Raw genomic sequence first — 51,216 nt, forward strand, 5'->3', positions numbered from 1 at the left:
GGACGGGGGCGTGGCCTGCGGCCTCATGCGCGGGTGAGCCCGTCGACGAGCGCGCGCAGGCCGTCGAGGTAGGTGTCCCGCGCGGTCAGCTCCGCCCACCGGCCCGACAGCGACGCCAGCCGCGGCAGCTCCGCCGGGTCGAGGTCGGCGAAGACCCGGTCGCGGTAGGTGGGCCGGTCGTCGCCGGCGCGCCTGCGGGCGGACGCGGCCCGCACGATCATCTCCCCCACCGTGTAGTACCAGACCGCCCGGTAACCGTGGACGGCCCGCTCGATGGTGAGCCCGCACTCCATCAGGGCGTCCACGATCCGCTCGTTGAACCAGAGCGCCTCCTGCGCCATCAGGTCGTCGGCGATGAGCACCTCCACGATCCACGGGCAGCCGGTGAGCGTCTCGCGGATGGCCGCGGCCAGCACGACGACGCGCTCGCGGGGATCACCGGGCAGTTCGGGCCTGCGCAGCGTCCGGGCCGTGTAGTCCTCCAGCAGCAGGAGCAGGAGCTCCTCCTTGTCGCGCACGTGGTGGTAGAGCGCCATCGGCGTGCTGCCGACCTCTTTGGCCAGCCGCCGCATCGTGAGCCTGCCGACCCCCTCCTCGTCCACGATCCGGCGGGCGGTCTCGATGATCTCCGCGCGGGAGATGCGGGGCGGCCTGCCGCCGCCCCGCCGCTCTGGGGACGCCATCTCCCCATCATCGCGCATGCGCGCGCCCCCGGCTGGACACGCGAGCCCCCTCCGGCTAGCTTTTTATACATGTACAAAAAATCGAGACCAGGCGTAGTGCTTGCGGCGGCGTCCGTCGCCCAGTTCGTCGTCGCCCTGGACATGGCGGTGGTCAACGTCGCGCTGCCCGCGATCCGGGCGTCCCTCGGCTTCGCCCCGGTCGACCTCGCCTGGGTCGTGCACGTCTACGCGCTCACCTTCGGCGGGTTCCTGCTGCTCGGCGGCCGGGCCGGCGACCTGTACGGGCGGCGCCGGCTGTTCGTCCTCGGGCTCGCGGTCTTCGGCCTCTGCTCGCTCGGCGGCGGCCTGGCCCAGACGTCCTGGCAGCTCGTCGCCGCCCGCGCCGGGCAGGGCGCCGGCGCCGCGGCCGTCGCTCCGGCGGCTCTCGCGCTGCTGACGACCACGTTCGAGGGGCGCGCTCGCGTGCGGGCGCTCGGCGTGTGGAGCGCGGTGAACGCGGCGGGCGGCGCGCTCGGCGTCCTCGCCGGGGGCGTCCTGACCGAGTACGCGGGCTGGCGCTGGGTGATGCTGGTCAACCTGCCGATCGTGGCGGCCGCGCTGGCCCTCGTCCCGGCGGGCGTCCCCGCCGCGCGGGCCGCCGCGCGGGAGCGGGCGGACGTGGTCGGCGCCGTGCTCGCCACCGGGGGCATCGGGCTCCTGGTGTTCGGCGTCGTCCGCACCGGCACCCGCGGGTGGACCTCCGCGGCGACCCTCGCCACGCTGGCCGCGGCGGCGGTCGTCCTCGCGGCGTTCGTGCTCGCCGAGTCCAGGTCGCCGGCCCCGCTCGTCCGGCTCGGGCTGCTGCGCGGCCGCTGGGTGGCCGGGGCGAACCTCATCGTGTTCTTCGCCGCCGCGGGCCAGTTCTCCGCCTTCTATTTCGTGTCCCTCTACATGCAGCAGGTCCTGCACATGGGCGCGGCCGAGACGGGCGCGGCGTTCCTGCCCTTCTCCGCTGGGCTGGTGGCCGGGACGGTGGCCGCCACCCGCATCACCTCGTCCCGCTCGCCGCGCGCGTCGCTGGTCCCGGGCGGTCTGCTCGCCGCCGCGGGACTCGGCTGGTTCGCCCTCATCAGCCCCGGCGGCGACTTCCTCACCGACGTCCTCGGGCCCTCCCTGCTCTGCAGCGTCGGCACCGGTCTCGTCCTCGCCCCGGTCGCCGTCGCGGCCACCACCGGCGTCGCGCCCCGCGAGGCGGGAACGGCCTCGGGCCTGCTGAACAGCTCCCGCCAGCTCGGGGGCTGCGTGGGCCTGGCCGCCCTGGCGACCGTCGCCGCCCACCGCACCGGCGGCGCCACGACCGAACGCGCGCTGAACGACGGGTACGCGCTGAGCCTGGCCGTCTCCGCCGCCCTGTTCCTCATCGCGGCCGTGCTCGCCGCCGCCCTCCCCCGTCGCGGCTCCGCCGCCGCGCCCTCCCCCGCGCCCAAGGAAAACCGACTGGAAGGAACACGCTCATGAACCCGATCGACATGTTCGCCTCCGCCCTCACCTTCCACCCGGACGGCGCGGTCCGCGCGGCCGAGCCGCGCATGACGAGCGACGACGGCGGCTGGCAGGTCGCGGCGTTCCGCGTCGAGACCGACGAGGACGTCCACGCCGACCACTGGGAGGTGCACCCGGCCGCGGAGGAGGCGGTGTGCTGCCTGTCCGGCGGACTGCGGATCTACTTGCGTCCCGAGGAGCCCGGTGGCGAGGAGGAGGTGGTGCGGCTGGCCGCCGGCACGGCCGTCGTCGTCCCGCGCGGCCGCTGGCACCGCCTGGAACTGGACGGCCCGAGCGACGTCATGTCCGTCACCCTCCGCCGCGGTTCCCGCATCGAGAAGCGCACCGGGTGACGGGGTCCGGTGGCCGTGCGCGTCGGGCACGGCCACCGGCGTCCGGTCAGGCCTGGGCCACGGCGCCTTCCTTCAGGAGGGCCTCGGCGTCGTCGAAGCCCAGCTCGTCCAGGACGGCCCTGGTCTGGCCCCCGGGGAGGACGGGGACCCCGTCGGTGTCGGCCGGGGTCCGGGAGAAGCGGGGGGCCGGGGCGGGCTGGCGGTGGCCGGCGAGGTCGGGGAAGACCTCGCGGGAAGTGTTGTAGGGGTGCTCGGCGGCCTCGGTCATCGACAGGACGGGGGCCACGCAGGCGTCGCTGGGGACGAAGACCTCCGCCCACTCGTCGCGCGTCCTCGTGCGGAAGGCGGCGGCGAAGCGATCGCGCATCGCGGGCCACCGGTCGCGGTCGTACTGGGCGGGGAGGTCCTCCCCGTCGAGGCCGAGCCGGCGGAGGAACTCGGCGTAGAACTGCGGCTCGATGGCACCGACGGCCATGTGGCGGCCGTCGGAGGTCTCGTAGACGTCGTACCAGGGGGCGCCGGTGTCGAGCATGTTGACGCCGCGGCGGTCCTCCCAGATGCCGCCCGCGAGGAAGCCGTGGATGAAGGTGGACAGGTGGGCGGTGCCGTCCACGATGGCGGCGTCGACGACCTGGCCGCGCCCGTTCGCCCGCGACTCGAGCAGAGCCGCGAGGACGCCGGTGACGAGGTACATGCTGCCGCCCGCGAAGTCGCCGAGCAGGTTCATCGGCACCTGCGGCGGGCCGCCCGCGCGGCCGATCGCGTGCAGGGCGCCGGTGATCGCGATGTAGCCGACGTCGTGGCCCGCGGTGTGCGCCAGCGGCCCCTCCTGCCCCCAGCCGGTCATCCGCCCGTAGACCAGGCGGGGGTTGCGGGCCAGGCAGTCGTCCGGGCCGATGCCGAGGCGCTCGGTGACGCCGGGGCGGAACCCCTCGAGCAGGACGTCGGACCTCTCCACCAGGCGCAGGACGACCTCCCTGCCGCGCTCGCTCTTGAGGTCGATGGCGATCGACCGCTTGCCGCGGTTGGTGAAGTCGGTGCCGCCGGTGCTCTCGCCGTCCCGGACGGCGGAGGCGCGGTCGACGCGGATCACGTCGGCGCCGAGGTCGGCCAGCAGCATCGCCGCGAACGGCCCCGGCCCGATCCCGGCCAGCTCGATCACCCGCACTCCGGAGAGCGGCCCGTTGCCCATCTGCGACTCCCTGAATCTCGTTCGGTCCCCCCAGTGTGCCCGATCCGGGTAAGCGGATGCTGACCGGCCCGCCCTAACGGGCGGTGAGGACCACGGGCGCGCCGGGGGTGCCGCCGGCGACGAGGAGGCGGTCGCGCGTCACCGGGCGCCGGACCCCCTCGGCGTGCGGGACGAGACCGCGTCCCGCCGCGGCCAGGTAGTACCAGCCGTCCGAGGGGGCGCGCCACCACGTCCCGCTGACCGGGCGCCGGACGTCGCAGGCGCCCGTGGCCAGGTTCTGCGCACCGAGCAGGGTCGCGAAGGCGGCGGCGCCGCCGTCGGCGTACGCCAGCCGGGTGCAGGTCCAGTCGGCGCGCTTCCCGCCGTGCGGCAGCGTCCCCGACCAGAAGTCGAACGCCGTCGCCGCGGAGACGGGCCGGGAGGGCGCGGGCACCGCGCAGGCCAGCCTCTTCCAGAACGACCGGGCGGACCGGCCGAGCACGGCGGGACGGTCGGGGCCGCCGGGGCGGCGGTCCGGCGCGCGGTAGCCGAGGACGGCGGCGCGCGGGCCGCCGAGGTCGCCGACCGTCCGCGGGCCGAGGTGGAAGAGCGGACCGCGGCCGCAGCCGGTGCCGGGGCGGACGGGCGCCGTCACGCCGCCGGAGGTGGCGAGCCGCCCCCCGGCGAAGGTCTCCGGCCGGACGTCCCAGGGCGCGAGGAGGTAGCGGCCGCCGCCGAGGGCGATCGGCGCGGAGGGATCGGCGCCGATCGCGGCGACGTCGAGGCGGCCGGAGGCGTAGCGGGCCAGGCGCCCGCCGCTGCGCATCACGGCGAGGGGCGCGCCGTCCACCTGGCCGGCGTACAGGAGCTGCGCGACGCCGCTCTCGGGGCGGCGCCCCTCGGGCGCGGCCGCCCACGCGGCGGCGGCGCGGCGGCCGAACGCCCGGTCGCCGGCGAGCTCGCCGCGCGCGGGCCAGACGTCGAGGGAGCGGGCGCCGCGGGTCCACGCGTCCGGCGCGGCCGCGACGAGGCCGAGACCGCGGGCGGACGCCTCGCGCGCGCCCTCCCGCTCGGTCAGCAGCAGCGCGCCGACCAGCGCGGCGGTGAGGAAGACCGCGGCCGCCAGCGGGAGCACCGAGCGGGTCCGGACGGGGCGCAGCAGCTCAGGCTCGAACCGGTCGGCGCGGCGCGGCTCGGGCACCTCGACGGCCTCGGCGGCGCGGATCACCGGCCAGGGGTCGCGCACCCGCAGCTCGATCAGCTGGTCGCGGACGGCGTAGCGGGGCATCCCCTCCACGTTGCGCAGGACGTAGGCGACGCGGACGTGGGGGTCGAGCCTGGACAGCGCCGCGGTCAGCGCCGGGTCGGGCAGCCGGGCGGGCAGCGCGCGCAGCCACGGGCCGAGGCCGATCTGCAGGCGGCGGGACGGGCGCAGCGCCCGGCGCAGCACGCGGGTGCGGCGCCGGGCGTGCCCGGCGGCGGAGCGGTCGCGGGTGCCGCGCGCGGTGGAGTCCACGATCCGGCGGGCGATCGCCAGCCGGTAGACGCGCTTTCCCCGTCCCGGCAGAACGAAATACGCCATCCGGACGAGCTCGCCATAAGCCGATTCGGCCGGCGGTGTTTCGTTGTACGGATTCGTCATGACATCGTCCGTCACGGCCCGCCACTCCCTCTGGGGCAGTTCCTTCGTCGCGAAACCCGAGGTTAGGACGGAGTGGGCCGGCACTGGAGCGCAATTGGCACAACGATTAACCGGGCGAATGGAAATGTCATCTCATTTCCGTACGAGGTGCCGGGGGTCGTTCGGTCCGGGCTTTCCCGGCGAGAGCAGCCACGCCCGTTTCCTCCCCGTACTACGCTGTTGCCCCCGGGAACCGGCCCGGGCCGCACCGCATCGAATGACCGCGCCCCGCCGCGCCCCGGACGAGACGAGCGACCGAGAGGGAACCCCCGACCCATGACCGAGGACGTTCCGGGCTACCGGGTGCTGGAGCAGGTCGGCGAGGGCGGCTTCAGCGTCGTCTACCGCGCCCACCAGGAGCGCCTGGACCGGATGGTCGCGCTGAAGGTCCTGTCGATCAGCGCGGTCGACGACGCGGCGATGCGGCGGTTCCAGCGCGAGTGCAAGATCACCGGGCGGCTCTCCGGGCACCCGAACATCGTGACCGTGCTCGACACCGGCACCACCCGGTCCGGGCGCCCCTACATCGTGATGGAGTACTTCGAGCACGGCGCGCTCACCGACCGGCTCAGGCGGGAGGGGCCGCTGCCGCTCGCCGAGGTGCTGCGGATCGGGGTGAAGATGGCGGGCGCGCTCGCCGCCACCCACGAGACCGACGTCCTGCACCGCGACGTCAAGCCGCAGAACGTGCTGCTGTCGCGGTACGGGGAGCCCGCGCTCGCCGACTTCGGCATCGCCCGCCTGGTCGACAGCTTCGACGCCACCCACACGCAGGCGTTCACCCCGCACCACGCCGCCCCCGAGGTGCTGGAGGGCAGGCCGCCGGGCATCGGGTCCGACCTCTACTCGCTCGGCTCGACGCTCTACCAGCTGCTGGCCGGGCGGCCCGCGTTCAAGGGGCCGCCCCGCGAGGGCATCGCGCCGCTGATGCTGCGGATCCTGAACGACCCGCCGCCGCCCTTCCCCCGCCCCGACGTCCCGCGCCAGGTCACCGACCTCATCGTGCGGTCGATGGCCAAGACGCCCGACGAGCGGTTCGCGAGCGCCGTGGAGTTCGCGCAGGCACTCCAGCGCTTGCAGTCCGAGCTGGGGCTGCCGATGACGGACGTGGCGCACAGCGGCCTCGGCGCTCCGGCGGTGCCTGACTCCGGCCGCCTCTCGTTCCCCGACACCTCCGCCGCGCCGCCGGCGCCCACTCAGGCGCAGTCCCTGCCCACCGTCGCGCCGCCGCTTCCGGCGCCCGTCGCCTTGCCCAACCCGCCGCCGTCACCGTGGGCGCCGAACGCCAACGCCCTGCCGTCGCAGACCCCGGACGCGCTCCTCCCCCAGGACGGCCCGCGGCCCGCCCCCGAGGCCGCCTGGCCCCCGGTCCCGGCGCGCCAGGCAGGCGACCGACCGGCGAGCGGCTCCTCCACGACGCCGCACATGCCGCCGCACACGGCACCGCACATGCCGCCGCACACGGCACCGCACGAGAGCCCGCACCACACCACCTGGGACCAGCCGCAGGACGGCCCCCGCCGGGGCCTGATCGTCGTGGCCGGGATCGTGCTCGCGGGCGGGCTGGCCCTCGGCGTCGGGGCGCTCGCGCTGTCCGGCGGCGGCGACGGCAAGGGCGGGACGACCGCGGCATCGACACCGCCGTCCCAGACCGTCCCGCAGGGGCAGGCCACCCAGACCCCGCAGCAGCCGATCCCCGGCTCGCAGCTCGCGGCGACTCGCCCGCGCAAGGTGGTCGCGCGGCAGGTCGGCCGGACGGCGGCGCTGCTCTGGACGCTGCCGCCCGCCGCACGCGGCCTGCCGCTCCTCGTCCAGCAGCAGCCCGCCGGGACCCAGCCGATCGTGTCGGTGAAGGCGGGCTCGCAGTCGGCGACCATGCCGGGCCTGCGGCCGAACACGACCCACTGCTTCAAGGTCGGCGCGGTGCTGCGCCTCAACCAGGGCCAGGCGCCGGACGTGGCGTGGTCGGCGCCCGCCTGCGTCGGCAAGGCGAAGAAGCGCACCACGCCGTGACGCCCCCGGACGGGCCGCCGGTCAGGGCTCGCACGTCCAGACCGCCGGCCCCGCGGGGCTCCTCCAGTCGCCCGGCGTGTCGACCAGGTAGCCGATGAGGTAGCCGGTCTTGCCGCTCCATGTGATCTTGGAGTACATGTCGCCGGCGAGGTTGGAGTCCTTCGGGTGCTTGTAGTAGGCGCCCTTCACCTGGCAGTGCACGACGACGAGAGTGCCGTTGTTGTCGGTCATGGTGGCGATGGTCGTGCCGCTGTTGGCGTCGGCGGTGGCCCGGATGTAGGCGTTGGAGTTCCCGTTGCGTTCCACCGGGTACGTGGTCGCGGGTCCGGTGAGCCTGGCGTCGAGCGTCGCGGCGGCGCCCGTGCCGGCGCCGTTCACGGCGGCGACGCTGAAGGTGTAGGGGCCGTTCGTCCACACGTCCCCGAGCGTCGCGGTCATCGCCGAGCCCGTCGCGGCGGGCACCGTCCGGGTCCCCCTGACCGGGCCGTCCCAGCCGATGCGGTAGGTGGACGCGCCGGGCGGGGCCGTCCAGGAGACCTTCGTCCCGGACGCGGTGGCCTGCGCCTGGAGGCCGGTCGGCGCACCGGGCGTCACGCAGGGGCGGGCGGGATCGCTGGGCGCCGACACCTGCTCTCGGGTCCGTCCGCCGCCGTCCCGGTAGCGGACGGCGACGCGGAAGCGGTACTCGCGGGCGCAGTCCCCGCCGGTGACCGTGAACGTGAAGGGCCCGGCGCCGGGCGCGATCGCGGGCGGGCTCGCCGCGAGGCCGGACGGGACGTCCTTCAGCGCGTACCCGATGACGCCCTCGCCCTCCGAGGGCTGGAAGTCGATCCGCATCGTGCCCGCCCCCGGCGTGACCGACACGTTCAGCGGCGCGCCGGGCGGCGCGTCCGGAGTCGGGCGGCGGGGGTCGCGCGGGGCGGTCCGCGGCGCCGGGGCGCCGCTGCCGCCGGGCTGCGGGAGGGCGCGGCGGACGGGCCCGCCCGCGACCTTGTCCCGGTACTTGTCGATGCCCTTGCGCGCGCCCTGCCCGTCGATCACGACGGCGTGCGGGCCGGCCGGGTCGTTCGCCCACAGCAGGCCGTCGCGGACGAAGACGTCCAGCCTGGCGGGCCGCCCGCTGACCGGGACCGGCGCCTCGAACCGGTTGCCGGCCGAGTCGTAGACGAGCAGAGCCCCGGCCGTCTCGTCGGGGATGTAGACCTTGTGCCCGAGCATCTGCGGCGGCCGGTACCGGTGCTTCGGCACGGCGAGCCGCGTGCTGGAGTACCGCCCGGTGTCGGTGTCGACGGTCACCAGCGACCCGGCGCCGGGCACCAGCAGCGGGACGGTCTTGCCGTCGGTGGCGGGCGGTGCGAGGACGCCGCCGCGGCCCGCCTGCCGGACGGTCGCGGGCAGCGCGACCGTCAGGCGCGTCCCGGACGGCCTGACGACCGTGGCGGTGGCGGCCGTGGAGTTCACGACGACCGGGTCGCCCGCGGCCATGGTGAGCGCGAGGTCGTCCCCCGGCCCGCCGACGCGGACCGGCGGCTGCGCGCGGCCGCCGGTGAACGCCGTGACCTGCCCGTCCCGCGACACGGGCACCCACAGGGCGCCCCGCGCGTCGATGCCCGCCTGCCCGAGGACGGGCGTGAGGGAGGCGGGCGCGCCGACCGGCGTCAGGGCGACCGGGTCGATCTGCTGGAGGACGCCCTTGACGGAGTCGACCGTGTAGGCCCTCCCGGCGCCCGCGAGGACCTGGAGGCCGCGGCCGAGCGGGCGGCTCGCGCCGACGTCCAGCTGGGAGGGGTCGAGGCGGCTGACGACGCCGGTGGCCTGGTCGACGATCAGCACGGTCGCGCCGTCCTGGATGATCTTGATGTCGTGGCCGCGCATCTGCGGGGGCACGCCGGTCTTGCCGTCCACCTTGGCCGCGGGCCCGTTGACGTGCACGACGAGGCCCCTGCTCCCCGCGGCGAGCCAGGCGCCGACGTCGGCGATCCGGTACTTGGCGCTCGCGACGCCCACCCCGTAGACGACCGCGGCGATGACGAGCACGCCGGTGAGCCCGACGGCCACCTGCCCCGTCAGCCGATCACGCCGAAAGAAAACGCCCAGGCCCGCCATGTCCTGAAATCTCCCACCCGTTTCGCCGGGGACACCGTAGCCGCTCGCGTCCCACCGGCGCGGGAGATCCCCGGAAACGGCGGTGCTCAGTGACCGCCGGTGTCCCCGCCGATGGCGGCCGTGTAGGCCGGGACGGTGATGTTGCGGCCGGACACGACCACCACCAGGCGCCCGGCGGCCTCGACCTTCCCGGCCAGGACGGCGGCGACCGCCGCGGCGCCCGCGCCCTCGGCGACGAGGCCGTGCTCGTGGAACAGCAGGCGCAGCGCGGCGCGGATCTGGTCGTCGGTGACCGCCGTCATCTCGGCGGTGCGCCCGATCACCTCCGGGGTGACGCAGCCGGGTTCGAGGTTGCCGGGCAGCCTGTCGGCGAAGGTGTCGCCCACCTCGACCCGGGTGACCCGCCCGGCCGCCACCGACGCCGAGACGCCGCGCGACACCGCCGACTCCACGCCCACGATCCGCACGTCGCCGCGCTCGCGCGCCCACAGGCACAGGCCGGCGACGAGCCCGCCGCCCCCGACCGGCGCGACGACCGTGAGGGGGCCGTCGGCCTGCCGGTCGAGTTCGCGCCCGATGGTGCCCTGCCCCGCGATGACCGCCGGGTCGTTGTAGGGCGAGACGAAGCGGCCGGGCAGCGTCATCGCGTGCGCCTCGGCCTCGTCGTAGGTCGTCCCGTGCTGGACGAGGCGCACCGGGAACGCGCGGATCCTGTCGACCTTGACCTGCGACGCCCGGGTCGAGACCACGACGGTGACGTCCGCGCCCGCCTTCGCGGCCGCGTACCCCATGCCGAGACCGTGGTTGCCCGCGCTCGCCGTGACGGCCGGCTCCCCCTCCGGGAGCGCGGCGACCGCCGCGAGCGCGCCCCGCACCTTGAACGCGCCCGTCGGCTGGAACGTCTCCAGCTTCAGCAGCGCGCCCGGCGCCAGACCCGACGGGACGAGGGGCGTGGGGACGAGTTCGGCGGACACGGTCCGCCAGGCGCGGTCCAGGTCGTCCGGGCCGGGCGGCCGGACGGGGCGCACCGTCACGCCCGCTCCTCCGGCGACCCGTCCAGCCGCTCGTGGAGGCGCTCCCGGATCTCCTCGGGGGTGTAGGCCCGGCGGCGGCGCTCGGCGCGCACGATCACGGCCCCGGTCGCGGCGACGCCGAGGAACCCGGCGACGCCCAGCGCCTTCCAGAGATTCGCTGCTTTCCAGAGGCCGGACCCGCTCAACGTGCGCATACGGCTACCGTAGCGACCATGCCGGGCACGAGCATCTCCCTCGCCGAGGCCGTCGAGCTGACCCGCACCGGGGACGTGTGGCTGTTCCGCGGCCGGACGGTCGCCGACCGCGCCATCCAGATGACGACCAACAGCCCCGTCAACCACGTCGGCATGGCGGTGGTGATCGACGATCTGCCGCCGCTGATGTGGCACGCCGAGCTCGGCCGCTCGCTGCGTGACATGTGGACGGGCGGGCACCACCGCGGCGCGCAGCTGCACGACCTGCGGGAGGCGGTGCTGGCCTGGGGGAACCGCTACGGCCAGCGGGCCTGGCTGCGGCAGCTCGACCCGCCGCCGGACCGGGCGACGGAGGACGCGGCGCTGCGCGCGGTGGCGCGGCTGGACGGCACGCCGTTCCCCTCCACGTCGAAGCTGGCGACGCGGTGGCTGCGCGGGCGGGTGCCGATCCGGCGGCCCGCCGAGCGGGACGCGAACCTGGAGACGGCGTTCTGCGCGGAGATCGTCGCGGTGACGTACCAGTCGATGGGGCTGCTGCCGAAGGGGCGCCGCCCGAACTGGTTCGACCCGGGCCGGTTCTGGAGCGGGGACGACCTGGAACTGGAGACGGGCGCGGTGCTCGGCGGCGAGATCGCGGTCAGCGTCCCCGCGTCCTGACGGCCCGGCGGTCCCGCAGCGACCGCGGGTGCAGGCGGCGCCGGAGGCGGCGCAGCCGGCCGGCCCGCGCGGTGACGAGGCGCCCGAGCTCGTCGGTGTGACGCCACGCGCGCTCGGCGGCGCCGGGGTCCGGGTGGGACGCGGCGAAGCGGCTGCGGTTGACGAGGTCGGCGAGCGGCCCGAGGTGGCCGTGGGCGTCGTCGCCGACGGCGGACGCGCCGAAGCGGGCGACCTCGTGCGCGGTCAGCGTCCGGGCCGTGGACAGGCCGACGTCGGCGAGGTGGTCGAGGGCCTGGTGCCAGGCGCCGGTGATGCGGGCGGCGGGCGTCCCGGTCCTGCGCCGCCGCCTCCGCAGGGCGGGAGCGAGGAGGACGGCGCCCAGGTAGCCGATGACGAACACGCCCACCGCGACCGAGGCGAACACCCACCACGGCGCGGGGCGGTCGCCCGCGGTGCCCGGCTTCTCCGGGCCCTTCTGCGTCGTGTCGCCCGGCCCTTGGCCGCGCTGCTGGGAGGCCGCGTTCTTCTGGGCCTGCTCCAGCTTCTGCTCGGTCTCCCCCGCCGCGACGGAGTCGTTCTTCTTGGATCGTCGCGCGCTGTCGGGGAGCGGGTTGAACCGGATCCAGCCGAGCCCGTCGAACTTGACCTCGGGCCACACCATCACGTCCCCGGACCGGACCTGGACGGTGTCGCCCGCGCGGTCGCCGCCGTCGAAGCCCACGATGACGCGGGACGGCAGGCCGATCGTCCGGGCGAGCAGGGCGTAGGCGGTCGCGAAGTGCTCGGGCGTGCCGCGCCTGCCCTCGCCGAGGAAGTAGTCGAGCTGCCGGTAGCTGTGCCCCGGCGGGGCGGTGACGTCGTACCGGGCGTAGCGCTTGAGGTACTGGGCGAGCATCGCGGCCTTCTGGATGGGCGACACGGCGCCCTGCGTCGCGGCCTGGGCGAACCTGCGGAACTCGGCGATCTGGACGGGCGGCTCCTTCGCGCCGGGCCCCCACGGCAGCTCCCGCGCCGCCCTGGCCTCGGCGTCGTTCGCGACGGCCGCACCGGCGAGGTCGTCGGCCGTCCATTCGGGGACGACGGAGTCGACGCGGTAGGCCTGGCCGGGGCGCAGCGGCTGCGCGGCGGCCAGCGCGCCGCTGCCGGGGTCGACGACGACGGGGAGCCCGGTGACCTCCCGCGGCCGGTCGGCGGCGGGCACCCACACCCCCGGCAGGTCGCGGATCGTGATGCGCTGCGCGACCTCGTGCTCGCGCTCGGGGTCCGGCCCCTGCGGCACGCGGCTCCCGGTCGGGACGAACCGCGCCGTGGACGACCACGTCACGCCGTCGAACCGGTCCAGGACGGCGAGCCGCTCGATCTCGTTCCGCTTCGACTCGACCGTGAACATCACCTGGTCGGGGCTGAGCAGCCAGCCACCGACGCGGTCCAGCGGGCTGACGCCGTCGCGCTGCTGCGGCGGCGGCGCCTGCACCTGCTCCCGCGGGTTGTAGGGGTCGGCACTGACGGGGACGACGGGACCGGCGGCGAACGCCAGCGCCCCGAGGACGGCCGCGGCGGGGACACCGATCAGAAGGGGCCGCCAGGCGACGCCCGAGCCCGGTCCGTCCGCGCGGACCAGGACCAGCACGGCGATGAGGACGACGGTCGCGGCGGCCGCCGGCAGGTTGGATCCGGGGCCGTCCACCCCGAGCAGCAGCGCGACCGCCCACACGCCGAGCACGGGCACGCACGGCGCGGCGCGCAGCGAGGTGCGCAGCGCGAGCTCCGCCGCGGCGAACGCCCCCAGCCACACCACCAGGTGAACCAGGACGAGGTACTCCGGTTTCGCGGGGGCGGGCAGCAGCGTGGTCAGGATCGACTTCCACGAGCCGAGCACGCCCTCGCGCAGCGTCTGCGGCAGCGTCCCGTCACCGAGGGCGGGGCGCAGGACGGTGACCGAGACCGTCCCCGCCCAGGCGACGACGGTCAGCACCAGCGAGATCCACAGCGGCCACGGGCCCTTGTCCTTGCGCGGCCCCGACAGCAGCCCGCACAGCAGCGTCGGCACCACCGCCGCGACCGCGGCGACGGGGACGACCGGCCCGAGCCCGAAGACCCGCTGGAACGCCAGCCCGGCGACCGCGGCCAGGCAGGCCGTCACGGCGATCGACGCGTACCTGGTCACCGGGCGCTGCCCAGCCGGCGCCACGCCTCCGCCAGCCCCTCCAGGTCGGTGAAGTCGACGATCTGGACGCCGGGCGGTGCCGCCGCGGGCTCCCGCGGGCGGACCCGCAGCACGACGATCCGGTCGAAGCGGCTGCGGACGGCCGCGATGCGCCCGAGCTCGGCCGCGTCCGGGGTGATGACGACCAGGGACCCGCCCGGGCGCACGCGGCGCACCGCGTCGACGGCCGAGCGCGGCCCCTCCCGCGTCTGGACGGAGGTGAGCCGGTCGAGCAGGACCTCCACGTCGTCCGGCCCGCCCCGCGTGTCGGCCACCTGGCCGTCGCCGGTGAGGATCCGGACGGGGAAGCTCGCCGACGCGGCGCCGGCCGCGACCGACGCCGCCGCGTCCACGGCCAGCTCGAAGTCGTCGGACTCCGGCCACGAGCCGGGGCGCGCCTCCAGCACGACCGTCGTCGTCGGCAGGCTGGCGTCCACGAGCTGGCGGACCATCAGCGTCCCGGTGCGGGCCGACGACTTCCAGTGGATGTGGCGCAGCTCGTCCCCGATCACGTACTCGCGCAGCGCGTGGAACGTCGCCGTCCCCGCCGGGGACCTGTCGCTGGTCGGGCCCTCCAGGTGGTGGGCGCGGCCGGACGGCAGCAGCGCCAGCCGCACCGTCCTCGGCCGGACGAGCAGGACCCGCGGCGCCCCGTACTCCCGCACCCGGCGCGCCAGCCGGAGCGGGTCGGCGCGCACCAGCCGCAGCGGCCCCACCGGGATCTCGCCGCGCCGGGACGTCGGCAGCCGGTAGGTCACGGTGCGCCCGCCGCCCGGGCGCAGCCGCGGGATGTCGACCGCGACCGGGGTGGAGCCCGCCGCGTCCTCGGCGCTGAGCCCGCGGACGCCGCGCCCCCTGTTCGTCACGTGCAGGACCCCGACGGCGGGCTCGCCGCGCTCCACCCGCGCCGGCGCGATCTCCCTGCCGACCTCCAGCTTCGGGCGCGGCAGCGTCCACAGCGCCGCCGCCCCGACCGCGGCGAGGCCCGCGACGGCCAGCACGGCGGGCTCGGGGTAGCCGAGCCACCAGCCGGCCGCGTACAGCAGGACCGACCCGGCCGCCGTCCCCCACCCGAGCGGCGTCAGCACGTCACACCCCGGCGGCCTGCGGCGTCGGGACGCCGCCCAGCGCCTCGGTGACCACGTCGGCGCCCGAGCGCCCGCGCAGCTCCGCCTCCGGCGTGACGATCAGCCGGTGCGCGATGACCGGCACCGCGAGCGCCTTCACGTCCTCGGGAACGATGTAGGAGCGGCCGGCCGCCGCGGCCCGCACCCGCGCGGCGCGCAGCAGCGCGATGCTGGCCCGCGGGCTCGCGCCGAGCCGCAGGTCGGGGTGCTCGCGGGTGGCGGCGACGACGCGCACGAGGTAGTCGAACAGGGGCGGCGCGACGTGCAGCCGCTGCGCGAAGTCGATCATCCGGGCGAGGTCCTCGCGGCTCATCACCGGCGGCATCTGGTCGAGCGTCGCGCCGGTCGGGGCCCCGGCCAGCAGCGCCACCTCGGCCTGGTGGTCGGGGTAGCCCATCGAGATCCGCATGAGGAACCGGTCGAGCTGCGCCTCCGGCAGCGGGTAGGTGCCGTCCATGTCGACCGGGTTCTGCGTGGCGATCACCATGAACGGGCGCGGCACCGGATGCGGGACGCCCTCGACGGTGACCCGGCGCTCCTCCATGACCTCCAGCAGCGCCGACTGCGTCTTGGGCGAGCCGCGGTTGATCTCGTCCGCGACGGCCAGGTTCGCGAAGATCGGTCCGGGGTGGAACTCGAACGCGCTCGTCCCCTGGTTGAAGATCGACACTCCGGTGATGTCGCTGGGTAGCAGGTCGGGCGTGAACTGGATGCGGGCCCACTCGGCCTCCACCGACGCCGACAGCGCCCGTGCCAGCGTCGTCTTGCCGACGCCCGGGACGTCCTCGATCAGCAGGTGCCCCTCCGCCAGCAGGCAGGTCAGCGCCAGCTCGACCTTGTCCCGCTTGCCGCGCACGACCCGCTCGATGTTGCCCGCCAGCGCCGCGAACATCTGCGCGAACCGCCCGGCCAGCGCGTCCGCGTCCACCGCCGCGTTCTCAGTCATGATCCGCATCCCCGCGCGTTCGACATGGTTCGTTCGCCCTCGGTCCGGCCCGTGCCGCTCACATCTGGCATTCGAAGAGGCCGTCCGACGGGTAGCCGTTCTTGGAAGTGGCCACCAGGGTGTCGTTGAGGTAGCCGTTGCCGTACGACGTCTGGACTCGGTTCCAGACGTCGCTGCTCGTGTTGCTCTCCGCGTCGTGGTACGGGTCCCCGTGGACCTGGCACACCACGGTCATCGTGATGATCTGCCCCTTGGGGATCGTGCCCGTGGTGGGACCGGAGGTGTTCGGAGCCGACCGGATCAGGGTGTTGGTCTGGCCGTTGTTCTGGTTGCGGATCGGCTTCGTGGGATACGTGAGGTCCACGGTCTTCGCCAGCTCCGTGGACTCGCCGGCGCCGTTGCGGGCCCTGACGGTGACCTGGTGCGTCGTCGCGTTGGCCAGCCCGCGGACCGCCTGCGAGGTGCGCTTGGTCGTGAGGGTCCCGCTGGGCGAGGTCACCACGTACGTGACGTCGAAGCCGGACGAGGGGGCCCAGGTGAGGTCGGCTCCGTGGTTGACGGGGGTCGCGGTGAGGGTGGTCGGCGGGCCGGGGGCGGTGCAGGCGGTGGCGCCGACCTCGCCGGACTCGCTGTAGGCGGGCTTGCCGTCCTTCCCCTTGTACTCGGAGGCCACCTTGTAGAGGTGGGTCGTCGTGTCGCAGGTCAGGCCGCCGACGGTGAACGTCCCGCCCTGGCTGGTCCCGGGGAACTGCGCCGGCCTGGTGCCCGCGACCGGCCTGCCGTTCTGGCCGAGCAGGACGAACCGGGTCACCGGGTAGACGCCCTGCGGCTGCGCGGGCGCCGTGAACCGCACCTTGATCGAGCCGTTGTCGCCGGACGCGGCGGGCATGGGCGGATCGGGCGCGGTGGGGTCCTTCTTCACCGGCGGCCTGGAGGACGGCGGCGGCGTGACGGGGGTGGTGCCGCCGTTGCCCCGGCCGCCGCCGTTGCGGTTGCCCTGGCCCCCCGGGTTGGCCTGGACGGGCAGCGGGCGCCGCGCTCCGCCGGGGACCTTGTCCTCGTACTTCTTGATGCGCTTGACCCCGCCGTCCGGGCCGAAGGCGAGGGCGGTGGGGCCGTCGGGGTCGTTCACCCACAGCATGTGGTCGCGGACGAGGACCTCGATCGCGCCGCCGGGGCGCGTGGCCGCGACGGGCCGCTCCCAGGCGTTGCGCTCGGTGTTGAAGACCAGCAGCCGTCCGGACGTCCGGTCGGGCAGGTAGACGCGCTGCCCGAGGACGTTCGGGGGCTCGAAGGCGTGGCCGGGCACGCGCAGGGCCACAGAGTCGACCCGCCCGACGCCGGTGTCCAGCAGGTAGAGGGCGCCGCCCTCGCCGAGCATCGGGACTATCTGCCCGTCGGCGACCGCCGGGACCTTGACGCCGTTCGCGGCCCGCGCGACGGGCGCGGGCAGGTTGATCCGCCGGGTGCCCTCGGGGCGGACGATCAGCGCCGTCGCGGACGTGCTGTCGATGACCACGGGCGTTCCGGCGGCCATCGTCAGCGCGAGGCGGTCGCCGGCCTTCCCGGCCGCCACGGGCTCGCCCTGGCGGCCGGACGTGAACGGGACCACCTGGCCGGTCTGCGGGACGGGCACCCACAGCGCGCCGCCGGCGTCGATCCCGGCCTGCCCGAGCGGCGCGGTGAGGGTGGCGGGGGCGCCGACCGGGGCCAGGGTCAGCGGGTCGATCTGCTGGACCGCGCCCTTGACGAGGTCGACCGTGTAGGCGGCGCCGCCGCCGGAGACCACCTGCATGCCCGGCCCGCCGACCTGCCGGCTCTTGGTGATCTTGAGCTGGGAGGGGTCGATCCGGCTGACGACGCCGGAGTCCTCGTCGACCAGCAGCACCGTCGCGCCGTCCTGGACGACCTTGATGCGGTGGCCGCGCATCTGCGGCACCACCGGGGCCTTGCCGTCGACCTTGCCGGCCAGCCCGTTGGCGTGCACGACCAGGCCCTTCCCGCTCGCGCTCAGCCAGGCCCCCACGTCCGAGAGCCGGTACCGCGCGCTGGCGGTGCCCACGCCGTAGACGAGCGCGCCCACGGCGAGCACGCCGACCAGCCCGGCGGCGATCTGGCCGGTCAGCCTGTCACGCCGGAAGAATCGGAAAAGACCGCGCGGGCCGCCGGCCCGTGCGGAGGATCGGTCCCCGTTCAATCCCCGCTCACCCTCTCGGCGCGCCGGGAGCGGGGGCCGCTGGCCCGGGGCGCGAAGGCACCTTAACTGCTATACGGGGCGCTCCGGAATGAGATTGCGGAGATCGGCCTGGTGGATCGATGCCGGTCCGGCGGGTTACGGGTGACTCGCTATGACATTGATCACACATGCGACGGAAGGCGGGCATGCCCCGTCCGTCTGCCAGAGAACCGAACGCGAACGTTATCCAGGACGTCCTAGTGTTGGGCATCGCGACGACGACTCCGAGGTGGACGTGGAAAACGTGAGCATCGCCGACCTGTGGCACCGGGTGACCGGAACGCAGCCGGATCCGCCATGGTGGCTGGTGGCCCTCGTCGGCCTCGTGGCGCTCGCCTCGGTGGTCCACGGCCCGACCTGGCGGATGGCGCGCAACACCGTCACGATCGCGCACGAGGGCGGGCACGCGCTGGTCGCGCTGATCTTCGGCCGCAAGCTGGACGGCATCAAGCTCCACTCCGACACCTCGGGCGTGACCGTGTCGCGCGGCAAGCCGCACGGCCCCGGCATGATCTTCACGGCGATGGCGGGGTACGTCACGCCGCCGCTGCTCGGGCTGCTGTTCGCGCTGCTGCTGGAGGACGGCCGCATCACGCTGATGCTGTGGTTCACGCTGGCCCTGCTCGCCGCGATGCTCATCATGATCCGCAACGCCTACGGGGCGCTGTCGGTGATCGTCACGGGCGCGATCGTCTTCGCGGTGTCGTGGCTGGGCAGCGCCACGGTGCAGGCCGGGTTCGCGTACCTGGCCGCCTGGTTCCTGCTGCTGGCCGGCACCCGCCCGGTGATCGAGCTGCAGCGGATGCGGGCCCGGCACATGGCGCCTAGCTCCGACGCCGACCAGCTCCACCACCTCACCGGCGTCCCCGGGCTCGCCTGGGTGGGCCTGTTCGCGCTCACCGCCCTGGTGGCCCTGCTGGCGGGCGGCGCGCTCCTCATCCCGGACGTCTCGCTGCCCGACTTCCCGACCCCGCCGGGCTTCGGCGGGGTGGGCTGACGCCGGACCGGGGCCGCGATGCCGCCGACTGTCCGAGGCCGCCGATAGTTTCGGGGGTGTGACGGATCGGTGGTCTCGTGAGCAGGTGCTCGGGCTCGCGCCCGACGCGTCGTCCGCCAGGGCGGCGGGCGGCGTCGCCAAGCCCGCCAAGTGGGCGGCGACGGGGTGCGACGACGAGGCCGTGTGGGGCGAGTGCCGGGGCAGCGGCAAGTCCGCCTACCGGACGTGCGCCGACCTGACGGGCCCGGCGTTCCGGTGCACGTGCCCGAGCCGCAAGTTCCCGTGCAAGCACGCTCTGGCGCTGTTGTTCCTGTGGTCGGACGGCCTCATAAAAGCCGAAGGCGCTCCGGGGGGTGCGGGGGGTCGTCCGGGGTGGGTCGCCGAGTGGGTCGAGGACCGGCGGGGCCGGGCCGACCGGGCGGCCGAGCGGCGGGCCTCGTCGGCGGCCAGGGCCCGCGACCCGAAGACGGCGGAGCGGCGGGCCAGGCGGGTCGACGACGGGCTCGCCGAGCTGGACCAGTGGCTCCGCGACCAGGTCGCGCACGGGCTCGCGCAGGCGGAGAAGGCCCCCTACCGGCTGTGGGACGACGCGGCGCGGCGGCTCGTCGACGCGCAGGCGGGGGCGCTCGCGGGGCCGGTCAGGGGCCTGGCCGCGATCCCGCGCCGGCCCGGCTGGCCGGGCCGGCTGCTGGAGGAGTACGCGTTGCTGCGGCTGCTCGTCCGGGCCTACCAGCGGCAGGAGGAGCTGCCCGAGGGGCTGCGCGAGACCGTCCGCTCCCGGGTCGGGTTCACCGTCCCGCAGGAGGAGGTGCTGTCCGGCGGGGAGCGCGTCCGGGACCTGTGGTCGGTGACGGGGTCGCGCGACACCGCGCAAGACCTTCTCACCACGCGGCGGGTGTGGCTCCGCGGGAGCCGCACGGGGCGTCCCGCGCTCGTGCTGTCCTTCGCCGCGCCGGGCACGTCCCTGGACGGCTCGCTCGTCGTGGGTACGCAGGTCGATGCGGAGCTGGCCTTCTACCCGGGAGGGCAGCCGCTGCGGGCCCTGGTCGCCGACCGGTACGGGTCGCCCATGCGTGGCGCGCCCGCGGGGACGTCCGTCCGGGGCTTCCTGGACGAGCACGCGGCGGCCCTCGCGCTCGACCCGTGGCTGGACCGCTGGCCCGCGACGCTGGAGGACGTCCGCCTCGCGCGCACCGAAGGAGGAGACCTGCACGTCGTCGACGGCGCCGGTGACTCGCTGCCGCTCCGGATGGGCGATCCGTGGCGGCTGCTCGCGCTGTCGGGCGGCGGGCCGGTCACCCTGGCCGGTGAGTGGCGCCCGCGCGGCCTGCGCCCGCTGGCCGCGTGGCACGACGATGAGGGGACGGTGATCCTGTGACGGCGTGGGACGAGCACGTCACCGCCGCGCTGCTCGGCACCGAGCGCCGCGACCCGCCCGTCCTGGCGGAGGCGCCCGGCGGCGGGGACGGTGACGGCGACAAGGCGGGGCGGCTGCTCGACCAGGCGGCGCTGCTGGCCGTCCGGCGGCGGGCGGGGCAGGTCCCGTCGGGCACGCCCGCCGAGCCGGTGGCGCTGGCCCCGGTGGAGGACGTCCCGGCGGTCGCGAGGGCGGCGGCGGCCCGGCTGCGAAGGATCCTCGGCGGCGAGCAGATCCGGGTGCTGCCCGAATGGCTGGACGCGGCGGCCGCCCGTGGCCTGCGGGTGCCCGCCCAGTCGCTGCCCGACCTGCTGGAGCGGGGGCGCAGCGACCGGATGCTGCGGCCGTCGATCGCGCGGGCGTGCGGGCGGCGCGGCGTGTGGCTGGCCCTGCAGAACACCGACTGGGCCTACCTGGTGGGTTCGGGCGACGACCCCGGCGGCGGCCCCGAAGTGTGGGAGACCGGCACCCGCAACCGGCGGGTGGCCTACCTGACCATGCTGCGCGAGACCGAGCCGCGGCGCGCGCGCGAGCTCCTCCAGGAGACCTGGGCCAAGGAGCCGGCGCCCGACCGTGCGGCGTTCGTCGCCACGTTCGCGCACGGGCTCTCCCTGGACGACGAGGAGTTCCTCGAAGCGGCCTTGGGCGACCGGGGGAAGGACGTCCGGCAGCTCGCGTCCGACCTGCTGGCCCGCATGCCGGGCTCGGCGTACGGGGAGCGCATGGCCGCGCGCGCCCGGGCCTGCCTGTCGACGGAGGAGCGCACGGTCCGGGGCCGCAGGCAGACGTGGATCCGGGTGGAGCCGCCCCGCGCCCACGACGAGGACATGGCGCGCGACGGCGTCCCGTTCCATCCGACCGGGTCGTTCGCGCCGCGCGGCGGGGGCGCGCCGGTGGGGACGCGGGCCGCGTGGCTGCGCGAGATCCTGGCCCGCACCCCGCTGTCCACCTGGACGGAGCTGTTCGGGCTGCCGCCCGTGGAGATCGTGTGCCTGCCCGTCTCCGACTCCGAGGGCCGCGACGTCCACATCGGCTGGGCCCGCGCGGCCCTCGGCCAGCGCGACACCGCATGGGCGCGGGCGCTGCTCCGGGGCGGCGTCATGGTGGACGAGCCGGAGGCCCTCGCCGACCTGCTGTCGGTCCTGCCCGGCCCGGAGCGCGACCCGGCGGCGGCCGACCTGATCCGCTGGGTGGAGGGGCGGCCCGACCTGCTGCGGGTCCTGGAACGGGTGCCCGGCCCGTGGGCCGGGCCGCTCGCGGCGGCGGTGGTCGGGACGCTCGGCGCGTCCGCCGAAAACCCCACCCGCCGCGACGAGCACCTGGTCACGCAGCTGTGCCGGCTCGCCGACCAGCGGCTCGCCCCTGGCGCCGCGGCCCGCCTGGCGGCCCTCGGGCCGGCCGCGCCGCGGGCCGTCACCGATCTGATCGCGACCCTGCGTTTCCGCGACGAGATGCTGAAGGAGCTTGACCAGTGACCGAACAGGCACGCCCGGGGAGCCTCGACGACGGCTCCCCCGCGCCGACCGCGGGCGCCGTGCTGCGGCCGCACGCCGAGCAGGAGCACGCCGGCGAGCTGGCGCGGCTGGCCGAGCACGACGACCGGCCCCGGCCGCCCGGCTGGCGCCTGTCGCCCTGGGCGGTCACCACGTACCTGCTCGGCGGGGAACTGCCGGACGGCACGGCGATCAGCCCGAAGTACGTGGGGCCGCGCCGGCTGATGGAGGTCGCGGTCGCGACGCTCGCGACCGACCGGGCGCTGCTGCTCCTCGGCGTGCCCGGCACGGCGAAGACCTGGGTGTCGGAGCACCTCGCCGCCGCGATCAGCGGCGACTCCACGCTGCTCGTGCAGGGCACGGCGGGCACGGCGGAGGAGGCGATCCGCTACGGCTGGAACTACGCGCGGCTGCTCGCCGAGGGCCCCTCGGAGCGGGCGCTGGTGGAGAGCCCGCTGATGCGCGCGATGCGGCACGGCGCCGTCGCCCGCATCGAGGAGCTGACCCGGATGCCCTCCGACGTCCAGGACGCCCTCATCACCGTCCTGTCGGAGAAGACGCTGCCCGTGCCCGAGCTGAACACCGAGGTGCAGGCGCGCAAGGGCTTCACGGTCATCGCGACCGCCAACGACCGCGACCGGGGCGTGAACGAGCTGTCCAGCGCGCTGCGCCGCCGGTTCAACACGGTCGTGCTGCCGCTGCCGGAGTCCGCCGAGGACGAGGTCGCGATCGTCGCGCGCCGCGTCGACCAGATCGGCGCCGGGCTGGAGCTGCCCGAGAGCCCGGCGGGCCTGGAGGAGATCCGGCGCGTCGTCACGGTGTTCCGGGAGCTGCGGTCCGGGGCCACCGCCGACGGGCGCACCAAGCTGAAGTCGCCCAGCGGGACCCTCAGCACCGCCGAGGCCATCTCGGTGATCACCAGCGGGCTGGCCCTGGCCGCGCACTTCGGCGACGGGGTGCTGCGCGCCGCCGACGTGGCGGGCGGGATCGTCGGCGCCGTCGTCCAGGACCCGGTGTCGGACCGCGTCGTGTGGCAGGAGTACCTGGAGGCGGTCGTCCGCGACCGCACCGAGTGGCGGGACTTCTACCGCGCCTGCCGGGAGGTCTCTTGAGCCAGGTCGAAGTCTTCGGCATCCGGCACCACGGGCCGGGGTCGGCCCGCGCGCTGCGGGGTGCGCTGGAGGACTTCAAGCCGGACGCGGTGCTGGTCGAGGGGCCGCCCGAGGCCGACGCGATCGTGGAGCTGGCCGGCGATCCGGCGATGGTGCCGCCGGTCGCGCTGCTCGCCTACTCCGCCGCGCCCGCCGACGGCGACCGCAGGGCCGCGTTCTGGCCGTTCGCCGAGTTCAGCCCCGAATGGCAGGCGGTCAGGTACGCGCTGTCGGCGGGCGTGCCCGTCCGGTTCTGCGACCTTCCCGCCGCGAACCAGCTCGCGCCCGCCGAGGAGGAGCCGCCCGAGGAGGGGATCAGGCTCGACCCGCTCGGCTGGCTGGCGAAGGCCGCCGGGTACGACGACGCCGAGCGGTGGTGGGACGACGTGGTCGAGCACCGCCACGGCGGCCCGTCCCCGTTCCCCGCCATCGCCGAGGCCATGGCGGAGCTGCGCGGCGAGCTCGAACCGGCCCCGAGGGAGGAGCAGCGCGAGGCCCACATGCGCCGGACGGTCCGCCGCGCGCTCAAGGAGGGCCACGAGCGGGTCGCCGTGGTCTGCGGGGCGTGGCACGTCCCGGCGCTGCGCGCCAAGGTCCCGGCGAGCCGCGACGACCAGACGCTGCGCGGCCTGCCGAAGACCAAGGTCGCCATGACGTGGGTGCCGTGGACGCACGGGCGGCTCGCCGGGCGGTCCGGGTACGGCGCGGGCGTGCGCTCCCCCGGCTGGTACCACCACCTGTTCGCGGCCCGCGACCGCCCGGTCGAGCGGTGGCTGACCGCCGCCGCCCGCGTCCTGCGCGAGGAGGACCTGCACGTCTCCTCCGCGCACGTGATCGAGGCCGTCCGGCTCGCCGAGGCGCTGGCCGCGCTGCGCGGGCGCCCCCTCGCCGGGCTGGACGAGGTCACCGAGGCGACGCGGGCCGTGCTGTGCGAGGGCGCCGACCTGCCCGTCCGGCTCATCCAGGACCGGATGGTCGTCGGCGAGCGGCTCGGCGCCGTCCCGGAGCGGACCCCGATGGTGCCGCTGCAGCGCGACCTGCAGGCCGAGCAGCGGCGGCTCAGGCTCAGGCCGTCCGCGCTCGAGAAGGAGCAGGACCTCGACCTGCGCAAGCCCACCGACCTGGAGCGCAGCCGCCTGCTGCACCGGCTCCGCATGCTGGACGTGCACTGGGGCGTCCCCTCGGAGAGCCGCTCCAAGGGCACGTTCCGCGAGACGTGGACGCTGCTCTGGCGGCCCGAGTTCGACGTGGAGCTGATCGAGGCGAGCGCGTGGGGCACCACCGTGCGCGGCGCGAGCACCGCCCGCGCGCGGGAGGCGGCCGAGGGCGCCACCGCCCTCGCCGACCTCACCTCCGTGGCCGAGCGCTGCCTGCTCGCCGACCTCGGTGACGCGCTCCCCGCGGTCATGCGCGCCCTCGCCGACCGCGCCGCGATCGACACCGACGTCGCGCACCTGATGGCGGCGATGCCGGCGCTGGTCCGCGCGCTGCGCTACGGCGACGTCCGCGGCACCTCCACCGGCCCGCTCGCCGCGGTGGTCGACGGCCTCGTCGTCCGCGTCTGCGTCGGGCTCCCGCCCGCGATCACCGGGCTGGACGACGACGCCGCCCGCGAGTTCCTCGGGCACGTCGACGCCGTCCACGGCGCCCTGGCCCTGCTCGACGACGAGAGCCACATCGAGCGCTGGCGCCGCACCCTGGAGGGCCTGCTCGGCCGCCCCGGCGCCCTGCACGGCCTCATCGAGGGCCGCCTCACGCGCCTTCTGCTCGACGCCGGGCGGCTGGACGACGTCCCCGACCGGATGGCGCGCGCCGTGTCCGTCGGCGAGGCGCCCGACCGCGCCGCCGCCTGGGTCGAGGGCTTCCTCGCGGGCGGCGGCCTGCTGCTCATGCACGACGAGGCGCTCCTGCGGCTCGTCGACGGGTGGATCGCCGGACTGCCCGCCGACTCGTTCACCGACGTCCTGCCCCTGCTGCGCCGGACGTTCGGCGCCTACCCCGCCGCCGAGCGCCGCGCCATCGGCGAGCGGCTCCGCCGCCGCGACCGCGCCCCCGCCGGGCGGGCCCGGCCCCCGGAGGACGACGTCGACGAGGCCCGGGCGGCGCCGGCCACCGCCACGGCCCTGCGGATCCTCGGATGGGAGAGGCCTGCATGACGAACGAGAGCCCGACCGGCGAGGGCACGGACGACCGGCTGCGGCGCTGGCGCCTGGTACTGGGCGGCGACCAGGCCGACGGGACGGGCGTGACGCTGGACGGCGACGACGTCCGCATGGACGGCGCGCTGGAGCGGCTCTACGGGGCCGGCGGCGGCGAGGGGCGGCCCCGGCCGGGGCGGCGCAGCGCCGGGCTCGGCGACTCGGCGCCCTCCGTGGCCCGCTGGCTCGGCGACATCCGCGCCTACTTCCCGTCGAGCGTCGTGCGGGTGATGCAGAAGGACGCGATCGACCGCCTCGACCTCACCCGGCTGCTGCTGGAGCCGGAGATGCTCGACGCGGTGGAGCCCGACGTCCACCTCGTCGGGACGCTGCTGTCGCTGAACCGGGTGCTGCCCGACAAGGCCAGGGAGTCGGCGCGCGCGGTGGTCCGCACCGTCGTGCGCGACCTGGAGCGGCGGCTCGCGCAGCGGACGCGCTCGGCCGTCGGCGGGGCCCTGGACCGGTCGGCGCGGGTGCTGCGCCCGCGGCGGCTCGCCGACGTCGACTGGGACCGCACGATCCGCGCGAACCTGCGCCACTACCTGCCCGACCAGGGCACCCTCGTGCCGGAGCGGCTGATCGGGTACGGGAGGCGGCGGCAGGCCGTCAAGCGGGACGTGGTGCTCGCGATCGACCAGAGCGGATCGATGGCGGCGTCGGTGGTGTACGCGAGCGTCTTCGGGGCGGTGCTGGCGTCGATGCGGTCGCTGCGCACGTCGCTGGTGGTGTTCGACACCAGCGTCGTGGACCTCACCGACCAGCTCCACGACCCGGTGGAGGTGCTGTTCGGCACGCAGCTCGGCGGCGGCACCGACATCAACCGCGCCGTCGCGTACTGCCAGGGCCTGGTCGCGCGCCCGGCCGAGACGACCCTCGTGCTGATCAGCGACCTGTACGAGGGCGGGATCCGCGACGAGATGCTGCAGCGGGTCGCGGCGCTCACGGCGGCGGGCGTGCAGGTCGTCGTGCTGCTCGCCCTGTCGGACGAGGGGGCGCCCGCCTACGACCACGACAACGCGGCCGCCCTGGCCGCGATGGGCGTCCCGGCCTTCGCGTGCACCCCCGACGCCTTCCCCGGCCTGATGGCCGCGGCCATCGAGCGCCGCGACCTCAAGGAGTGGTCCGAGCGCGCCGCGGGAGACCGGTGAGCGCCTCAGACGGGTGACCGGGACAGGCCGCGGACCAGGAGGACCACCACCAGGGCGGTCAGCACGGCGTGCCCGGCGAGGGCGGACGGCTGGATCTCCACGAGCGCGCCCCAGGCCGCCCACATCGCGACGCGGGCGACGCGCGCGGCCATCACCGTCCCCGCGGCGGGGCGGCTGCCGCGCCACGCAAGGATCACCCCGACCAGGGTGACGACGGCGACGACGGCGAAGGACGAGGCGACCACGGGCAGCAGGCCGCCCCGGTGGCCCTCGCTGAGCGACGGCCGGGCGATCAGGATCGCGAGGGCGGCGACGTCGAGGGCGGCGAGCAGCCCGGCGAGGAGCAGCCCGGCCACGACCGCCGGGCCGCGCCGCAGCGTCCGGGGCGACCGCAACCGCCGAGCGGGCGCGGGGCGGGGCACGGGCGCGGGGCCGGCCGCGGTTCCGAGCGCGGCCGCGGCTCCGGCCGCAGGCCCGGGGGCGGGCGCGGGGCCGGGCGAGGGCGGTGCGGGCGAGGGCGGCGCGGGTGCGGGGGGCGCCGACGTGGACGGGCCGGGCCAGGTCGGCGTCTGCTCCCAGGACGTCTGGGCGAACGTGTCGGCGGCCGGCTGCGGCGCGGCCTCGGGTGCGGGGCCCGGGACCGGCGACGTCGAGCCGGCGAAGTCCTCCGTGAGGTACTCGGCGGGGATCTCCAGCCGGGCGTGCCGCTCGCTCTCGCCGAGCAGCCACAGCAGGACGTCCTCGGAGGTGGGGCGGGCCTGCGGTTCCTTGGCGAGGCAGGCGGCGGCGACCTCGGCGAGCGGGGCGGGCAGGGCGCCGAGGGCGGGCGTCTCGTGCAGGATCCGGTACATCACCGCGGGCAGCGGACCGCCCGCGAAGGGGTCCTGGCCGGTGGCGGCGAACAGCAGGGTGCTCGCCCAGGCGAACAGGTCGGCCGACGGCCCGACCCGCCCGGTGAACTGCTCGGGGGCCATGTAGGCGGGCGTCCCGACGACCTGGCTCGTCATCGTCGCGCTCGCGTCGAACGCGCGGGCGATCCCGAAGTCGATCACGCGCGGCCCGTCCGGGCCCATCAGCACGTTCTGCGGCTTGAGGTCGCGGTGCACGATGTTCGCGCGGTGGATCGCCGACAGCGCCGTCACCGAGCTGATCGCGAGCCGGTCGAGCGCCGCGCCGGTGCGCGGGCCCTCCTCGCGGACCAGGGCGCGCAGCGACGGCCCCGGCACGTACTCGCTGACGATGTAGGGGCGGTCGCCCGCGACGTCGGCGGCGAGCATCTGCGCGGTGCAGAACCCGGCGACCCGCTCCAGGACGGCCATCTCGCGCACGAACCGCTCCCGCGCGTCGGCGTCCCCGACGAGCTGGGCGTGCAGCAGCTTGACGGCGACGCGGGACGGCCCTCGGCCCGCGTCGGTGGGCCGGCCGAGGTACACCGTGCCCTGGCCGCCGGCGCCGAGCCGGCCGAGAAGCTCCCAGCGGCCGAGGCTGGTGGGATCGGCCGCGGTGAGGGGAACCGGACCCGCCATTCGTACCCCCTCGAAAAAAATTGAGCATTCCCGCGGGCACAAAACCGCTCCGCCCGGCATCGAAGAGTATAGGTTCGGCGAGCCCGAAGCGGGAGAAGAAGATGCTGCAGATTCGTTCGACGATTGCGCGGTCCGGGATCGGCGCCGTGCCGCTGGCGGGGGCCGTCGCGGCCCTCGTGGCGGCGGGGGCCCTGACCGGCTGCGGGGACGCCGGCGCGACCATCACGCGGCTGACGGTGGGATCGCCGGGGCCCGACCCGTACACGCTGGCGTCCGGCACCGACAAGGCCGGCGTGAAGGCGAGGCCGCAGGCGGGCGGCACGAAGGAGGGGGATTCGCCGGGACTCTACGGCGGGACGCGCCAGGCCTCGACCTGCGACAGGGAGAAGCTCGCCGGCTTCCTGCGGACCCATCCCGAGAAGGCGCGGGCGTGGGCGCGGGTGCAGGGGATCCCGGTGGACGACATCCCGCGGTACGTGTCGCGGCAGACGCCGGTCCTGCTGCGCACCGACACGCTGGTCACCAACCACGGGTACCGGGACGGGAGGCCGACGAGCGACCCCGCCGTCCTGCAGGCGGGAATGGGCGTTCTGGTCAATGGTTACGGAGTGCCCACGGTGAAGTGCAATTGCGGCAATCCCCTCACTCCGCCCGACAAAAAGATCTCCACCCGGAACGCGTCGTACGGCGGCCGGTCCTGGCCGGGATTCGAGAAGGGGAATGTCACCCGAATCCGGCCGCGGGATTCCCAGAAGGGGACGATCGTCACTTTCGTCCTCGTCGACCCGGAGGCCACGATGGGGTTCGAGCGGCCCCGCGCCACCGAGGGGGCGGCGGACGGGCCGCCGACCGCGCTGCCGCCGACGGAGACGGAGGTCGTGGCGAGCGACTCGCCCGCGCCGTCCGGCTCCGGCCTGGAGACGCCCGGCACCGAGTCGCCCGGCCCGGAGACGCCCGGTGCGGAGACGCCCGGCCTGGAGACGCCCGGCGGTCAGACGCCGGGCACCGAGACGCCCGGACCGCAGACGCCGGGTCCCGCGCTCTCGTCCCCGTCACCGGGCGTGACCACGCAGGACCCGGGTACGGACGCCGGTGGGAAGCAGACGCCGGGTGACGGCGGGCACGGGCCGGTCTCCCTGCCGCCGTCGAAGGAGCCCGTGTCCGGGGTCTCCTGACCGCGTGCGCTATCTTTGTTCATATGAGCAGTGCTTCAGATGTCATCGCCCCGGACGCCTGCGCCGTCCGCGTGGTCGACGCCGCGAAGGTGGCCGCCGTCTCGGCGTCCCTGCCGGACGGGGAGACGATCACCGAGCTGGCGCAGGTGTTCGGGCTGCTGTCCGACCCCGGCCGGCTGCGGGTGATCACCGCGCTGCTCGAAGGGGGAGAGATGTGCGTGTGCGACATCGCCGCGTCCTGCGGGCACTCCGAGTCGGCGGTCTCGCACGCGCTGCGCCTGCTGCGCGCCAACCGCGTCGTGCGCGTGCGCCGCGCCGGCCGGATGGCCTACTACCGGCTGGACGACTCGCACGTCCGGCTGCTGCTCGACCTCGCCCTCACCCACGTCGGCCACGGGGAGGAAGGCACATGATCGGGGACCGCGAGGACGCGCCCGGGAAGCGGGGGCACGGCCACGGGCACGGGCACGCCGTCTCCGCGGGCGCCGACCGGCGGCTGCTGACCGGCGCGCTCGCGCTGATCATCGCCTACATGTCGGGCGAGGTGGTCGTCGGCCTGCTCGCCGGATCGCTGGCGCTGATCACCGACGCCGCGCACATGATGACCGACGCGTTCGCGATCGCGCTGGCGCTGGTCGCGATGCGCATCGCCGCCCGCCCGCCGAAGGGCGGGTACACCTTCGGCCTGCGCCGCGCCGAGATCCTGTCCGCGCAGCTGAACGGGCTGACGCTGATCCTGCTCACCGTCTACTTCGTGTACGAGGGCGTCCGGCGGCTGGTCGAGCCGCCCGCGGTGGAGGGCCAGTTCGTCTTCTGGACGGCGCTCGCGGGCATCGCCGTCAACATCGCGGCGACCATGCTGATCAGCCGGGCGGACCGGCGCAGCCTGAACGTCGAGGGAGCGTTCCAGCACATCCTGAACGACCTGTTCGCGTTCGTCGCCACCGCTGTCGCGGGCCTGGTGGTGTGGACGACGGGCTTCGCCCGCGCGGACGCGATCGCCTCGCTGGTGGTCGCCGCGCTGATGCTCAAGGCCGGGTACCGGCTGCTGCGGGACGCGGGCCGGGTGCTCATGGAGGCCGCTCCCGCCGGGATCGACCCGTCCGAACTCGGCGCGCGGCTCGCCGGGCGCCCCTGCGTGGAGGAGGTCCACGACCTGCACGTGTGGGAGGTCAGCTCGGGCTATCCGGCGCTGTCGGCGCACGTGCTCGTCGACTCCCAGGGCGACTGCCACGCCGTCCGCCGCGACCTGCAGGAGCTGCTGCGCGACACCTACGCGATCACGCACACGACGCTGGAGGTCGACCACGTGGCCGAGCCCTCCGGCGGCGGCCACGTCCACTGCGACGACGCGCACGGCCCCCGCCACGTGGCGGAGGCCGTCGAGGACCACGAGCACGCGGGCGGCGCGCCGTGCGACCACTAGGGCCGCGCGGCCGCGCCGCCCCGTGATCAGCGGGTGGTGCAGGCGGCGCCGTTGACCTTGAAGGCCGCCGGCGGCGGGTTCGTCCCGCCGCTCGATCCGTTGAAGCCGATCGTCACCGACCCTCCCGGCCGGATGGTGCGGTTCCAGTCGAGGTTGCGGGCGGTCACGTCCGGGCCGCTCTGCGACCAGGCGGCGTTCCAGCCCTGGGTGACGCGCTGGCCCGCGGCGAAGGCGAACCCCAGCGTCCAGCCCTCGATGGGCGAGGTACCGGTGTTGGCGACGGTGACCTGCGCGGTGAAGCCGGTCCCCCACTGGCTCTGCACCGAGTAGCCGGTCTCGCAGGCCGCGGCGGCCGGGCCGCCGTCCGCCGGAATCTCGACCAGGGTGATCGAGGACGCGGGGAACGTGGAGGTGAACCCGTCCGCGCCGACCGCCGCGTCCGGGGCGCGGACGATCGCGGACGTGTCGGCGCCGCCGTACCGGTAGACGCGCCCGGTCGCCGGGCCGGACCGTCCGGCGATCGAGACCGTACTGGTGAGGTCGTCGGTGAGCGACTTGTTCACGATCATCAGGGTGAGCGCCTTGTCGGACGAGCGCTCCGCCGCGTACACCGCGAGCCTGCCCTGGTCCGCGCTCGACGCGCGGACGGACGTCTCGCCGAACGAGGCGCCCGCGCCGTCGTAGTTCCGGTACATGCGGAAGGCGTAGGCGCCCGGGTCGGACGTGCCCGGCGGCGCCCACAGCGTCGCCAGGTCGAGGCCCTCCCGCCCGAAGATCCCGAGGACGTCCGCCTGGGCCAGCGCCCCGTTCAGGTGCCCGAGCGCGCCCCAGTTGTACTCGGTGATCGCCAGCTTGGTGCCCGGATAGTTCTGGTTCACGAGCTCGCGCATCCGCGGGATGTAGTTGATCGGCTGCCCGATCCAGCTCTCGTCGGTGTAGGCGGGGTCCCACAGCTGCCGGGTCGAGCGCAGCCGCAGCTCCTGGGTCGCCGCGTCGCCGGGGTCGCCGGAGGACACCCCGGCCTGCTGCGGGTAGATGTGCTCGTCGAAGTAGTCGAGGATGCGGGTCCCGTGCTCCTGCTCGTAGGCCTTCATCTGCCGCAGGTACCAGTCCGCGAACGGGACGCCGCCGTGCGCCGCCCGGTCAGGCGGGTTCGACCAGCAGTCCCCGCCCTCACGGTCGCAGGTCTGCTTGTCGAGGCCCGACATCGTCAGCGACTGGAAGCCCCAGCCGACGGGGCCGAGCGTCTTGGCGCCGGGGTCGGCGGCCTTCAAGGCCGAGGCGATCGCGTACGTCTGGCGGCGCATCTCGTCGTAGCCGGCGCCGTCCGGGTGGACGTCGCGGTGCGTGGCGTGCCAGAGGTCGGGCTCGTTGTCGAGGTCGTAGAAGCGCACGCCGCCGGCGTCGGCCCGGCCGTACTTGCCCGTCAGATGGGACAGCCAGTCGGTGACGTACTGGGCGCCCGCCGGGACGCTGGTGTCGGCCGGGTCGTTGCCGGTCACGTTCGTCCCGTCCGGCTTCACGCCGTTTCCGCAGTCGGGCCGCCACTGGGTGTCGGCGCCCTGCTGCGGCCCGTACTTGGCGATGCCGAACCCGCAGGTGTAGTCGCGGCCCTTGGGCGTCCAGCCGATCAGCGGGACGGTGAGGAGCGTGCCGGTGCCGGTCCGGCGGTCCTGGTCGGTGAACTGGTCGGTCTCGGACCCGTCGGGGAGCTTGGCGGGGTCCGGCGCCGGGCCGGGGACGTTCTCGAAGTACCAGTCCGAGCCCCGGTTGGTCTCGTCGTAGAGGTAGTTGTAGCGGCTCGTGGCGTTGCCGCCCCATCGCCGGACGGGGAGGCGCAGCTCCTTGGCGAGGTCCTCGGCGGCGAAGTTCATCCCGTAGACGTAGGGGCTGATCGCGTGCCGGGACGCGGACGGGTCGACGGTGAGCGCGGGGCCGTCCGCGGCCTGCGCCGGGGGCGCGGCCCACGGCAGGAGCGCGGCGGCCGCGACGACGGCGAGCCAGGCCTTCCGGGTCATGTCACACCTCGCATGCCTTGTCGTTGACCTCGAACGCCGCGGGCGCGCCGCTCGCCGAGCCGGTCGCCTGGAACCCGATCGAGAGCGAGGCCCCGGGCGCGATCGAGGCGTTCCAGTCGAGGTTCTTGGCGGTGACGGCGGCGCCGCTCTGCGACCAGGCCGCGCTCCACCCCTGGCCGAGCTTCTGGTCGCCGGGGAAGGCGAACTCCAGCGTCCAGCCGTTCAGCGCCGAGGACCCGCTGTTGGTGATGGTGACCTGGGCGGTGAAGCCGCCCGACCAGCTGTTCTGCACCGTGTAGGCGACCTTGCAGGACGTCCCGGGCGTGCCCGGATCGCCGGGGTCGCCGCCCGGATCGCCGGCGCCGAGCAGGTAGGGGTCGAGGTAGGACTGCTTCGCCGTGTTCACGGTCGTCCAGTCGTCGTTGAGGATGCCGCCGGTGTCGCCCGAGTTGGGGTTCCACGACCAGAAGGTGAAGGAGATCCCGCCGGTGCCCTTGCCGAGGTAGGCCATGAGGGTGCGCAGCCAGGTCTGGTCGCGCGGGTCGCTCAGCGTCGTCCCGAACTCGCCGAGCAGGACCGGCGCGACGTTGTTCTTGTAGAGGTGGCCCCAGTTCTTGTCCCAGATCCCGGCCAGGTTGGAGGGGAAGGAGGGGTCGTCGAACCACGGCTGCGGGTACACCGACGTGGCGTAGTCGTGGGCGGAGTACACGAGCCGGTTCGCGACGTTCAGCCGCACCGGGTACTGCGCGGCGCCCTGGAGGTTGCCGCCCCACCAGTAGTTGTCGCCGCCGTGGTCGTTGACGCCCTCGACGATGATCAGCCAGTTCGGTTCGGCGGCGAGGATCGCGTTGCCGGCCCGCTCGGCGGCCAGGCGCCAGTCCCTGCTCTGGTCGCCGCAGCCCCAGCAGGCCGGGGAGTGCGGCTCGTTGTGCAGGTCGGCCCCGATGACCGTGGTGTCGCCCGCGTAGTGCCGCGCGAGCATCGTCCAGTCCGAGATCCAGCGCGACTCGGGGTAGGCGGCGGTGTACCAGAGCGCCGACTGGCCGCCGGAGTCCGGGCGGTGCCGGTCGAGGACGACCTTGAGCCCGATCCGCCCCGCATAGGCGATGATCTTGTCCAGGATCTGCAGCCCGTTCAGCCCCTGCAGGTCGGGGTTCTTGGAGTAGTCGATGCTGTTCGGTGCGCTGCCGGAGTCGAACAGCTGGCTGCTGTAGGGCAGCCGCAGCGTGTTGTACCGCAGGCTCTTGATCTGGTCGAGCATGTCCTTGTAGCCGCGCGACCAGAGGCCGTGCGGGGCGTAGTTGGACGTCTCGGCCCCGAACCAGTTGATGCCCGTCATCCGCACCGGCTGCCCGGCGGCGTCGAGCAGCTGGCGGCCGCCGGTGTGCCAGTAGCCGGCGCCGGCGGCGCGGGCCGGGCGCGGCGCGGCCTGGACGAACGCCAGCGCCAGCAGCACGGCCATGATGATCGGGACGAGGCGGGTCCGCCGGAGTCTCGCGGTCAGGGTCGTTCTCATGCGGGGTCCTCGGTCGAGTGGGTGGGAGCGCTCCCACAGTCGGCGGGGGGACCCGGCCTGTCAAGGACGGCACCGGTCGTCCCGCGCTGACCAGGCGCCCGACGTGAAAACCCGTGAAAAAACACCGGCCCCGCACGAGGCGGGGCCGGCTGCTTAAATAATCAACAAAGGCGGTTCGTCAGTTCCGCTAGCCCCGCTCGACTCCGAGGTTCTTCGCCACCTCGTCGATGACCTCCTCGAGGTCCGCCTCGGAACCGCTGACCACGGGCTGCTTGTCGGCCCAGTCGTCGCGCTTCTTCGGCAGTTCGCTGCCAGCCATATCGATCACTCCATCTCGTTTCATCCCTCACAAGAGGTCGAAGCATTGACTCCGACCACACCGGGGACAGTCCGCGATGCTCGGGACGCCGCAACAGCGGCGCGCCGTCTAGGCGAGGCCGAAGAGGCCGGCGGGGCCGTGCCAGCAGACCGAGCGCAGCCAGTCGTCGCCGAGGTCGAGCGCGGCCAGCGACTCCAGCTGGTGCGCGTACGCGTACGGGATGTTGGGGAAGTCGGTGCCGAGCAGGACGCGGCCCTCCAGGCCGAGGTCGCGCAGCCGGGGCAGCAGCGCGTCCGGGAAGGGCGCCAGGGCGGCGAAGCGAGTGAAGATCATCGTCGTGTCGAGGTGGACGCGCTCGTGGGCGTCGGCGAGGGCGAAGAAGCCCTCGAACTCCGGCGCGCCGAGGTGGGCGACGATCGCGGTGAGGCCCGGGTGGCGGGCGAGGACCTCGCCGAACGGGCCGGGCCCGGTGAAGCCGTTGGCGACCGGCCCGGAGCCGGCGTGGACGAGGGCGGGCACGCCCGCGTCGGCGAGCATCCCCCACACCGCGTCCAGCTCCTTGAGGCGCGGGTCGAAGCCGCCGACCTGGAGGTGGACCTTGAAGACGCGGGCGCCCGCGTCCAGCGCGCGGCGCACGTACTCCTCGACGCCGGGCTCGGGGTAGAACGTGGCGGACTGGAGGCACTCGGGGACGCGGGCGGCGAACTGGGCGGCCCACTCGTTCAGCGACTCGGCCATGCCGGGGCGGTGCGGGTAGGCGAGCGAGGTGAACGCGCGGACGCCGAGCCCGTGCAGGAAGTCCAGCCGCTCCTGCTCGGAGTCCCGGTAGCGGATGGGCCACTCGGTGCCGATCAGCGGACCGGCCTCGTCGAAGTAGCCCCACACCGCGCTCATCAGCCGCTGCGGCATGAAGTGGACGTGGACGTCGATGATGCCGGGCAGCCCCAGCGACCGCCAGAACGCGGGGACGTCTGAATCAGAACGGGGTTCGGCCACGCCCCGACCCTAGCCGCCGCTCAGGTGATCTCCGCGAGCAGGGCGGGCAGCGCGGCCCGCAGCTCCCGGCGCCAGTAGGGCCAGGTGTGGGTGCCCCTGTAGAAGTGCGTGGTGACGGGGACGCCGAGCTTCTTCAGCTTGCCCGCGAACTCCCGGGAGACGGTGTGGGCGAGGGCCTCGAGCACGTCGCAGGAGGCGGCGTCCCGCACGCCCCGGCCGGGGTGGTCGAAGGGGCCGGGGGCGCCGTCCCCGGCGCTGACGTGCACGCGGACCCCCGCGAGCCGGCCCGCGAGGTCGTAGGGGTTGTGCTGGCGCCACACGACGCGCTGCTCGTCGGGGTCGCCCCACACGTCCGTCCAGTCGAGCGACGGCGCGCCGATCGCGACGCTCAGCTCGACGAGGTCGGCGACGTCGAGCCCGGACGGGTCGCGGTGCAGCGTGTGCAACGGCCCGCTGAACGACGCCGCCGCCCGGAACAGGCCCCGGTGCCTGGCCGCGTAGGCCAGCGCGCCGAGCCCGCCCATCGCGTTGCCGGCGACGGCGCGGTCCGGGCCCGCGCGGTATCCGCGTTCCAGGATCTGCCGGAGTTCGGCGAGGTGGAAGGTCTCCCACTTCGGCGCGCCGCCGCCACCGCGGTTCCACCAGTCGGTGTAGCTGCCGCACGGCCCGCCGTCCGGCATGACGACGATCACATCGGCGTCCTCGGTCAGCTCCTCGATGTCGCTGTGCTCGCTCCACGCGGTGTGGCCGTCCCGGCCCGCGGAGGCCCCGTGCAGGAGCCAGAGCACCGGCCAGGTGCGGGAGGCGTCCCGCGACCAGCCGGGGGGCAGCAGCAGGCGGGCGTGCGCGACGCCCTCCAGGACGGGGGAACGCACGGCCAGGTCGAGGACGCGGCGGCGCGGGCGGCGCTCGCCGACCACGGTCGCGCCGTCGTCGGCGGGGGCTCCGGGCGGGGCCGTGCCGCCCGCCGCGATGGACGCGGTCAGCCCGGCGACCGCAACGATGAGTCCCGCCCCCGCCAAGCCGCGCAACCGCATGATCCCGCCCCCGTCGTCCAGAGGTGCCTGCTGGTAAAGGTTCCCTCTGACGGGAATGTTTCAACGCTGTGTAATCGGTTTATAAAATGTCGGGCCGGGCGTTCCGGTCCACGTACCCTCCCGGGTGGCGCGGACGAAGGGGGCGACCGGAAGAGATGCGGAGCGTCCAGATGCGGAGCAAGGCGGAGCTGGAGTCGGCGATCGCGGACGGCGGGCGCGCGGTACTGGTGATCAACTCCCGCTCCCGGCGGGGGCGGCGGCTCTACGGCACGGCCCGCCGCCTGCTGCGGGAGGCGGGGCTGGAGTTCCCGCACGTCTTCCCGGTGACCGACCCCGCCCGGCTGCGGGAGCTGTTCGCCGACGTCCTCGCCCTGGAGCCCGACCTCGTCGTCGTCGGCGGCGGGGACGGCACGGTCGCCGAGGCGGTCGGGCACCTGGCGCACCGCGACATCGCGCTCGGGGTGCTGCCGCTCGGCACCACCAACAACTTCGCCCGCAGCCTGGAGCTGCCGCTGGACCTGCCGGGCGCGGTCGCGACCCTCGCCCTCGGCCGGCCGGACGGCGGGAAGGTCGCCGACGTCGACGTCGGCTGGTTCGAGTCGACGGGCGACCCGCAGGGCGAGGGGCCGGGCGCCGACCGCGAGCACATCTTCGCCAACATGGTCAGCCTCGGCCTGTCGGTCCAGGTGGCCGAGCACGTCCCGCACACGCTCAAGCGGTTCATCGGGCGCCCCGCCTACGCGCTGACGGCGGCGGGCCTGCTGCCCCGGCACGAGGCGTTCACCGCCCGCATCACGATCGACGGCGAGACGCACGAGGTCGCGACGCACCAGCTGAACGTCGCCAACGGCGCGCACCACAGCGGGCAGCGCATCGCCCGCGACGCCAGCCCGGACGACCGGCTGCTGGCGGTGTACCGGCTCGGCGACGAGCGGCGGCTGCGGCTGGCGTCGGCCACGGCCCGGCACGTCCTCACCGGCCCGTGGCGGTCGCTGGAGGACGACGCCTTCCTCACCACGACCAGCGTGGAGATCGAGACCGACCCGCCGATGCAGGTGGACGTGGACGGCGAGGTCCGCGGCCGCACCCCGGTGTCGATCAAGCTGCGCGGCAACGCCCTGCGGGTGATCGTCCCGAGGACGTTCGTCGACACCTGACCGGCTAGGGGCCGCCCGGTCCGCGCTCGTCGGCCATGACGTAGGCGCCCGCCTCCAGGCGCTCGATCACGCCGAGCGTCCAGGTCCGGGCGGAGTCTGCGGAGTGGACCCACCAGCCGAGCAGCTCGCGGAGGTGGTCGGCGGGGTCCAGCTCGTCCAGGGGCGGGGCCACGGAGGCGCGCCAGGCGGCCAGGCCGTCGAGGCGCTCGCGCAGCAGGGCGAGCGCCTCGGCGCGCGGCAGCTCGGTGAGGAACCCCAGGCCCGCCGTCAGCATCTCCGGGTGCCGGACGTCCACCGCGGAGAGGGCGGAGCGCAGCAGCCGGTGGAACTCCGCCCGGCCGGCGTCGGTGATCTCGTAGTCGGTGTGCGGCGGACCGGCCTCGCTCTCCTCCACCTCGTGGGCGTGCAGCAGGCCCTCCTTGGCCAGCTGCCTGAGCGCGTGGTAGATCGAACCCGGGTTGACGTGGGCCCACTCGTCCGAGCCCCAGGACAGCAGCTCGCGGCGGACCTCGTAGCCGTGCGCCCGCCCGAACCTGCGCACCCCGCCGAGCACCAGCAGCCGCGTCGTCGACATCCTCTCCCCCTGATCGCAAACCTGTTCAGGGTAGAGGCTCCGGCGACCGCGCGCGCGGTCCTCACCGCTTCAGGGCCGCGAGATCCTCCGGGTCGAGCGCCAGATCCGCGGCGGCGAGGTTCTCCTCCAGGTGGGCCGGGGAGCCCGTGCCGGGGATCGCGAGCATGACCGGCGAGAGCGCCAGCAGCCCGGCCAGGAGCACCTGCGGGACGGTGGCGCCGTGGCGGGCGGCGATCGCGTTGACGCGCGCGTCGTCGGGGATGCCGAACCCGCCGAGCGGGAAGTAGGGGGCGTAGGCGATGTGGTCGCGCTCACACGCGGCGAGGAGTTCGGCGTCCTGCGGCCGCGTCACGTCGAAGCGGTTCTGGACGGCCGCGACCGGCGCGATCCCGCGCGCCTCCTCCAGCTGGGCGAGGCTCACGTGGCTGAGCCCGAGGTGCCTGATGAGGCCCTCCTCGCGAAGCCCGGCCAGGACGGCGAAGCGCTCCCCGATCGACTCGTCCGACGGGGCCTCCAGACCGCCGTGCCGCAGGTAGACCAGGTCCAGCCGGTCGAGCCCGAGCTCGGTGAGGTTGCGCTCCACCTCGGCGCGCAGCTCCGACAGCGGGAGCTGCCCGGACGGGAAGGGGTCGCCCGGGCCCCGGTACGGTCCCACCTTCGTGGCGACGACCATGCCGGGCGGGTAGGGGGCGAGCGCGGCGCGGATCATCTCGTTGGCCACCAGGCCGGCGTGGTGGTAGAACGCGGCCGTGTCGATGTGGTTCACGCCGAGCTCGACGGCCCGCTGAAGGATCTTGATTCCGGTGCCCCGGTCGTTGGCGGGGCCGCCCCGGGTGCTGACGGGCAGCCGCATCGCGCCGAAGCCCATCCGGGAGATGCGCAGGTCGCCGCCGAGATCGAAGTGTCGTGTCATGCGGTCCACTGTGCTGTGCCCGCCGGGCCGCGGCGAACCGCTGGCAGCTTGCTGCCACTGCGGCGCTCGGCGGGCCGCGTGGCAGACTGGGCTCCGTGAGCGTCGATCTGGACCGCAACGTCGTGCTGCGCGGCGAGGAGGAGCTGGTCGAGCGCGCCGGACGGCTGTTCTTCGCGTGCGAGGAGTTCGCGTGCGCCGCGACGGACCAGAACACGTGGGCGATGCCCGGGCTCCGGGAGCGGATCGTCGCCGAGCGGCGCCGGATCCGGCCCGTCCCGGCCGTCCGCAAGCTGTACAACCCGGCGGCCCTCGCCGACGAGGAGTCCGAGCGGCGGCTCCTCGCGATCGCCGCCGCGGGCGCGCGGGTGCGGATCTGCCCGGCGCCGCTGCCGCACGAGACGATCATCGTGGACCGGAAGGTCGCCATCCTCGCGGGCCCGGTGGAGGGCGGCGTCCGCGAGTACACCGTCGTCCGGTCGCCGGGCGTCGTGAAGGGCGTGGTCTCGCTGTTCCAGGCGACGTGGGAGACGGCGGCCGAGCTGGCCGACCACCGGCGCGGCCGGCCGCCCGCGCTGAGCGAGGAGAGCCTGCGCATCCTGCGGCTGCTCGGCGGCGGGCTGAAGGACGAGGCGGCCGCGCGGCGGCTCGGCATGTCGCTGCGCACCTACCGGCGCCGCGTCGCGGAGATCCTGGCCCTGCTGGACGCCGACTCCCGCTTCCAGGCGGGCCTGCGCGCCCACGAGTTCGGCCTGGTCGGCTGAGTCCCCCGGGCGGCCCGGCCCTCAGCCGCCGACGAGCGGGACGAGCTTGACGAAGACCAGGTCGGGGTCGCCGGTGAGGTCGATCTCCTCGTCGAGGTCCTCGACCTGGCGGTCGGCGGCGAGCACGAAGAACCCGTTGCCGAGGAAGGCGCGCTCGGCGATGTCGGCCTGCCGCTCCCAGTCCAGGCGGCGGGGCTCGCGGAGCCGGTAGCCGTTCAGCTCCGCCTCGGCGTCGTCCGGGCGGACCAGGCCGTGGAACCGGTCGGACGGGCGGGCGTTGTGCCGGGCGACCTCCTCGCGGACCCGGAGCCTGATCAGCTCCCGGACGGTCATCCGGTCGGGCAGCCCCGCCACCTGGAAGCCGGCGACGGGCGCGCCGGCGGCCGTCTCGTCGCGGAAGTTCACGGCGGGCATCAGGCACCTCGCTTGATCTGCGTCAGGATGGACTCGTCGTCGATCGCGGCGTCGGCGGCGAGCAGGAACGCCTTGCTGAGGATGAGGGAGAGCCGCTCGTCCTCGAACGGCAGGAAGACCTTGGCTCCGGCGGCGCGGCGCTCCGGGACGATGCAGAGGAACGCGTCGTCCGGTTCCATCACGATGTTGGCCGAGCCGAGGTGGATCCGGTAGGTGCGCAGCTCGCCCCGCACCACCAGGTGGCGGCCGTCGATCGTGCAGCGGTCAGCGATCTTGGTGCGCGGCAGGACGCGTTCCAGCGCGTCCCGGCGGGACCGGGCCGACTCGCCGAGGTCGGCGTACCAGGCGCGGACCCAGTACTCGTGCGCCTCGCCGTCCTCCCACATGGGGTCGGCGGCGATGGAGGAGACGCCGACGAACAGGTCCACGTCCCGCATCGCCTCGCTGAACACCAGCGGCGGGACGTCGGCGAGGGCCGCCTCCCGCCAGCCGCCGCCGTCGCCGCGGCGGTCGAACACCACCCGGTTCGTGCCGGCGATCTCGTGCTCGCCCTGCCAGTCGGCCAGGACGTGGGAGAACCTGACCCGCCACTCCCCCGCCGCGAGCGTCCGGGCCGCCTCGTCGGAGCCTCCGCCGTCCCAGGGGCCGAGCAGGGCGCTCGTCCAGCCGCGGGCCCGGAACAGGGCGAACATCCGCCGGTAGTGGACGAGGTGCGCGGCGAACCGGTTGGAGTGCGTGACAGTGTCCGCTTCTGCGGGGGTGAGGAGGTAGATCTCGCGGAACGCCTGCTTGAACGGCTGCCGGATCCGCCAGTCGACGAGCAGGTCGCGCCAGGCGCGCACCTCGTCCGGCCGCGACCTGATGGGGTGCCACAGCCGGACGGGCGCGTCGTCGGCGGCGTCCGGCAGTTCGCCCGCCTCGGGCAGGACGGTGCGCCAGTCGCCGGGGGCGGCCTCGATCTGCCAGAGGAGCGCGCCGACCGACGGCCCGGCGATCGGATGGCGCAGCAGCGTGTCCCGCCACCGGCCGAACGGGTGGACGGCGTCGGCGGTGAAGCCGCCCTCCAGCGCCCGCGTGAGCGTGACGAGCTGGGCGTTGACGCGTTTGACGAGGTCGCGGAGCTCCTTGACGTCGTCCTTGTGGTCGCGGCGGACGGGCACGGGGACGCCCTTCAGCGCCGTGCCGCCCTTCTCGAAGGTCAGCTCGGCCCTGCCCATGGTGATCGTGACGAGGGCCGTGTAGCCGCCGAGTTCCCGGCGCAGGACGCCGCCGGGCCCGAATCCGAGGTCGGGGAGGCGCAGCGCGACCTCGGTCCGCTCGGCGAGGGCCGCCTCGACCTTCTTGAGCATCTTGTCGAGCTGCTTGGGCACCCCGGCGTGCCGGACGTTCCCGCGGACGGTCCGGATCGCGGTGACCAGCTCGGGCGTCGGGAACTCCTGCGCGGCCCGGACGAGCTCGTACAGCAGCGCCTGCGACGGCAGCGTCTTCGCCTGCGTCGGGGCCACCGAGATGCCGGGCAGGAGCCGGTCGAACAGGGCGGGCAGCCACGGCTCGTCGCGCAGCAGCGCGATGCGCGCGGCGAGCCCCACGGCGGCGACCTCGTCGCCGGTGAACGCGCTGTCCGCGCGGAACGGGACCTCCCCCTCCTGGACGGCGCGTGCGCGTTCGGCCGCGGCCTCAAGGGCCCGGCGGGCGAACTCGGCGCACGCGGGGACGGCCGCGATGCGCTCCCACACCTCGGGCGGGACGGGCGGGGAGTTGAACGAGCGGCTGTCGGCCACCTGGGCGAGCAGCACCCGCTCCACCGGAGCGAGGCGCACGACGGCGTCCAGCTCGTCGTGCACGATCGGTCCCTTCCACTTCTGGCGCAGGCGGCGGTCGACCGCGCGCAGGATGTCGTCGCCCGCGAGCCCGGCGATCGCGAGCAGCGCGAAGGGCTGGTCGAGGCGGTCGTGGACGAGGAAGAACTCGGCCAGCGTCCGGGCAGGGCGCGAGAGGTCGGGCCAGGGCCCCGTGCAGCGGACCAGCGTGCCCGTACCGAGGACGAGGTCCGCCCACTTGCGCTGGGCCAGCCCGTCGACGAGCGCCTGGAACATCCGCTCGCACGCCTCCGGCGTGTAGCGCGGCTGCCGCTGCTTGGCCTCGTCCTCGATCCTGAGCCGGAGGGACATCGACACGAACGGCGCCTCCCTGCCGACCGCGTAGGCGGCGGGCACGAGGGTGCCGAGGTCCTGCTCGGACAGCGCCGACAGGTCGGGATACCAGGTGCGGAACTCCTCGTCCTGCGCCGTCGGGTCGGTCATGGCCTGCAGCAACCGCGCGGTCAGCTCCATCAGGCGCCCCTCTTGATCTGCCGCAGGACGGCCTCGTCGGTGATCCGGTGGTCGGCGGCCAGCAGGAAGGCCGTGCCGAGGACGCGCGCCAGCCCCTCGTCCTCGAACGGCAGGAACAGGCCCTTCTGGCCCGTCCGCCGGGGCGGCTCGACCCGCAGCCGGCGGTCGCCCGGCTCCATCAGCACGCCGCCGGAACCGAGGTGGACGCGGTAGGTGCGCAGCCCGCCGCGGACGACGAGGAACCGCCCGTCGACCGAGCAGCGGCCGGCGATCCTCGTGCCGGGCAGGATCCGGCGCAGCACGTCCCCGCGGATCTCCGCGGTCGCCGACAGCGCGCCGAACGGGTCGTCCTCCGCCGCCGGGGCGAGGCGCAGGAACAGGTCGGCCTCCCGCATGCCCTCGCTGAACACCGTCGGCGGCACGGCCCGGAGCGGCTCCTCCCGCCAGCGGCCCGCGGCCCGCCGCTCGAAGGTCACCCGCGCCCGGCCCCCGGGGCATCCGACCCGCCAGGAGCCCTCGCCGAGGACGCGCCGGGACTCCCCGTCGAAGCGGCCGCCGCGCAGGTCGGCACCGGCGCCGGACTGGCCCGGCCGGTAGGTCTCGCGGAACGCCTGCCGGAACGACTGCGTCATCCGGTTGCCGGCCACGAAGTCCCGCCAGGCCCGGACGGCGCCCGGGAACGCCCGCGCCGGGTGCCACAGCCGCACCCGCGCGCCGCGCGGCGGCACGGGCAGGGCGCGGCCGTCCACGGTGACCAGCACGTCCTCGCCGGGCGTGGCGGCGTGCCAGTGCCCGTCCGGCTCCTCGAACTCCCAGATCAGGCCGTGCGCGACCCGCCCGGTGACCGGATGGTCGCGGTAGTGCCGGCACCACTGCCCGTAGGGCCAGGTCCGCTCGGCCGCCATCAGCGCCTCGACCCGCGCCCGCTCGGCGGCCAGCGTCGCGCGGACCTGCCTCGCCAGCGCCTTCGTCTCCTTGACCTGCGCGGCGAACGACGCGCGGAGCGCGCCCGGGACGGTCGGCAGCGGGCGGCCCTCCGCGCCGATGAAGGTGAGCCGGACGGTCATCGGGTCGGCGATGGCGAGGACCGCCTGGTAGCCGCCGATGTCGCGGGCGAGCGAGCCGTCGCGGCCGAGCCCGTGCGCGGGCACGCCGGGTTCGGGGGGTTCGGCGGGGCCGGGCGGGCGGTCCAGAAGGTCGAGTGCGGCCGGCGGCCGGGGGTCGTCGGTCATGAATTGATCTTTCCAGAGGGAGGCGCCGGTTCCGGGACGTTTCAGGTGATCAACGCTCGATCTGGCGCCGGATCGAGGCGTCCGCGATCGTGTGGTCGGCGGCGAGCAGGAACGCCTTGCTGAGGATGAGCGAGAGCCGCTCGTCCTCGAACGGCAGGTACAGCGTGCCGGGGGCCCGGCGGCCCTGGACGACGCACAGGTAGGCGCCGTCCGGTTCCATCACGACGTTGGCCGACCCGAGATGGATCCTGTAGGTGCGCAACTCGCCGCGCACGACCAGGTGGCGGCCGTCGAGGGTGCAGCGGCCGGCGATCCTCGTGCGCGGCAGGATGCGCTCCAGCGCCGCGCGGCGGACCTCGGCGCTCGCGGTCAGCGCGCCGAAGCCCGCCTCGCGCCAGTAGGCGGTGCGGCGGTCCTCGCCCCGGTCGGCCCAGTCGGGGTCGGCGGCGATGGAGGTGACGCCGACGAACAGGTCCACGTCCCGCATCGCCTCGCTGAACACCGGCGGCGGGACGTCGGCGAGCGGCGCCTCCCGCCAGCGCCGGCCGTGCCCGCGCTCGAAGCGGACCTGGTCGGTCGCGGCGTGCTCGAACGTCCAGCCGTCCTCGTCGTCGACCGGCTCGTGGTAGAAGCACGCCCGCCACTCGCCCCCGCCGAACTCGCCGCGCGCCTCGCCGTTGTAGCCGCCGTCGTGGCGGCCGAGGAAGTTCGCCTGCCAGCCCCGCTCCTTGAACAGCGCGTACAGCCTCCGGTAGTGGACGATGTGCGCCGCGTACCGGTTGGAGTAGGTGACAGTGTCCGCTTCTGCGGGGGTGAGGAGGTAGATCTCGCGGAACGCCTGCTTGAACGGCTGCCGGACCTGCTCGTCGACGACGCGCTCCCGCCAGGCCCGCACGTCGTCCAGGGCCGCCCGGATGGGATGCCAGAGCCTGACGTGCGCGGCGTCGCCGGCGGGGGCGCCCAGGGACGCGTGCCAGAGGCCGTCCTCCCCCTGGAACTCCCAGATGAGACCGCGGACGATCGCACCCGTGACCGGGTGGTCGCGGTAGTGCTCGCACCATTCGGCGTAGGGCCAGACGCGGTCCTGCGACATGAGGCCCTCGACGCGCGCCCGCTCGCTCGACAGCGTCGCCCGCACCTCCTTGGCGAGCGCCTTCATCCGCCTCAGCTCGTCGGGGAAGCCGTCCTTGACCGCCGCCGGAGCCGTCCGGGAGGCGCGGCCGTCCGCGCCGGTGAAGGTGATCCGGACGGTCGCCGCGTCCTCGACCGCGACGCGCACCGTGTGCTCGCCGGCGGCCTGCTCCACCGAGCCGTCCGGGCCGAGGCCGTGGGCGGGGACGGTGCGCTCGACGAGCTGGGCCCGCGTGATGCCCTGCCGCCCGGCCGCCGCCTCGAGCGCCGTGTCGAGCTGCTTGCGCAGCGCGCGGTTCCTGACCGGCGCGCGGAGCCGCCAGAGCGCCTCCAGCGCGCCCGGATCGTCGATCGCGCCCAGCGCGTTGATCGCCGCGCCCGCGAGCTTGGGGCCCTCGTAGAGGTCGCGGCCGGACGTGCCCGTCCGCAGGGCGACCGCGCAGAGGCGGGGCACGACCTCGGGGCCGCCGGTGAGGGCCGCCGCCCAGAGGACGCCGCGCGCGACGTCACCGTGGTGCGGGTGGACCAGGTGGTGGTAGCCGCAGGACTCGTCGTGCGGGCCGTCCTCGCGGGGGCAGTGCGGCTCGTCCTCGGCGAGCACGCGGAGGCATTCGGCGACGTCCCCGCGCGCGGCCGCCTCGTCGGCGAGCGCGACGCACGTCCGATGCCACTTGCTCGTGGGGCGCGGCGCGGACAGGCTCACCAGGTGCCGGACGAACCGGGTCAGCTCGGCCGACGGCGCCTCCCGCACCCGCTTCCGGAGCGGCGCCGCCCACGTGTCGTGAACGGGGAGCATCCCCTCGGGCAGGTACGCCACGTCCACGCTCGCCAGCAGAGCCCGCAGGCGGCGGTCGATCCGCTCCCGGTACCCGATCGCGACGTCGGCCCGCGCGAAGCGGCCTTCGAGGCGCTTCAGCAGCGGCGCGAGTTCGCGCAGGGCACCGGCGTCGAGGCGCTCGGCGGCGGGCAGGGCCTCTTCGAGGAGCAGGGCGAGCCGGTGGCCCTGCTCGCCGGACTCGCAGACGCGCGCCAGCAGCGCCTGGACCGTACCGGGATCGTCGTCGGACATGCCGGGATGCTGGCAGAACCGACCGACAAAACGCGCCGCGACGACACCTTCTCAGTGACTTCATGGTCACCTACGCTCGGGAGGTACCGATACAGAACGAGGTTCGGGACGGCCATGACGCACAGCGTGGTGATCATCGGGAGCGGGTTCGGCGGCATCGGGATGGCGATCCGGCTGCGGCGGGCCGGCGTCCGCGACGTGGTGATCCTGGAGAGGGCGGGCGACCTCGGCGGGACCTGGCGCGACAACACCTACCCCGGCGCCGCCTGCGACGTCCCCTCCCATCTGTACTCGTTCTCGTTCGAGCGCAAGACCGACTGGTCGCGCCGCTTCCCGCCGCAGGCGGAGATCCTGGAGTACCTGCGGCACTGCGCCCGCGAGCACGGCGTCCTGGACCTGATCCGGTTCGGCGCCGAGGTGACCGAGGCGCGGTTCGACGAGGACGCGGCGCTCTGGCGGATCTCCACCAGGACCGGGGACCTCGCGGCCCGGGTGCTCGTCTCGGCGTGCGGGCAGCTCAACCGGCCCGAACTCCCCCCGATCGAGGGGCGCGAGTCGTTCGCGGGGCCGGCCTTCCACTCCTCCCGCTGGGACCACGGCACCGACCTGCGCGGCAGGCGCGTCGCGGTGATCGGCACAGGCGCGAGCGCGATCCAGATCGTCCCGGAGATCGCCCGAGAGGCGGCGGAGCTGACGCTGTTCCAGCGGTCCGCGCCCTACGTGATCGACAAGCCGGACCGGCCGTACCGGGACTGGGAGCGGACCGCGCTGCGGGCCGTCCCGTGGCTCCAGTCGCTGAGCCGCGCCCGGATCTACGCCTCGTTCGAGGCCCGCGCGCTCGGCTTCATCAAGTACCCGCGGCTGATGGGGGTCATGGAGCGCGGCTTCCGCCGGCACCTCGCCGAGCAGGTCCCCGACCCGGCGCTGCGCGCCGAACTCGTCCCCGGGTACCGGATGGGATGCAAGCGGATCCTGCTGTCCGGCGACTACTATCCGGCGCTGAACAGGCCGAACGTCCACCTCGTCACCGACCCGATCGAGCGCGTCACCCCGGCGGGCATCCGGACGGCGGGCGGCGAGCACGAGGCCGACGTCATCGTCTACGCGACCGGGTTCCGCTCCACCGAGTTCCTGTCCCCCATGAAGATCGTCGGACGGGGCGGGCGGGAGCTGAACGAGGCGTGGCGGGACGGCGCGCAGGCGCACCTCGGCATCACCGTCAGCGGCTTCCCCAACCTGTTCCTGCTGTACGGGCCCTACACCAACCTCGGGCACAACTCGATCATCTACATGCTGGAGTCGCAGTTCCGGTACGTCCTCGGATGCGTGGAGGCGCTGCGCGGCGCGGGCCTCGACTGGATCGACGTCCGGCCGGACGTGCAGGACGCGTTCACCCGGGAGATGCAGGAGCGGATGCGCTCGACCGTCTGGGAGGCGGGCTGCCAGAGCTGGTACATGACGGCGGGCGGGAAGGTCGTCAACAACTGGCCGGGCTACACCTTCGCCTACCGCCGCGCGACCCGCCGCCCCGACCCGCGGCACTTCCGCGCGCGGCGCGCGACCGCCCGGTAGCGAACGCAGCCTAGGCTCGGTCCCATGCCGACCGCCTTCATCACCGGCGCGACCGCGGGCATCGGTGCCGCCTTCGCCCGCCGCCTCGCCTCCGACGGGTTCGACCTGGTCCTGCTGGCCCGCGACGCCGAGCGCCTGGAACGGACCGCCGGGGAACTGCGCGCCGACTACGGCGTGCGCGCCGAGACGCTGCCCGCCGACCTGTCCGCCGAGGAGGGCCTGGCCGCCGCGGAGGAGCGCGTCCGCAAGGACGTCGACCTGCTGGTCAACAACGCCGGGTTCGGCAACAGGGGCGTGTTCCTGGAGGTCCCGGTCTCGGACGAGCTGACCATGCTGCGCGTGCACTGCGAGGCCGTCCTGCGGCTCACGCACGCCGCCCTCCCGGGGATGCTGGCGCGCGGCCGGGGCGGCGTCGTCAACGTCTCGTCGGTCGCGGCGTTCGCGACGCGCGGCACCTACGGGGCGTCCAAGGCGTGGGTCGTGAACTTCAGCCAGGGCGTCGCCTCCGACATCCGGAAGCGGTCGCGGGGCCGCGTCCGGGTGATGGCGCTCTGCCCCGGGTTCGTGCACACCGAGTTCCACGACCGCGCCCAGATGGACATGTCGGACGTCCCGGACTTCATGTGGCTGGACAAGGACGACGTCGTCGCCGCCGCCCTGCGCGACCTGCGCCGCGGCGTGCAGGTCAGCGTCCCGGGGGCGCAGTACAAGGCCGTCGTCGGGGTCACCCGGCTCCTGCCGCGCGGCCTCGTCGCCCGCCTGTCGTCCACCACCGGCCGCCACTACGATTGATCATGTAGTCGGGGGTCACGGCCTTGTCACGGGCGGTGCGAGAGGGCAAGGTGGCAGGGCGAGTCGCTTCGAGGCGCGCCGGACGACTCTTCCCGCCCCCGTCCGCCGAAGGGTCTTTCCCGATGGGTCACGACCTGGGCTACGCCGCCCTCGCCCTGCTCGCCACCACCGTCTACTACATCGCCTTCCTCGTCTTCCGCGTCTCCGCGCGCCGGATGGAGCCGCTGCGGGGCAGCCGCCCGTTCCGCGTCGCCCGGCTCATGCTGACCGACCCCGTCTGGCTGGGCGGCGGCCTGCTGCTGTTCCTCGGCCTCGGCTACGAGGTCGTCGCCTTCTCCGCGGTGCCGCTCGCCGTCGCCCAGCCCGTCTTCGCCCTCGGCCTGGTGCTCCTCGTCGCCTTCGCGGTCGGGTTCCTCGGCGAGCGGCTGAGCCTGCGCGAATGGGCGAGCGTAGCGCTGTTCGTCCTCGCCACCGGGCTGATCGGGCTGTCGGCCACGACCGAGGGCGAGCCGCGCGCCGACGCCACCCTCACCGGGACGCTCGCCCGGCCCTGGACCATGCTCGCCGTCTGCGCCCCCGCCGTGATCGTCGCCGCCCTGGTGTGGCTGGTCGGCGACCGCCGCGCCGGCGGGCGGCACGCCCGCAGGCTCGCCGGGGTCGCCTACGGCATCGGCGCCGGGGCCTGCGCCGGGCTGGCCGAGGCCGGCATCCGCGGCATCTCGCTCCTCTACGAGGACACCGGCAGCGTGCGGGCCGTCCTGGAGTCCCCCTACCCGTACCTGACGATCGGCCTCGCCGCCATCGCCCTCGGACAGCTCCAGGTCGCGCTGCAACGCTGCCGGATCGCGATCGTCGCGGTCGTGCTCACCGTCATCGGCCGCACGTACCTGGTCCTCAGCAGCACCGTCCTGTTCGGCGAGCAGTGGCCGCGCGACACCGGGCCGTTCGCGCTCCGGGCGGGCGGCTTCGCGCTCGCGCTGGCCGCGCTGGCGCTGTTCCCCCGCTACGAGGACCCGGCCGCACGGTCCCCCGAGGCCGCCGCCGGGAAACGGGTGCGCGCCACGCCTTGATCGCTTACAGTGCGGCCATGGCCCTGCCGTCCCGCCGGTCCCTCGGCCTAGCGCTCCTAGGAGCCTCCCTGGGACTCGCGCCGCTCGCCGCCCCCGCCCCCGCCCACGCCGTCATGGGCGGCGCCCCCACGTCCGCCGCCCGGTACCCGTGGCTGGCCGCCGTAGGCTCACCGATCTTCTTCGTCCGCCCGGCCGGACAGTTCTGCGGCGGCGTCCTGACCCGGCCGAATCAGCTCATCACCGCCGGCCACTGCGTCTCGATGTTCCGCTCCGTGCCCGGCGTCCTGACGGTCACCTTCGGCCGGGACGACCTCACCGACCGGGGCGGCGAGACGGTCACCGTCAAGTCCGTACGCATGCACCCGAAGTACCGCGAGACCTCCTTCAAGGGCGAGACCGTCAGCCACCACGACCTCGCCGTCCTGACCCTCACGCGCCGCGTGAACCGCCCGCCCGCGCCCCTCGGCACCCCCGGCACCGCCCGCACGGCCCAGATCGCCGGATGGGGCTTCACCTCCGAGAACGACCTGTTCAACACCCGCCTCCGGGCCGCCACCGCGCCCCTACCCGGCGACGCCGCATGCCGGCGCGCCTACGGCGACTCCTACGACCCGGCCGACATGCTCTGCGCCGGATCCCCCAAGGCCGACTCCTGCCAGTTCGACAGCGGCGGCCCCCTCATCGCCAACGGCCGCGTCGCCGCCCTGGTCTCCTGGGGCTACGGCTGCGGCAAACCCGGCTACCCCGGCGTCTACGCCAGACTCGCCTCCCTCCCCTGACCCCAACCGCGAGGAACGTTCCTACCCGCGCGGGCGGATAAACTCGCCCGCGTGTCCGAGCCGAAGTTCGAAGTCCAGATGCTGCACGACCGCGTCATGATCAAGACCGAGAAGGACAGCGGTGAGCGCCGCAGCACCGGCGGCATCGTCATCCCCGCCACCGTCGAACAGCAGAACCGGCTGGCCTGGGGAGAAGTCTGCGGGGTAGGCCACCACGTCCGCATCGTCAAGCCCGGCGACCGCGTCCTCTACCACCCCGGCGACCAGTACGAAGTCGAAATCCAGGGCGAAAACTACCTGGTCATGCGCGAACGCGACCTCCACGCCATAGCCAGCGAACGCCCAGAACACGGCACTGGGCTGTATCTATAGCCTTTTTCTCCTCCTTCGGGCCTTGGCGGCCCTCCATCGTCGAAAAACGCGGGCGATCGCTGGCATCGCTTCGGCTCGCCTTGCGGCTCGCTGCGCGATCAGGTTCTCGCAAGCTCGAACCTGCCTTCGGACGCGATCGCAGCGTGTTTACGGCAGTGCTCTCCTCCTTCGGGCCTGGCGGCCCTCCATCGTCGTGAACTGCGGCGATCGCTGGCATCGCTCCGGCTCGCCTTGCGGCTCGCTGCGCGATCAGGTTCTCGCAAGCTCGAACCTGCCTTCGGACGCGATCGCAACCATTGAGGTTGTCGCGTGGTTGCGGTGCGGGCTGAGGGTGTTGCGTGCCTCTGGTGCGGGCTGAGGTCATCGCAGTAGCGAATGGCGCGTAGCACTTGATCGCTGGGCAGGGCGAAGGGGTTGTCGCCATCGGCCGTCGCGCCTCCGCGAAGCCTGGAATGAAGTGCGCTCTGGGGAATTTCGAGGCGGCAGCGAGAACCTGATCAGCTGCTCACTGACCGGCAGCCACTACTGCGACAACCTCAGCCGACGCCGCAACCACGCAGCAACCTGAAGGGCCGCGATCGCGTCCGAAGGCAGTTTCAAGCGAAGCAAGAAACTGATCGCGCAGCGAGCCGCAAGGCGAGCCGGAGCGATGCCAGCGATCGCACGCAGTGTCTTTGTTTCGGGCCCTGGGGGCCCGAAACA

42 protein-coding genes are annotated in these 51,216 nt (G+C 74.7%); 20 read left to right on the plus strand and 22 right to left on the minus strand.

Annotated elements, in window-relative coordinates:
- Positions 1-23: 23 nt before the first annotated feature.
- Positions 24-683: a TetR/AcrR family transcriptional regulator gene (locus AB0C84_RS25875; protein ID WP_361071069.1), complete on the minus strand. Its 660-nt coding sequence runs from the start codon at positions 681-683 to the stop codon at positions 24-26.
- A 69-nt stretch (positions 684-752) separates the two neighbouring features.
- On the opposite strand from AB0C84_RS25875, the gene AB0C84_RS25880 reads away from it, so the two are divergent.
- Positions 753-2,180 (plus strand): MFS transporter, encoded by a 1,428-nt coding sequence (locus tag AB0C84_RS25880; RefSeq protein WP_361071072.1) that lies wholly within the window; start codon positions 753-755, stop codon positions 2,178-2,180.
- The gene (locus AB0C84_RS25885; protein ID WP_361071075.1) at positions 2,177-2,557 is read left to right on the plus strand and encodes a cupin domain-containing protein; all 381 of its coding nucleotides are present in this window, start codon (positions 2,177-2,179) and stop codon (positions 2,555-2,557) included. Before AB0C84_RS25880 ends, AB0C84_RS25885 begins: the two co-directional genes overlap by 4 nt.
- 46 nt (positions 2,558-2,603) lie before the next feature.
- On the opposite strand, the gene AB0C84_RS25890 is transcribed toward AB0C84_RS25885, so the two are convergent.
- Together AB0C84_RS25890 and AB0C84_RS25895 are read right to left on the minus strand one after the other, a co-directional pair.
- Positions 2,604-3,749, minus strand: a complete 1,146-nt coding sequence (locus AB0C84_RS25890) for a CaiB/BaiF CoA-transferase family protein (RefSeq protein WP_361071078.1) — start codon at positions 3,747-3,749, stop codon at positions 2,604-2,606.
- 73 nt (positions 3,750-3,822) lie between these two features.
- Complete coding sequence (locus tag AB0C84_RS25895) at positions 3,823-5,385, minus strand: hypothetical protein (RefSeq protein ID WP_361071080.1); 1,563 nt, start codon at positions 5,383-5,385, stop codon at positions 3,823-3,825.
- A 300-nt stretch (positions 5,386-5,685) separates the two neighbouring features.
- Between AB0C84_RS25895 and AB0C84_RS25900 the strand changes: the two genes are divergently transcribed.
- Positions 5,686-7,422: a protein kinase gene (locus AB0C84_RS25900; protein WP_361071083.1), complete on the plus strand. Its 1,737-nt coding sequence runs from the start codon at positions 5,686-5,688 to the stop codon at positions 7,420-7,422.
- 21 nt (positions 7,423-7,443) lie between these two features.
- Here AB0C84_RS25900 and AB0C84_RS25905 read toward each other — a convergent pair whose 3' ends face one another.
- The 3 genes from AB0C84_RS25905 to AB0C84_RS25915 form a co-directional block, all read right to left on the minus strand.
- Entirely contained in the window at positions 7,444-9,480 is a 2,037-nt protein-coding gene (locus AB0C84_RS25905) for a fibronectin type III domain-containing protein (RefSeq protein WP_361071086.1), read from the minus strand.
- 134 nt (positions 9,481-9,614) lie between these two features.
- The gene (locus AB0C84_RS25910) at positions 9,615-10,562 is read right to left on the minus strand and encodes a pyridoxal-phosphate dependent enzyme (protein ID WP_361071089.1); all 948 of its coding nucleotides are present in this window, start codon (positions 10,560-10,562) and stop codon (positions 9,615-9,617) included.
- Positions 10,559-10,756, minus strand: a complete 198-nt coding sequence (locus AB0C84_RS25915; protein WP_361071092.1) for a hypothetical protein — start codon at positions 10,754-10,756, stop codon at positions 10,559-10,561. Before AB0C84_RS25915 ends, AB0C84_RS25910 begins: the two co-directional genes overlap by 4 nt.
- 18 nt (positions 10,757-10,774) lie before the next feature.
- Here AB0C84_RS25915 and AB0C84_RS25920 point away from each other — a divergent pair, with 18 nt between their 5' ends.
- Positions 10,775-11,413, plus strand: coding sequence for a hypothetical protein (locus tag AB0C84_RS25920; RefSeq protein ID WP_179847643.1), 639 nt, complete (start codon positions 10,775-10,777; stop codon positions 11,411-11,413).
- On the opposite strand, the gene AB0C84_RS25925 is transcribed toward AB0C84_RS25920, so the two are convergent.
- Genes AB0C84_RS25925 through AB0C84_RS25940 form a run of 4 tightly spaced genes read right to left on the minus strand, consistent with a single transcriptional unit; the run spans position 11,394 to position 17,889 of the window.
- Positions 11,394-13,580, minus strand: a complete 2,187-nt coding sequence (locus tag AB0C84_RS25925; RefSeq protein ID WP_361071096.1) for a DUF3488 and transglutaminase-like domain-containing protein — start codon at positions 13,578-13,580, stop codon at positions 11,394-11,396. The genes AB0C84_RS25920 and AB0C84_RS25925 overlap by 20 nt on opposite strands.
- Complete coding sequence (locus AB0C84_RS25930) at positions 13,577-14,707, minus strand: DUF58 domain-containing protein (RefSeq protein WP_361071099.1); 1,131 nt, start codon at positions 14,705-14,707, stop codon at positions 13,577-13,579. Before AB0C84_RS25930 ends, AB0C84_RS25925 begins: the two co-directional genes overlap by 4 nt.
- Position 14,708: 1 nt before the next feature.
- A complete protein-coding gene (locus AB0C84_RS25935; RefSeq protein WP_361071102.1) occupies positions 14,709-15,692 on the minus strand; it encodes a MoxR family ATPase in 984 nt (327 codons plus the stop codon).
- Between the two features lie 58 nt (positions 15,693-15,750).
- Complete coding sequence (locus tag AB0C84_RS25940) at positions 15,751-17,889, minus strand: fibronectin type III domain-containing protein (RefSeq protein WP_361071104.1); 2,139 nt, start codon at positions 17,887-17,889, stop codon at positions 15,751-15,753.
- Positions 17,890-18,157: 268 nt separating this feature from the next.
- Here AB0C84_RS25940 and AB0C84_RS25945 point away from each other — a divergent pair, with 268 nt between their 5' ends.
- The 6 genes from AB0C84_RS25945 to AB0C84_RS25970 are packed head-to-tail and all read left to right on the plus strand — an operon-like array spanning position 18,158 to position 26,332.
- Positions 18,158-18,925: a M50 family metallopeptidase gene (locus tag AB0C84_RS25945; RefSeq protein ID WP_258942225.1), complete on the plus strand. Its 768-nt coding sequence runs from the start codon at positions 18,158-18,160 to the stop codon at positions 18,923-18,925.
- A gap of 58 nt (positions 18,926-18,983) precedes the next feature.
- The gene (locus AB0C84_RS25950) at positions 18,984-20,303 is read left to right on the plus strand and encodes an SWIM zinc finger family protein (RefSeq protein WP_361071107.1); all 1,320 of its coding nucleotides are present in this window, start codon (positions 18,984-18,986) and stop codon (positions 20,301-20,303) included.
- On the plus strand, positions 20,300-21,817 hold the full coding sequence (locus tag AB0C84_RS25955) for a DUF5691 domain-containing protein (protein WP_361071110.1): 1,518 nt from the start codon (positions 20,300-20,302) through the stop codon (positions 21,815-21,817). Before AB0C84_RS25950 ends, AB0C84_RS25955 begins: the two co-directional genes overlap by 4 nt.
- A gap of 59 nt (positions 21,818-21,876) precedes the next feature.
- Complete coding sequence (locus tag AB0C84_RS25960; protein WP_308206509.1) at positions 21,877-22,947, plus strand: AAA family ATPase; 1,071 nt, start codon at positions 21,877-21,879, stop codon at positions 22,945-22,947.
- Positions 22,944-25,142, plus strand: a complete 2,199-nt coding sequence (locus AB0C84_RS25965; protein ID WP_361071113.1) for a DUF5682 family protein — start codon at positions 22,944-22,946, stop codon at positions 25,140-25,142. Before AB0C84_RS25960 ends, AB0C84_RS25965 begins: the two co-directional genes overlap by 4 nt.
- Positions 25,139-26,332: a VWA domain-containing protein gene (locus AB0C84_RS25970; protein ID WP_361071116.1), complete on the plus strand. Its 1,194-nt coding sequence runs from the start codon at positions 25,139-25,141 to the stop codon at positions 26,330-26,332. Before AB0C84_RS25965 ends, AB0C84_RS25970 begins: the two co-directional genes overlap by 4 nt.
- Positions 26,333-26,337: 5 nt before the next feature.
- On the opposite strand, the gene AB0C84_RS25975 is transcribed toward AB0C84_RS25970, so the two are convergent.
- Positions 26,338-27,858, minus strand: a complete 1,521-nt coding sequence (locus tag AB0C84_RS25975; protein WP_361071119.1) for a serine/threonine-protein kinase — start codon at positions 27,856-27,858, stop codon at positions 26,338-26,340.
- 101 nt (positions 27,859-27,959) lie between these two features.
- On the opposite strand from AB0C84_RS25975, the gene AB0C84_RS25980 reads away from it, so the two are divergent.
- From AB0C84_RS25980 to AB0C84_RS25990, 3 genes are read left to right on the plus strand one after another with little or no spacing between them, the layout of a single operon-like run.
- On the plus strand, positions 27,960-29,033 hold the full coding sequence (locus tag AB0C84_RS25980; protein WP_361071122.1) for a DUF6777 domain-containing protein: 1,074 nt from the start codon (positions 27,960-27,962) through the stop codon (positions 29,031-29,033).
- Positions 29,034-29,056: 23 nt separating this feature from the next.
- Positions 29,057-29,446, plus strand: a complete 390-nt coding sequence (locus AB0C84_RS25985; RefSeq protein WP_179847634.1) for a metalloregulator ArsR/SmtB family transcription factor — start codon at positions 29,057-29,059, stop codon at positions 29,444-29,446.
- Complete coding sequence (locus tag AB0C84_RS25990) at positions 29,443-30,459, plus strand: cation diffusion facilitator family transporter (RefSeq protein ID WP_179847633.1); 1,017 nt, start codon at positions 29,443-29,445, stop codon at positions 30,457-30,459. The genes AB0C84_RS25985 and AB0C84_RS25990 overlap by 4 nt, the downstream gene beginning before the upstream one ends.
- Positions 30,460-30,485: 26 nt before the next feature.
- Here the strand turns inward: AB0C84_RS25990 and AB0C84_RS25995 are convergent, their stop codons facing one another.
- The 5 genes from AB0C84_RS25995 to AB0C84_RS26015 all read right to left on the minus strand — a co-directional run bounded on the left by AB0C84_RS25995 (position 30,486) and on the right by AB0C84_RS26015 (position 36,345).
- Positions 30,486-32,477, minus strand: a complete 1,992-nt coding sequence (locus AB0C84_RS25995) for a glycoside hydrolase family 44 protein (protein WP_361071126.1) — start codon at positions 32,475-32,477, stop codon at positions 30,486-30,488.
- 1 nt (position 32,478) lies between these two features.
- On the minus strand, positions 32,479-33,993 hold the full coding sequence (locus tag AB0C84_RS26000; RefSeq protein WP_361071129.1) for a cellulase family glycosylhydrolase: 1,515 nt from the start codon (positions 33,991-33,993) through the stop codon (positions 32,479-32,481).
- A gap of 187 nt (positions 33,994-34,180) precedes the next feature.
- Positions 34,181-34,312 (minus strand): hypothetical protein, encoded by a 132-nt coding sequence (locus tag AB0C84_RS26005; protein WP_361071132.1) that lies wholly within the window; start codon positions 34,310-34,312, stop codon positions 34,181-34,183.
- Positions 34,313-34,420: 108 nt separating this feature from the next.
- Positions 34,421-35,308: an amidohydrolase family protein gene (locus AB0C84_RS26010; protein WP_361071135.1), complete on the minus strand. Its 888-nt coding sequence runs from the start codon at positions 35,306-35,308 to the stop codon at positions 34,421-34,423.
- Positions 35,309-35,328: 20 nt separating this feature from the next.
- On the minus strand, positions 35,329-36,345 hold the full coding sequence (locus AB0C84_RS26015; RefSeq protein WP_361071137.1) for an alpha/beta hydrolase family protein: 1,017 nt from the start codon (positions 36,343-36,345) through the stop codon (positions 35,329-35,331).
- Positions 36,346-36,515: 170 nt separating this feature from the next.
- On the opposite strand from AB0C84_RS26015, the gene AB0C84_RS26020 reads away from it, so the two are divergent.
- The gene (locus AB0C84_RS26020; protein WP_361071140.1) at positions 36,516-37,502 is read left to right on the plus strand and encodes a diacylglycerol kinase family protein; all 987 of its coding nucleotides are present in this window, start codon (positions 36,516-36,518) and stop codon (positions 37,500-37,502) included.
- 4 nt (positions 37,503-37,506) lie between these two features.
- Here AB0C84_RS26020 and AB0C84_RS26025 read toward each other — a convergent pair whose 3' ends face one another.
- Both AB0C84_RS26025 and AB0C84_RS26030 read right to left on the minus strand, forming a co-directional pair.
- A complete protein-coding gene (locus AB0C84_RS26025; RefSeq protein ID WP_179847626.1) occupies positions 37,507-38,076 on the minus strand; it encodes a PadR family transcriptional regulator in 570 nt (189 codons plus the stop codon).
- Between the two features lie 61 nt (positions 38,077-38,137).
- A complete protein-coding gene (locus AB0C84_RS26030; RefSeq protein ID WP_361071144.1) occupies positions 38,138-38,989 on the minus strand; it encodes an aldo/keto reductase in 852 nt (283 codons plus the stop codon).
- 95 nt (positions 38,990-39,084) lie between these two features.
- Between AB0C84_RS26030 and AB0C84_RS26035 the strand changes: the two genes are divergently transcribed.
- A complete protein-coding gene (locus AB0C84_RS26035) occupies positions 39,085-39,750 on the plus strand; it encodes a response regulator transcription factor (protein ID WP_179847624.1) in 666 nt (221 codons plus the stop codon).
- A 21-nt stretch (positions 39,751-39,771) separates the two neighbouring features.
- Here the strand turns inward: AB0C84_RS26035 and AB0C84_RS26040 are convergent, their stop codons facing one another.
- The 4 genes from AB0C84_RS26040 to AB0C84_RS26055 are packed head-to-tail and all read right to left on the minus strand — an operon-like array spanning position 39,772 to position 45,929.
- Complete coding sequence (locus AB0C84_RS26040; RefSeq protein WP_179847623.1) at positions 39,772-40,164, minus strand: hypothetical protein; 393 nt, start codon at positions 40,162-40,164, stop codon at positions 39,772-39,774.
- Positions 40,164-42,497: a DUF4132 domain-containing protein gene (locus tag AB0C84_RS26045; RefSeq protein WP_361071149.1), complete on the minus strand. Its 2,334-nt coding sequence runs from the start codon at positions 42,495-42,497 to the stop codon at positions 40,164-40,166. The genes AB0C84_RS26040 and AB0C84_RS26045 overlap by 1 nt, the downstream gene beginning before the upstream one ends.
- The gene (locus AB0C84_RS26050) at positions 42,497-43,729 is read right to left on the minus strand and encodes a DUF4132 domain-containing protein (protein WP_361071152.1); all 1,233 of its coding nucleotides are present in this window, start codon (positions 43,727-43,729) and stop codon (positions 42,497-42,499) included. The genes AB0C84_RS26045 and AB0C84_RS26050 overlap by 1 nt, the downstream gene beginning before the upstream one ends.
- 49 nt (positions 43,730-43,778) lie before the next feature.
- A complete protein-coding gene (locus AB0C84_RS26055; RefSeq protein WP_361071155.1) occupies positions 43,779-45,929 on the minus strand; it encodes a DUF4132 domain-containing protein in 2,151 nt (716 codons plus the stop codon).
- 114 nt (positions 45,930-46,043) lie between these two features.
- Here AB0C84_RS26055 and AB0C84_RS26060 point away from each other — a divergent pair, with 114 nt between their 5' ends.
- From AB0C84_RS26060 to AB0C84_RS26080, 5 genes are all read left to right on the plus strand, one after another.
- Positions 46,044-47,501 carry an NAD(P)/FAD-dependent oxidoreductase gene (locus tag AB0C84_RS26060; RefSeq protein ID WP_361071158.1) on the plus strand — a complete coding sequence of 486 codons (1,458 nt, stop codon included), beginning with the start codon at positions 46,044-46,046 and terminating at the stop codon, positions 47,499-47,501.
- A gap of 24 nt (positions 47,502-47,525) precedes the next feature.
- Positions 47,526-48,293, plus strand: coding sequence for an SDR family oxidoreductase (locus AB0C84_RS26065; RefSeq protein WP_361071161.1), 768 nt, complete (start codon positions 47,526-47,528; stop codon positions 48,291-48,293).
- A 122-nt stretch (positions 48,294-48,415) separates the two neighbouring features.
- Positions 48,416-49,363, plus strand: coding sequence for a DMT family transporter (locus AB0C84_RS26070; protein ID WP_179847617.1), 948 nt, complete (start codon positions 48,416-48,418; stop codon positions 49,361-49,363).
- 17 nt (positions 49,364-49,380) lie between these two features.
- Positions 49,381-50,142: a serine protease gene (locus tag AB0C84_RS26075; RefSeq protein ID WP_361071165.1), complete on the plus strand. Its 762-nt coding sequence runs from the start codon at positions 49,381-49,383 to the stop codon at positions 50,140-50,142.
- A 51-nt stretch (positions 50,143-50,193) separates the two neighbouring features.
- Entirely contained in the window at positions 50,194-50,514 is a 321-nt protein-coding gene (locus AB0C84_RS26080) for a co-chaperone GroES (protein ID WP_179847615.1), read from the plus strand.
- Positions 50,515-51,216: the final 702 nt, after the last annotated feature.

The organism is Actinomadura sp. NPDC048955 (assembly GCF_040649435.1).
Taxonomy (GTDB): Bacteria; Actinomycetota; Actinomycetes; order Streptosporangiales; family Streptosporangiaceae; genus Spirillospora; species Spirillospora luteofluorescens.

Coding starts and splice junctions, on each gene's coding strand:
- AB0C84_RS25970 (WP_361071116.1), top strand. CDS start 25,139: ATGACGAACGAGAGCCCGACCGGCGAGGGCACGGACGACCGGCTGCGG.
- AB0C84_RS26055 (WP_361071155.1), bottom strand. CDS start 45,929: ATGTCCGACGACGATCCCGGTACGGTCCAGGCGCTGCTGGCGCGCGTC.
- AB0C84_RS26045 (WP_361071149.1), bottom strand. CDS start 42,497: ATGGAGCTGACCGCGCGGTTGCTGCAGGCCATGACCGACCCGACGGCG.
- AB0C84_RS25980 (WP_361071122.1), top strand. CDS start 27,960: ATGCTGCAGATTCGTTCGACGATTGCGCGGTCCGGGATCGGCGCCGTG.
- AB0C84_RS26015 (WP_361071137.1), bottom strand. CDS start 36,345: ATGCGGTTGCGCGGCTTGGCGGGGGCGGGACTCATCGTTGCGGTCGCC.
- AB0C84_RS25920 (WP_179847643.1), top strand. CDS start 10,775: ATGCCGGGCACGAGCATCTCCCTCGCCGAGGCCGTCGAGCTGACCCGC.
- AB0C84_RS26070 (WP_179847617.1), top strand. CDS start 48,416: ATGGGTCACGACCTGGGCTACGCCGCCCTCGCCCTGCTCGCCACCACC.
- AB0C84_RS25885 (WP_361071075.1), top strand. CDS start 2,177: ATGAACCCGATCGACATGTTCGCCTCCGCCCTCACCTTCCACCCGGAC.
- AB0C84_RS26025 (WP_179847626.1), bottom strand. CDS start 38,076: ATGTCGACGACGCGGCTGCTGGTGCTCGGCGGGGTGCGCAGGTTCGGG.
- AB0C84_RS26020 (WP_361071140.1), top strand. CDS start 36,516: ATGCGGAGCAAGGCGGAGCTGGAGTCGGCGATCGCGGACGGCGGGCGC.
- AB0C84_RS25995 (WP_361071126.1), bottom strand. CDS start 32,477: ATGACCCGGAAGGCCTGGCTCGCCGTCGTCGCGGCCGCCGCGCTCCTG.
- AB0C84_RS25890 (WP_361071078.1), bottom strand. CDS start 3,749: ATGGGCAACGGGCCGCTCTCCGGAGTGCGGGTGATCGAGCTGGCCGGG.
- AB0C84_RS25935 (WP_361071102.1), bottom strand. CDS start 15,692: ATGACTGAGAACGCGGCGGTGGACGCGGACGCGCTGGCCGGGCGGTTC.
- AB0C84_RS25900 (WP_361071083.1), top strand. CDS start 5,686: ATGACCGAGGACGTTCCGGGCTACCGGGTGCTGGAGCAGGTCGGCGAG.
- AB0C84_RS25880 (WP_361071072.1), top strand. CDS start 753: ATGTACAAAAAATCGAGACCAGGCGTAGTGCTTGCGGCGGCGTCCGTC.
- AB0C84_RS26075 (WP_361071165.1), top strand. CDS start 49,381: ATGGCCCTGCCGTCCCGCCGGTCCCTCGGCCTAGCGCTCCTAGGAGCC.
- AB0C84_RS25875 (WP_361071069.1), bottom strand. CDS start 683: ATGGCGTCCCCAGAGCGGCGGGGCGGCGGCAGGCCGCCCCGCATCTCC.
- AB0C84_RS25915 (WP_361071092.1), bottom strand. CDS start 10,756: ATGCGCACGTTGAGCGGGTCCGGCCTCTGGAAAGCAGCGAATCTCTGG.
- AB0C84_RS26050 (WP_361071152.1), bottom strand. CDS start 43,729: ATGACCGACGACCCCCGGCCGCCGGCCGCACTCGACCTTCTGGACCGC.
- AB0C84_RS26000 (WP_361071129.1), bottom strand. CDS start 33,993: ATGAGAACGACCCTGACCGCGAGACTCCGGCGGACCCGCCTCGTCCCG.
- AB0C84_RS25990 (WP_179847633.1), top strand. CDS start 29,443: ATGATCGGGGACCGCGAGGACGCGCCCGGGAAGCGGGGGCACGGCCAC.
- AB0C84_RS25985 (WP_179847634.1), top strand. CDS start 29,057: ATGAGCAGTGCTTCAGATGTCATCGCCCCGGACGCCTGCGCCGTCCGC.
- AB0C84_RS26040 (WP_179847623.1), bottom strand. CDS start 40,164: ATGCCCGCCGTGAACTTCCGCGACGAGACGGCCGCCGGCGCGCCCGTC.
- AB0C84_RS26005 (WP_361071132.1), bottom strand. CDS start 34,312: ATGGCTGGCAGCGAACTGCCGAAGAAGCGCGACGACTGGGCCGACAAG.
- AB0C84_RS26065 (WP_361071161.1), top strand. CDS start 47,526: ATGCCGACCGCCTTCATCACCGGCGCGACCGCGGGCATCGGTGCCGCC.
- AB0C84_RS26030 (WP_361071144.1), bottom strand. CDS start 38,989: ATGACACGACACTTCGATCTCGGCGGCGACCTGCGCATCTCCCGGATG.
- AB0C84_RS25975 (WP_361071119.1), bottom strand. CDS start 27,858: ATGGCGGGTCCGGTTCCCCTCACCGCGGCCGATCCCACCAGCCTCGGC.
- AB0C84_RS26060 (WP_361071158.1), top strand. CDS start 46,044: ATGACGCACAGCGTGGTGATCATCGGGAGCGGGTTCGGCGGCATCGGG.